57 protein-coding genes and 1 pseudogene (1 of these 58 cut by a window edge) are annotated in these 55,198 nt (G+C 66.5%); 26 read left to right on the top strand and 32 right to left on the bottom strand.

All coding sequences use genetic code 11. From position 1 onward, the window contains the following. Positions 1–241, top strand: the final stretch of a protein-coding gene (gene ahpF, locus RM463_RS11990; RefSeq protein ID WP_195688617.1) for an alkyl hydroperoxide reductase subunit F. 1,313 nt of this gene lie to the left of the window's left edge; only the last 241 of its 1,554 coding nucleotides appear in the window; its start codon lies off the left edge, out of view; it ends in the stop codon at positions 239–241. 77 nt (positions 242–318) lie between these two features. On the opposite strand, the gene RM463_RS11985 is transcribed toward ahpF, so the two are convergent. From RM463_RS11985 to RM463_RS11960, 6 genes are all read right to left on the bottom strand, one after another. After that, complete coding sequence (locus RM463_RS11985) at positions 319–684, bottom strand: DUF6164 family protein (protein ID WP_195688616.1); 366 nt, start codon at positions 682–684, stop codon at positions 319–321. Positions 685–706: 22 nt separating this feature from the next. Beyond that, on the bottom strand, positions 707–1,282 hold the full coding sequence (locus tag RM463_RS11980; protein WP_195688615.1) for a peptidylprolyl isomerase: 576 nt from the start codon (positions 1,280–1,282) through the stop codon (positions 707–709). A gap of 91 nt (positions 1,283–1,373) precedes the next feature. Further along, positions 1,374–1,925: a hypothetical protein gene (locus tag RM463_RS11975; RefSeq protein WP_229333011.1), complete on the bottom strand. Its 552-nt coding sequence runs from the start codon at positions 1,923–1,925 to the stop codon at positions 1,374–1,376. A 219-nt stretch (positions 1,926–2,144) separates the two neighbouring features. Then, complete coding sequence (locus tag RM463_RS11970; protein WP_195688614.1) at positions 2,145–2,459, bottom strand: cytochrome c; 315 nt, start codon at positions 2,457–2,459, stop codon at positions 2,145–2,147. A gap of 215 nt (positions 2,460–2,674) precedes the next feature. Next, positions 2,675–3,124: an Rrf2 family transcriptional regulator gene (locus RM463_RS11965; protein WP_195688613.1), complete on the bottom strand. Its 450-nt coding sequence runs from the start codon at positions 3,122–3,124 to the stop codon at positions 2,675–2,677. A gap of 32 nt (positions 3,125–3,156) precedes the next feature. Beyond that, the gene (locus RM463_RS11960; protein ID WP_195688612.1) at positions 3,157–3,567 is read right to left on the bottom strand and encodes a YbaN family protein; all 411 of its coding nucleotides are present in this window, start codon (positions 3,565–3,567) and stop codon (positions 3,157–3,159) included. 294 nt (positions 3,568–3,861) lie between these two features. Between RM463_RS11960 and hemN the strand changes: the two genes are divergently transcribed. Further along, positions 3,862–5,247 carry an oxygen-independent coproporphyrinogen III oxidase gene (gene hemN / locus RM463_RS11955; protein WP_195688611.1) on the top strand — a complete coding sequence of 462 codons (1,386 nt, stop codon included), beginning with the start codon at positions 3,862–3,864 and terminating at the stop codon, positions 5,245–5,247. A 186-nt stretch (positions 5,248–5,433) separates the two neighbouring features. On the opposite strand, the gene RM463_RS11950 is transcribed toward hemN, so the two are convergent. Further along, positions 5,434–6,351, bottom strand: coding sequence for an AEC family transporter (locus tag RM463_RS11950; protein WP_195688610.1), 918 nt, complete (start codon positions 6,349–6,351; stop codon positions 5,434–5,436). Positions 6,352–6,458: 107 nt separating this feature from the next. On the opposite strand from RM463_RS11950, the gene RM463_RS11945 reads away from it, so the two are divergent. After that, entirely contained in the window at positions 6,459–6,962 is a 504-nt protein-coding gene (locus RM463_RS11945; protein WP_195688609.1) for a hypothetical protein, read from the top strand. Further along, entirely contained in the window at positions 6,959–7,546 is a 588-nt protein-coding gene (locus tag RM463_RS11940) for an SCO family protein (protein WP_195688608.1), read from the top strand. Before RM463_RS11945 ends, RM463_RS11940 begins: the two co-directional genes overlap by 4 nt. A gap of 91 nt (positions 7,547–7,637) precedes the next feature. Here RM463_RS11940 and RM463_RS11935 read toward each other — a convergent pair whose 3' ends face one another. The 7 genes from RM463_RS11935 to RM463_RS11905 all read right to left on the bottom strand — a co-directional run bounded on the left by RM463_RS11935 (position 7,638) and on the right by RM463_RS11905 (position 13,801). After that, positions 7,638–8,702, bottom strand: a complete 1,065-nt coding sequence (locus RM463_RS11935; protein WP_311430162.1) for a PHB depolymerase family esterase — start codon at positions 8,700–8,702, stop codon at positions 7,638–7,640. Continuing rightward, positions 8,695–9,477: an FKBP-type peptidyl-prolyl cis-trans isomerase gene (locus tag RM463_RS11930; protein ID WP_195688606.1), complete on the bottom strand. Its 783-nt coding sequence runs from the start codon at positions 9,475–9,477 to the stop codon at positions 8,695–8,697. The genes RM463_RS11935 and RM463_RS11930 overlap by 8 nt, the downstream gene beginning before the upstream one ends. Positions 9,478–9,606: 129 nt before the next feature. Next, a complete protein-coding gene (locus RM463_RS11925) occupies positions 9,607–10,047 on the bottom strand; it encodes a universal stress protein (protein ID WP_195688605.1) in 441 nt (146 codons plus the stop codon). Positions 10,048–10,064: 17 nt separating this feature from the next. Further along, on the bottom strand, positions 10,065–11,348 hold the full coding sequence (locus RM463_RS11920) for a TRAP transporter large permease (protein WP_195688604.1): 1,284 nt from the start codon (positions 11,346–11,348) through the stop codon (positions 10,065–10,067). Between the two features lie 30 nt (positions 11,349–11,378). Next, on the bottom strand, positions 11,379–11,957 hold the full coding sequence (locus tag RM463_RS11915; RefSeq protein WP_195688603.1) for a TRAP transporter small permease: 579 nt from the start codon (positions 11,955–11,957) through the stop codon (positions 11,379–11,381). Positions 11,958–12,150: 193 nt separating this feature from the next. Further along, positions 12,151–13,173, bottom strand: coding sequence for a TRAP transporter substrate-binding protein DctP (gene dctP, locus RM463_RS11910; RefSeq protein ID WP_311430161.1), 1,023 nt, complete (start codon positions 13,171–13,173; stop codon positions 12,151–12,153). 91 nt (positions 13,174–13,264) lie between these two features. Further along, the gene (locus RM463_RS11905; RefSeq protein WP_195688601.1) at positions 13,265–13,801 is read right to left on the bottom strand and encodes a TIGR02444 family protein; all 537 of its coding nucleotides are present in this window, start codon (positions 13,799–13,801) and stop codon (positions 13,265–13,267) included. 50 nt (positions 13,802–13,851) lie between these two features. Here RM463_RS11905 and RM463_RS11900 point away from each other — a divergent pair, with 50 nt between their 5' ends. Next, a complete protein-coding gene (locus RM463_RS11900; protein WP_195688600.1) occupies positions 13,852–15,804 on the top strand; it encodes an ATP-binding cassette domain-containing protein in 1,953 nt (650 codons plus the stop codon). Between the two features lie 223 nt (positions 15,805–16,027). Here the strand turns inward: RM463_RS11900 and dtd are convergent, their stop codons facing one another. The 3 genes from dtd to thiD all read right to left on the bottom strand — a co-directional run bounded on the left by dtd (position 16,028) and on the right by thiD (position 18,285). Then, positions 16,028–16,465: a D-aminoacyl-tRNA deacylase gene (gene dtd, locus RM463_RS11895; RefSeq protein WP_195688599.1), complete on the bottom strand. Its 438-nt coding sequence runs from the start codon at positions 16,463–16,465 to the stop codon at positions 16,028–16,030. A 60-nt stretch (positions 16,466–16,525) separates the two neighbouring features. Then, complete coding sequence (locus RM463_RS11890) at positions 16,526–17,371, bottom strand: universal stress protein (RefSeq protein WP_195688598.1); 846 nt, start codon at positions 17,369–17,371, stop codon at positions 16,526–16,528. Between the two features lie 101 nt (positions 17,372–17,472). Next, positions 17,473–18,285 (bottom strand): bifunctional hydroxymethylpyrimidine kinase/phosphomethylpyrimidine kinase, encoded by an 813-nt coding sequence (gene thiD / locus RM463_RS11885; RefSeq protein WP_195688597.1) that lies wholly within the window; start codon positions 18,283–18,285, stop codon positions 17,473–17,475. Positions 18,286–18,351: 66 nt separating this feature from the next. On the opposite strand from thiD, the gene RM463_RS11880 reads away from it, so the two are divergent. The 14 genes from RM463_RS11880 (at position 18,352) to nuoN (ending at position 33,989) form a co-directional block, all read left to right on the top strand. Then, a complete protein-coding gene (locus RM463_RS11880) occupies positions 18,352–18,783 on the top strand; it encodes a YqaA family protein (RefSeq protein WP_311430160.1) in 432 nt (143 codons plus the stop codon). 172 nt (positions 18,784–18,955) lie between these two features. After that, entirely contained in the window at positions 18,956–19,408 is a 453-nt protein-coding gene (ndhC, locus tag RM463_RS11875; RefSeq protein WP_195688595.1) for an NADH-quinone oxidoreductase subunit A, read from the top strand. Positions 19,409–19,444: 36 nt separating this feature from the next. Next, complete coding sequence (locus RM463_RS11870; RefSeq protein WP_195688594.1) at positions 19,445–20,122, top strand: NADH-quinone oxidoreductase subunit B family protein; 678 nt, start codon at positions 19,445–19,447, stop codon at positions 20,120–20,122. A gap of 94 nt (positions 20,123–20,216) precedes the next feature. Continuing rightward, entirely contained in the window at positions 20,217–22,004 is a 1,788-nt protein-coding gene (nuoC, locus tag RM463_RS11865; protein ID WP_195688593.1) for an NADH-quinone oxidoreductase subunit C/D, read from the top strand. A gap of 5 nt (positions 22,005–22,009) precedes the next feature. Beyond that, positions 22,010–22,546: an NADH-quinone oxidoreductase subunit NuoE gene (nuoE, locus tag RM463_RS11860; protein WP_195688870.1), complete on the top strand. Its 537-nt coding sequence runs from the start codon at positions 22,010–22,012 to the stop codon at positions 22,544–22,546. Continuing rightward, entirely contained in the window at positions 22,543–23,895 is a 1,353-nt protein-coding gene (locus RM463_RS11855; RefSeq protein WP_195688592.1) for an NADH-ubiquinone oxidoreductase-F iron-sulfur binding region domain-containing protein, read from the top strand. Before nuoE ends, RM463_RS11855 begins: the two co-directional genes overlap by 4 nt. Continuing rightward, positions 23,895–26,639 (top strand): NADH-quinone oxidoreductase subunit NuoG, encoded by a 2,745-nt coding sequence (gene nuoG, locus RM463_RS11850; RefSeq protein ID WP_195688591.1) that lies wholly within the window; start codon positions 23,895–23,897, stop codon positions 26,637–26,639. The genes RM463_RS11855 and nuoG overlap by 1 nt, the downstream gene beginning before the upstream one ends. Then, complete coding sequence (gene nuoH, locus RM463_RS11845) at positions 26,639–27,619, top strand: NADH-quinone oxidoreductase subunit NuoH (RefSeq protein ID WP_195688590.1); 981 nt, start codon at positions 26,639–26,641, stop codon at positions 27,617–27,619. Before nuoG ends, nuoH begins: the two co-directional genes overlap by 1 nt. Before the next feature lie 17 nt (positions 27,620–27,636). Next, positions 27,637–28,176 (top strand): NADH-quinone oxidoreductase subunit NuoI, encoded by a 540-nt coding sequence (gene nuoI / locus RM463_RS11840; protein ID WP_311430159.1) that lies wholly within the window; start codon positions 27,637–27,639, stop codon positions 28,174–28,176. A 49-nt stretch (positions 28,177–28,225) separates the two neighbouring features. Next, on the top strand, positions 28,226–28,765 hold the full coding sequence (gene nuoJ / locus RM463_RS11835; RefSeq protein ID WP_195688588.1) for an NADH-quinone oxidoreductase subunit J: 540 nt from the start codon (positions 28,226–28,228) through the stop codon (positions 28,763–28,765). Next, positions 28,762–29,070, top strand: a complete 309-nt coding sequence (gene nuoK, locus RM463_RS11830; RefSeq protein ID WP_195688587.1) for an NADH-quinone oxidoreductase subunit NuoK — start codon at positions 28,762–28,764, stop codon at positions 29,068–29,070. Before nuoJ ends, nuoK begins: the two co-directional genes overlap by 4 nt. Further along, complete coding sequence (gene nuoL / locus RM463_RS11825; protein WP_229333010.1) at positions 29,067–30,953, top strand: NADH-quinone oxidoreductase subunit L; 1,887 nt, start codon at positions 29,067–29,069, stop codon at positions 30,951–30,953. Before nuoK ends, nuoL begins: the two co-directional genes overlap by 4 nt. A 49-nt stretch (positions 30,954–31,002) precedes the next feature. Beyond that, positions 31,003–32,550, top strand: coding sequence for an NADH-quinone oxidoreductase subunit M (gene nuoM, locus RM463_RS11820; protein ID WP_311430158.1), 1,548 nt, complete (start codon positions 31,003–31,005; stop codon positions 32,548–32,550). Further along, entirely contained in the window at positions 32,550–33,989 is a 1,440-nt protein-coding gene (gene nuoN, locus RM463_RS11815; RefSeq protein WP_195688585.1) for an NADH-quinone oxidoreductase subunit NuoN, read from the top strand. Before nuoM ends, nuoN begins: the two co-directional genes overlap by 1 nt. A 6-nt stretch (positions 33,990–33,995) precedes the next feature. Here the strand turns inward: nuoN and RM463_RS11810 are convergent, their stop codons facing one another. The 5 genes from RM463_RS11810 to RM463_RS11790 all read right to left on the bottom strand — a co-directional run bounded on the left by RM463_RS11810 (position 33,996) and on the right by RM463_RS11790 (position 38,275). Further along, entirely contained in the window at positions 33,996–35,411 is a 1,416-nt protein-coding gene (locus RM463_RS11810) for a TRAP transporter large permease subunit (protein ID WP_195688584.1), read from the bottom strand. Then, complete coding sequence (locus tag RM463_RS11805) at positions 35,411–35,956, bottom strand: TRAP transporter small permease subunit (RefSeq protein ID WP_195688583.1); 546 nt, start codon at positions 35,954–35,956, stop codon at positions 35,411–35,413. Before RM463_RS11805 ends, RM463_RS11810 begins: the two co-directional genes overlap by 1 nt. 78 nt (positions 35,957–36,034) lie before the next feature. Further along, positions 36,035–36,859, bottom strand: a complete 825-nt coding sequence (locus tag RM463_RS11800; protein WP_195688582.1) for an endonuclease/exonuclease/phosphatase family protein — start codon at positions 36,857–36,859, stop codon at positions 36,035–36,037. Then, positions 36,860–37,492, bottom strand: a complete 633-nt coding sequence (locus tag RM463_RS11795; RefSeq protein ID WP_195688581.1) for a thiol:disulfide interchange protein DsbA/DsbL — start codon at positions 37,490–37,492, stop codon at positions 36,860–36,862. It abuts the gene before it with no gap. Positions 37,493–37,654: 162 nt separating this feature from the next. Then, entirely contained in the window at positions 37,655–38,275 is a 621-nt protein-coding gene (locus RM463_RS11790; RefSeq protein ID WP_195688580.1) for a c-type cytochrome, read from the bottom strand. 233 nt (positions 38,276–38,508) lie between these two features. On the opposite strand from RM463_RS11790, the gene yihA reads away from it, so the two are divergent. After that, positions 38,509–39,138, top strand: coding sequence for a ribosome biogenesis GTP-binding protein YihA/YsxC (gene yihA, locus RM463_RS11785; protein WP_195688579.1), 630 nt, complete (start codon positions 38,509–38,511; stop codon positions 39,136–39,138). A gap of 27 nt (positions 39,139–39,165) precedes the next feature. Here the strand turns inward: yihA and RM463_RS11780 are convergent, their stop codons facing one another. From RM463_RS11780 to argH, 7 genes and pseudogenes are all read right to left on the bottom strand, one after another. Further along, complete coding sequence (locus RM463_RS11780; protein WP_311430157.1) at positions 39,166–39,903, bottom strand: HAD-IA family hydrolase; 738 nt, start codon at positions 39,901–39,903, stop codon at positions 39,166–39,168. Further along, complete coding sequence (locus RM463_RS11775) at positions 39,900–40,817, bottom strand: tyrosine recombinase XerC (RefSeq protein ID WP_311430156.1); 918 nt, start codon at positions 40,815–40,817, stop codon at positions 39,900–39,902. The genes RM463_RS11780 and RM463_RS11775 overlap by 4 nt, the downstream gene beginning before the upstream one ends. Further along, a complete protein-coding gene (locus tag RM463_RS11770; protein WP_311430155.1) occupies positions 40,810–41,526 on the bottom strand; it encodes a DUF484 family protein in 717 nt (238 codons plus the stop codon). Before RM463_RS11770 ends, RM463_RS11775 begins: the two co-directional genes overlap by 8 nt. A 41-nt stretch (positions 41,527–41,567) precedes the next feature. Beyond that, positions 41,568–42,416, bottom strand: coding sequence for a diaminopimelate epimerase (gene dapF / locus RM463_RS11765; protein ID WP_311430154.1), 849 nt, complete (start codon positions 42,414–42,416; stop codon positions 41,568–41,570). Further along, positions 42,416–43,702, bottom strand: coding sequence for a diaminopimelate decarboxylase (gene lysA, locus RM463_RS11760; protein ID WP_311430153.1), 1,287 nt, complete (start codon positions 43,700–43,702; stop codon positions 42,416–42,418). Before lysA ends, dapF begins: the two co-directional genes overlap by 1 nt. Before the next feature lie 86 nt (positions 43,703–43,788). Continuing rightward, positions 43,789–43,905: pseudogene (lptM, locus tag RM463_RS11755) on the bottom strand (LPS translocon maturation chaperone LptM); the annotation flags it as partial. Then, on the bottom strand, positions 43,905–45,323 hold the full coding sequence (gene argH / locus RM463_RS11750) for an argininosuccinate lyase (protein WP_311430152.1): 1,419 nt from the start codon (positions 45,321–45,323) through the stop codon (positions 43,905–43,907). The gene argH and the pseudogene lptM, both read right to left, overlap by 1 nt. A 287-nt stretch (positions 45,324–45,610) precedes the next feature. Between argH and hemC the strand changes: the two genes are divergently transcribed. From hemC to RM463_RS11730, 4 genes are read left to right on the top strand one after another with little or no spacing between them, the layout of a single operon-like run. Continuing rightward, entirely contained in the window at positions 45,611–46,552 is a 942-nt protein-coding gene (gene hemC, locus RM463_RS11745; protein WP_311430151.1) for a hydroxymethylbilane synthase, read from the top strand. Beyond that, positions 46,552–47,349 (top strand): uroporphyrinogen-III synthase, encoded by a 798-nt coding sequence (locus RM463_RS11740; RefSeq protein ID WP_311430150.1) that lies wholly within the window; start codon positions 46,552–46,554, stop codon positions 47,347–47,349. Before hemC ends, RM463_RS11740 begins: the two co-directional genes overlap by 1 nt. Positions 47,350–47,356: 7 nt before the next feature. After that, positions 47,357–48,754: a uroporphyrinogen-III C-methyltransferase gene (locus tag RM463_RS11735; protein WP_311430149.1), complete on the top strand. Its 1,398-nt coding sequence runs from the start codon at positions 47,357–47,359 to the stop codon at positions 48,752–48,754. Beyond that, the gene (locus tag RM463_RS11730) at positions 48,751–50,007 is read left to right on the top strand and encodes a heme biosynthesis HemY N-terminal domain-containing protein (RefSeq protein WP_195688569.1); all 1,257 of its coding nucleotides are present in this window, start codon (positions 48,751–48,753) and stop codon (positions 50,005–50,007) included. The genes RM463_RS11735 and RM463_RS11730 overlap by 4 nt, the downstream gene beginning before the upstream one ends. A gap of 409 nt (positions 50,008–50,416) precedes the next feature. On the opposite strand, the gene RM463_RS11725 is transcribed toward RM463_RS11730, so the two are convergent. Further along, positions 50,417–52,792, bottom strand: a complete 2,376-nt coding sequence (locus tag RM463_RS11725) for a mechanosensitive ion channel domain-containing protein (protein WP_195688568.1) — start codon at positions 52,790–52,792, stop codon at positions 50,417–50,419. A gap of 240 nt (positions 52,793–53,032) precedes the next feature. On the opposite strand from RM463_RS11725, the gene RM463_RS11720 reads away from it, so the two are divergent. Then, complete coding sequence (locus tag RM463_RS11720; protein WP_311430148.1) at positions 53,033–53,413, top strand: CrcB family protein; 381 nt, start codon at positions 53,033–53,035, stop codon at positions 53,411–53,413. Then, positions 53,410–53,802: a CrcB family protein gene (locus tag RM463_RS11715; RefSeq protein WP_311430147.1), complete on the top strand. Its 393-nt coding sequence runs from the start codon at positions 53,410–53,412 to the stop codon at positions 53,800–53,802. Before RM463_RS11720 ends, RM463_RS11715 begins: the two co-directional genes overlap by 4 nt. A 31-nt stretch (positions 53,803–53,833) precedes the next feature. On the opposite strand, the gene RM463_RS11710 is transcribed toward RM463_RS11715, so the two are convergent. Together RM463_RS11710 and RM463_RS11705 are read right to left on the bottom strand one after the other, a co-directional pair. After that, complete coding sequence (locus RM463_RS11710) at positions 53,834–54,325, bottom strand: methylglyoxal synthase (protein ID WP_311430146.1); 492 nt, start codon at positions 54,323–54,325, stop codon at positions 53,834–53,836. A 4-nt stretch (positions 54,326–54,329) separates the two neighbouring features. Continuing rightward, the coding region (locus RM463_RS11705; protein WP_311430145.1) for a pyruvate kinase at positions 54,330–55,198 on the bottom strand (869 nt) is incomplete at its 5' end.

The raw sequence follows: 55,198 nt of genomic DNA, 5'->3' as shown, positions 1-55,198 counted from the left end.
CGAGCTGGAGGGCGTGTTCGTGCAGATCGGCCTGGTGCCCAATACCGAGTGGCTCAAGGATTCACCCATCGAGCTCTCCGAGCGTGGCGAGATCGTCGTCGACGAGCGCGGCATGACCTCTGTGCCCGGGATCTTCGCCGCCGGCGACGTGACCACCGTGCCCTACAAGCAGATCGTCATCGCCATGGGCGAGGGCTCCAAGGCCGCGCTGAGCGCCTTCGATCACCTGATCCGCAGCTGATCCAGGAAGTCCTCGGCTTCCACACCATGCAACGCCCCCGTCGGTTCAACCGGCGGGGGCGTTGGCGTATCCAGGCATCAGCCGATCAGGCCCAGGAAGGGCAGCAGAGTAAGGGTCAACACCCCGGCCAGTGCCAGCACAACCAGCAGCATGCGCACGGGGTGTTGGCGCAGGCGGCGCCACAGGGTGGGGGCTTCACCGCGCTCGGCCAGCGCATCGCGCTCCTCGCGAACCCGTGCGGCGAGCCCCTGCTGATAGCTATCCAGCGCCTCTCTGGCGGCCTCGTAATCGCCCTTGTCGCGCAGCCAGATGGCCGCCACGCCAAGCCCCCAGAAGCCGGCGCGGCTCTCGAAGGTGTCGAAGCCGTGCTGTTCGAGGAGGCGGCGTACCTCGTCGGCCTCCTCCTCGGGCACGTTGTCGAGCCGAAACAGCAGTGTCGCCACTCTGGTTACTCTCCTCTATCGATCAATCGCCGAGTACCTCGGCGCGTTCGATGATCACCGGCGTTTTCGGCACGTTCTGAAGGCGGCCGCGATTGCCGGTGGGCACGCGCTTGATGGTGTCCACCACCTCCATGCCGTCGACGACCCGACCGAACACCGCATAGCCCCAGGTCTGGCCCGACTGGGTGCTGACATGGTCGAGGAAGCCGTTGTCGGCGACGTTGATAAAGAACTGGGCGGTGGCCGAGTGGGGCGCCCCGGTGCGCGCCATGGCCAGGGTGCCGCGGCGGTTCTTGAGGCCGTTGTCGGCCTCGTTCTCGATCGGCTCGCGGGTCGCCTTCTGGGTGAAGTCGGTGTCGAAGCCGCCGCCCTGGATCATGAAGTCGTCGATCACCCGGTGGAAGAGGGTGCCGTCGTAGTGGCCCGACTCGGCGTAGGCGAGGAAGTTCTCGACGCTCTGCGGGGCCTGCTCCTCGTAAAGCTCGATGCCGATGGCACCCTCGCTGGTATGCAGCACCACGTCGGGGGCGGCGTCGGTCTGGGCAAGCGCCAGGGCAGGCAGGGTCGCCGTCAGTAGGGCGAGGGCTAGGCGTCGCATGGGGCACTCCTTGGGGGGTGTCGGTTGATATCGGTACCCAGCATACGGCGCCGGGGCACCGCTGTCAGCGGGGCTCACTCATTGCCTGAGCTCAGGGGCGACAGGCCTGCGCCATGCGGTCCATTGCCTCGCCGGCACCATCGAGGGCGAAGACCATGAACCAGGGGTCGTCGGGGCCGCGCATCATTCGCAGGCGCAGGATCTCGCCCCGGCGCATCTCATCGAACAGCAGTGGCTGCGCGGGAAGATCGAACCGTACATAGAAGCCGCTGTCGCCGCGCTCGGTGCGAAACTCGGCCTGTCCCGAGTGGATGGTCTGCTCATCGACCCTGAGGTCGGCGGGTACCAGGTTGACCACCTGGCTTTCAGGCTGGTGCTCGCCGAGGTCCACGCGCAGCTCCAGCCAGGGTGCCTCGCAGGCGCCGGGGCTGACATTGACGCTGAAGTGGGCGTCGGCGTAGTTATCACCCTCCAGGGCGCGGTAGAGACGCTCCTCGCCGAGGCTAAGAGTCATCGATTGCCAGGCGCCATGGCGCTCGACCTCGGCGACGTTGAACTGCACGGCGTGTACGGTCGTGATCAGAGAGATCAGGCCGGTCAGTGTGGCAATAATACGAAAGATAGGCGTGAAAATAAGGGGCATCCTGGCCTCTTCGCGTGTCGATACGGCGCCTTTGTGGGCAAGAGGCTTCATATCATGCCTGGTAACGGGCCAAGCGCAATGCCGTTATTGCGAGGAGTACGCTTGACGGTCATCGACAGGCCGCATCGGCCAGGAGGGAAACGACACGTAAAATGTGATCAGGATGCGTGGGAAGGGCCGGTATGGTGACCGACCCTCGGCAGAACTTGAGGCTGGCGATCACTCCAGACTGGAGTAATAGGCGGCGATATCGGCGATGTCTTCATCGGAGAGACTCTGGGCCATCGGGGTCATCATGGCGGACATGCCGCCGCCACGCTCGCCGGCACGGTAGGCCTTGAGGCTGCTTTCGAGGTAAGTGGCAGACTGGCCGGCGAGGTTAGGGTAGATGGGGGCGACGGCCATGCCATCGGCACCATGGCAGGCAACGCAGGTGCCGATCTTGCCTTCGCCGGCGGCAGCGTCACCCGCGGCCTGGGTGTTCATGGCCAGGAGGGCACTACCCAGCAGGGTAGCGGCGAGAACCAGTTTCATAGGACATCTCCGGAATGCAACTTCATGCCTGAAAAAGCCCGGTTGTATCGATCAGCCCACCGGGCAGCTGCTGACATCATGCCAGTCGGCATGATGTCAGCGCTTGACGTGCGTCATACTCAGGCTAGACCCCCGAGGAGAAAAAGAAAAATCTAATGGATGTGAGGCTAAAAACGATACTGAGAGCCAAGGGCCGTTCGCCGCGAGATAGGGGCTCACGGGGACGGCGGTTCGTCCAGCTGCAGCAGCTGGATCAGCGGCTGGCGGCGAGGACCCAGCAGGTCCTCCAGGGTGTAGCCATCGAGCACCGCCATGAAGGCGTCCAGGGCCTCGGCAAGGATCTGCTTGAGTCGGCAGGCGGGGGTGATCAGGCACTCGTTGTCGTCGCCGAAACACTCCACCAGGGTCAGGTCGCGCTCGGTGCGACGTATCAGCTCGCCGAGCACGATGCTGTCCGGCTCGCGTCTGAGCAGCAGGCCGCCATGCTTGCCACGAATCGAAGTGATATAGCCGTGGTGGCTGAGGTCCTGGACCACCTTCATCAGGTGGTTGCGTGAAATCTCGAAGCGCTCGGCGATCTCGGTGATGGTGGAGCGCTCTTCACCTTTGACCGCCAGATAGAGCAGCACGCGCAGGGAGTAGTCGGTGAAGCGGGTCAGGTGCATGGCAGAAAGCGTCGCCTCGTATCATGTTCGAATCAGCGTTGGGCCCGGAGGTGGGGCTCGGCGGACGGCGGCGCCGCGTCAGCGGGTCGGCTCAGCACGAAGCCGGCGACCGTAACAAACAGCAACCCCGATGCCACCAGTCCCGGGAGCGGCGCGCCGCCGGCCCACAGCATCGTCCAGCTGACGGTCAGCAGCAGCACCGCTAGAGCCTTGGCGCGTCGTGGTATGGCGCGCCGCTCGCGCCAGGCCAGCAGGGTAGGGCCAAACCGCGGGTGAGAATGCAGCCAGCGCGCCAGGCGCGGCGATCCCTTGGGCGCCGACCAGGCGGCCAGCAGCAGGAAGGGGGTGGTCGGCAGCAGCGGCAGTACCATCCCGGCGGTACCCAGACCGATGCAGCCGTAGGTAAGGCCGCACCAGGCAAGACGCGAAGCGGATCCCGACATGTCATGACCCTCCCTCAACAAAGGAAGCAAGCAGTTAAGCGATAATTCACATGCATTTTAACATCAAAGGCAATGCGAGGGCTGTGCCATGTCAGTGAAAGCTCGCTTCGCGTAGTTAAAATGCCCCATCTGGCGATTGTTCGTTAACGTGCGACGTATTTCAGCTCGCCAAAGAAATTGATCAGGGTCAACTGGCCCTGCATGGGATCCAACGTTTCATCCTCATGCTGGCATACTGCGCACCATCGGGCATTGCCGCGGCGGTGCCAAGGCATTCAACGAGGCCGTTTGACCATGCAAGACCATCAGCTCTTCAATCGTCCCCTGGTCGAGAAATACGATCGTCCCGGCCCGCGCTATACCTCCTATCCCACGGCGCCGCAGTTTCACGCGGCCTTCGCCGAGGATGACTATCGTGCCGCCGCCGAGCGCAGCAATGGTGCCACCGTGCCCAAGCCGCTGTCGGTCTATGTGCATATTCCGTTCTGCAAGAGCCTCTGCTACTACTGCGCCTGCAACAAGATCATCACCCATAACACCGAGCGTGCGGCGGAATATCTGGCCTGGCTGCAGCAGGAGATCCGGGTGCAGGGGGCGCTGTTCGACGAGACCCGACGCATGACCCAGCTGCATCTGGGGGGCGGTACGCCGACCTACCTGAGCAATGACCAGCTCGGCGAGCTGATGGCGAGCCTGGATGCCGCCTTCCACTTCGCGCCGCCCGAGGAGCGCGAGTTCTCGCTGGAGGTGGATCCACGCACGGTGACCCCCGAGCAGATTCACGAGCTCCATGCGCTGGGTTTCAATCGCCTGAGCTTCGGGGTACAGGACTTCGATCCCGACGTGCAGAAGGCGGTCAATCGGGTGCAGAGCGAGGAGGATGTCGTCTCCCTGGTGCATGCCGCTCGCCAGGCAGGCTTCCAGTCGATCAGCGTTGATCTGATCTATGGCCTGCCGCTGCAGACGGTAGCCAGTTTCGATACCACCCTGGACAAGATCATCGCGCTGCGCCCGGACCGGATCGCCACCTACAGCTACGCGCATCTGCCGGAGCTGTTCAAGGCGCAGCGGCTGATACGCCCCGAGGACATGCCGCCTCCGGAGCGCAAGCTGGAACTGCTGGAGCTGACCATTCGACGGCTTACCGAGGCCGGCTACGTCTATATCGGCATGGATCACTTCGCCCTGCCCGATGACGAGCTGACCCTGGCCCGGGAGAACGGCACCCTGCAGCGCAACTTCCAGGGCTACTCCACCCATGCCGACTGCGACATGATCGGCCTGGGCATCACCTCCATCGGCAAGGTAGGCGATACCTACAGCCAGAACGTCAAGGAGACCGCCCAGTATCAGCACCGCCTGCAGGAGGGGCGTCTCGCGGTGTTCCGGGGCTATCGGCTCAGCGACGATGATCGCCTGCGTCGCGACGTGATCAATGCCCTGATGTGCCATAACCGCATCGACTTCGCCGCCATCGAGGCCAAGCACGGCATCGTCTTCCGTGACTATTTCGCCGACGCCCTGGAGGAGCTTCGGGAGATGGCCGATGATGGTCTGCTGGCGATCCGCGATAACGAGATCGAGCTGCTCCCTGCCGGGCGGCTGATGATGCGCAATGCCGCCATGGCCTTCGATGCCTACCTGGCTCATAGCACGGGACGCTACTCGCGCACGGTGTGAACAAAAAAAACCACCCTCGAGGAGGGTGGCGCAAGACCGTGTCTAGCAATGAGAGGGAGAAACCAGGCCAGGAGACTGGCGGGCCCTGCCTGGTGGCGACGCCTCATCAACGCCGCCAATCAAAGAGTAATCGTTCGCGTTTGTGTCGTCAACACAAATGCGAACGCTTTTTATTAATGGCTCATTTCAGGTTCCCGCCATACGCAGCCACAGTGGCAGGGTCGCCATGGCCAGCAGCGTCTGGCCGGTGATCACGGCGGCCATCATCTCGGCATCCCCGCCCAGCTGGCGGGCCAGGATATAGGCCGAGGTGGCGGTGGGTAGCGCGGCGAACAGCAGCACCACATCGCGACTCACCGGGTCGAGCCCCAGCAGCAGTGCCAGTGCCAGTGCCAGTGCCGGCATCAGCGCCAGCTTCACCAGGTGACTTGCCCAGATTCCACGATCGAGGCGTACCAGGGCGGCGGGACGCAGGGCCACGCCCACCGCCACCAGTCCCAAAGGCAGGGCGGCACGCCCCAGCAGTTCCACCGTGGCTTCGCTCCACCCCGGCAGGCCGATGCCGCCGATATTGAGCCCGATGCCGACCAGGCAGGCCAGGATAAGAGGGTTGCGGCCCAGGGCCGCCAGGCTCTTGGCGAGGCTGCCGCGCCCCAGGGTACCGGCGGCGATAAAGCTGGAGACACAGAGGACATTGACCACCGGGACCATCAGCGCCACGGCCACCGCGGCTACCGTGGCTCCCGGGAGACCGTGCAGTGCCGCGGCGCCGGCCACCCCTACATAGGTGTTGAAGCGCAGCGCCCCCTGGAAGGCCGAGGTGAAGGCCGCGGCCTGCATGCCCAGCCAGCCACGCAGCCGCCATAGCACGATGGCGAAGGCGCCCATGGGGCCCAGCAGGGCGATCGCCACACGGGTCACCGGCACCTGGCTGACATCCGCGGTGGCCAGGGTCGCCACCAGCATGGCGGGGAACAGCAGGAAGTAGATCAGTCGCTCCAGCTGTGGCCAGAAGTCGGCACCCGGCTGGCGCAGCCAGCCCAGCACGCTGCCCAGCAGGATTAGCAGGAACAGGGGCCCCAGGGCACCCGCTATGTCCGCCATGTCGGTCTCCTTGGTCTCGTTACCTGCGACATCGTTCCGCAGTCTGCCACAAACGAATGCTGATAAGCTTGCCACTACCGGTTCTCTGTGCGATGACCCCGACCCCTATGCCTGACTCTCCCACGACTGCTTCACGCCCGCCGCTGCTGCGCCTGCTGGTGCTGTTGACCCTGGGCACGGTGGCCATCGCCCTGTGGTTCCTGGTCAGCCACCTGCTGCGTGACATCGGACAGGTGCGCTGGTATCCCGAGTCGCCGGAATGTCAGCTGAGTAGCGGGCCCTGTCTGGCCAGGTTGGGCGAAGAGCGCCAGCTGACACTCGACCTCGGCGTGCGTGGCGAGATACGCGCGCTGCAGCGCTTGCCGCTGGAGGTGTCCCTGCAGGGGGTGAAGGCCGAGCGCGTGATGGTGGACTTCGTCGGACGCGACATGGACATGGGACTGCACCGCTACCCCCTGAGCCTCGGGGCGGATGGCCACTATCGGGGCGAGGGACAGATACCCATCTGTACCGAGGCGGTGATGCCCTGGCGGGCACGGGTGGTTATCGAGACGGCCGATGGTAAGCTCGGGAGCGGGTTTGATTTCGAGGTCAGGGGAGACGCACCATGAAACGCAAGGGAGTCTGGGCCGGGGTGGCATTGATCGTGCTGATGGCGGTGGGCGGTGTCGGCTGGTATCAGCAGCAGCTGACGGCGGGAGTCGACGGCGGCCCCGTCGGCGGGCCGGTAGAGCTGCCCTCGACCCGGGGGGAGTTCAGCCTCGAACACCTGGGCGATGACCAGCTGGCGGTCCTGTTCTTCGGCTATACCCACTGCCCCGATGTCTGCCCCATGAGCCTGGCGGTGGTGCGTCAGGCGCTGGCCGAGCTCGAACCCGCCCAGCGTGAGCGGCTCGTGCCGTTGATGGTCTCGCTGGATCCCGAGCGCGACAGCCTCGCGCGGCTGGAGGAGTATCTGGCGTTCTTCGGCGAGCGCTTTATCGGTGCCACCGGCCGCACGGCCCAGCTCGAGGAGCTGGCCGGGCGCTACGGGGTGGTATGGCGCAAGGTCGATGCGCCGGACTCCGCCATGAATTACACCATCGACCACAGTTCGTCGCTCTATCTGGTCGACCGTGAGGGGGAGATCCAGCGCCGGGTGCTCTATTCCCCCTCCCATCGCGGGCTGCTCGCCGCGCTGCACGACACTCTCTAGTCCTGACCCGTTAGTCCAGCTCTGCTGGCCCGGTTCCGCTAGTCCAGCTCCTCTACCCGGCCTGACCCAGCCTGTGCACCCGCCACCAAGCCTAGCGCGACGGCAGCGCTTCCTGAAGCCGCTCCAGCATGGCCATCAGCGCGCGGGTCTGGGTGCCCTGGCGGCTGTCATGCATGGGGTCGAGCTGCCAGGTGCTCTCCGCATAGCCCCACCAGTCCCAGCATGCCTGCGGGTTGCCCAGGCGCGTCTCGGTCTGTGGGTAGATCACGATACGCCGGTTCTCGGCCGCCCAGGCGTTGAGCCCGGTATGGCTAACGAAGGTGTCGCCGATCTGTTCGGCGGCCATGCCGCAGCCGTGCAGGGCCATGCTGACCTCACAGCCCCCCTCCTCGCAGCCTTCCGGCACGAACAGGTAGCCGGTATCGGCCAGCCCCCTGGCGTCGTAGTCGCCCTGGTCGAAGCGCCACAGCTCGCCGGCGGCCTCGCCATCGGCGGGCGGCGTCAGGTCACCGTGCAGCCAGTTCAGGGCGTCGCCGGCGATATCGCTGTCACAGGCCAGCAGGTGGGGAGGGCCCGCGTCACGACAGTCGGCCAGCGCGCCGTCATCGGCCTGGCCGAGCGTGGCGTCGACGGGCCAGCCGTGGCCCACATCGGCGTCCTGGCGCCACTGCAGCTGCGAGGGATCGCTTAGCCAGCCCCGAAACTGCTCGACCAGCGCCCCTCCCAGCCGTGGCTCGACCACCTCGTCGGCGCCGCCGTGCCAGACATAGACCCTGAGTGACTCAAGCGCCTCGGCCTCACCGACCAGGTCGCGTTCACGGTAGCCGACAAGGCGTTGCTCCAGGGCCTGCATATCGGGCATGCCGCGTCGGGTGGTCATGCACTGACCCAAGGCCAGACCCAGCGAGCCCTGGGCGCAGGACCAGGGACCCGCGGCGAGCACGCCGAGACCGGCGAAGCGCTCCGGCCAGGCCACGGCCAGCTGGGTCGCCATGTAGCCACCCGAGGAGACGCCGATGACGCTGGCATTCTCGGCGCTGGCGGCCAGGGCCGGGAGCTGCCGGGGAGAAGGGGGCGTATCGGCGAGCAGCGCAGTCGTGGGCAGCGTGGCAAGGATCGCACCGGCCGCCCAGGTGGCCGAGCGAGACTTACTCACTGGCCTGGCTATCGTCGACGGCATCCTCGGCGCCGTCGTCAACGCTCTCTTCTGCCGAGGCTTCGTCGGCGCTGTCGCCGGATGATGCCTGCGCGTCGTTGATGCCGAGCAGCTCGACCTTGAAGGTCAGGGTCTCGTAGGGGCCGATGGGGCCCTGGCCCTGGGCGCCGTAGGCGAGCTCGTGGGGAATGACGATCTCCCAGGTATCGCCCACGCTCATCAGCTGCAGGGCTTCCTGCCAGCCCTCGATCACCTGGTCGACGCGAAAGCTGACCGGGTTGCCGCGCGCATAGGAGCTGTCGAAGACCGTGCCGTCGATCAGGGTGCCCTCGTAATGCACCTCGACGCTGTCCTGGGCGCCGGGGGTGGCGCCGTCACCGGAGGCCAGCTCACGATACTGCAGGCCGGAGTCGGTGGTCTCGACACCTTCGCGCTCGGCATTCTCGGCCAGGTAGGCCTCGCCCTCGGCGCGGTTGGCCTCGGCGGCGGCTTCGGCCTCCGCCTGGCGGGCCGCGGCGGCCTGCTGCTGGAAGGTCATCAGCGCCTCGGCCATCTCCTCGTCGCTCATCTCGAGATCGTCGCCGGCGAAGACGTCCTGGATGGCCTGGGTGAAGGCGTCGACATCGAGGTTCTCGACATCCTGCTGGATGCTCTGGCCCAGGGTCACGCCCAGGCTGTAGCCCAGCTTCTCTTCATCGCTTTCCGGGGCCCCCATTGCCAGGGGCGCGGCACCCAGCAGGGCGGCGAGTGAGGCGGTGGTCAGCAGTCGTTTCATGTGGCTCTCTTGTGATTCCGGCTTGTGGTTCCGGCGCCGGTGGCGCCTGGGATGAATGCGAATCATGGGACTCTAACAGGGCCGTCCCGGTTCCGCATCCGAGCGAAACCGGGACGAAGAGGGGAAGGCTCAGACCACCAGGGTGGGGCAGTGGGCGGAGCCCGCCACGCGCTGGGAGACACTCCCCAGCAGCAGGCTCTTGTCACCGCCGGTGCCCTGGGCACCGATCACGATCAGGTCGCACTCGCGCTTGCGGGCGAAACGCACGATGGTGCGCGAGGGGCGGCCGGCCTTGACGAAGGCGCGCAGCCTGTCGGCGGGCACCCCCATCTCGATGGCCTGATTCTTGGCGTGCACGGCGATCTCGGTGGCGTACTCCTTGAGGACGTCGTGGGGGATCTCCAGCTTGTCGGGCACCATGGAGAGCGATGCCTCGAGCAGGCTATGGTGCTTGAAGACACACAGCAGGTAGAGCTCCGCGCCGGTGAGCAGCTGTAGCCCCACGCCCTTCTCGAGGGCCTTGATTGCACCCTTGGAGCCATCCACCGGGACCAGGATCCGATTGAACATGGTTCTCTCTCCTTGGCTCAGTTGAAGGCCACGTCGCGCAGGAACAGGGCGATCTGCGGGAACATGATCAGCAGTGCCGCGGCCAGTATCAGCATGAAGATAAAGGGCGGTGTCCCCTTGATCACATCCAGGTAGGGGCGCTTGAAGATCGCGATGGCGGTGAAGATGTCACAGCCGAAGGGTGGCGTGGCCGAGCCAATGGCTACCTGCAGGGTGATCAGGATACCCACCAGGACCGGATCGAGGCCGGTGGCGGCGATCGCCGGGGCGAAGATCGGGGTCAGTACCAGGATGACCACGATGGGGTCGACGAACATGCAGGCCACGAAGAAGGAGATGCAGATCGCGATCAGCACGCCGGTGGGGCCTGCCTCGTTGATGCCCACGGCCTCCAGGATCGACTGGGGAATCTGCGCGAAGGAGATGATCCAGGAGAAGCCGTTGCCCGCGGCCACCAGCACGAACACCACCGCGGTGATCAGGCCGGTGGACTTGGCGATCGCATAGATGTGCTGCATCTTCAGCGAGCGGAAGACGACGAACTCCAGGAATACCGCGTAGAGCACACAGGCGGCGGCGGCCTCGGTGGGACTGAAGATGCCCCCATAGATACCGCCGACGATGATTACCGGGAACCCCAGGGGCCACAGTGCCTGACGAACGGCGGTGAATCGCTCGCCCCAGGTCGCTCTGGGCTCGGTAGGGACACCGCGGATCATCGCATAGGCGACGCAGTAGGCCGAGAACATCGCCAGGATCATCAGCCCGGGCCCGATACCGGCGATAAACAGCTCGGCGATGGAGGTCTCGGAGATGACTCCGTAGATGATCATGCCGATGCTCGGCGGAATCAGGAAGGCGATATCACTGGCATTGATGATCAGTGCCAGGGTAAAGGCGTCGGAGTAGCCGGCCTTGAGCATCTTGGGGCGCAGCGGTGAACCCACCGCCACCACGGTGGCCTGGGTGGAGCCCGAGACGGCGCCGAACAGGGTGCAGGAGGTGGCGGTCGAGACCGCCAGGCCGCCCTTTATATGGCCGATGAAGGACATCACCATGGCGATCAGGCGGTCTGCCGACTGGCCGCGGGTCATGATGTCGGCGGCGAGGATGAACATCGGTACCGCGATCAGCGAGGCGGGGCGGATACCGGCCATCATCTGCTGGATCAGGGTATCCATCTGGCCCAGGCCATTGAACATCATGAAGAAGCCGATCACCGCGGCGGTGATCAGCGGGATCATCATCGGAAAGCCCAGCAGCAGCAGGGCGATCATGGTGCAAACCATTATGGTGGTCATTGTGCGTTCCCCTCGGGCCTTAGCCCTGCGTCAGACTTCCGTTTCCGTATCCTTGTAGCCATCCAGCACACTGGTCGACAGGTAGACGTCCCTGGAGGTCATGTTCTTGATGGCAGTCAGCAGGTACTGGATCCCGGTGATCAGAAATCCCAGCGGCGCCCAGACGTAGATCAGCCAGATCGGAAAGCCCAGAGCCGGCAGCACCCTGCCCTTGGACTGCAGGTCGAGGATGTAGACGAGCGAGTAGTAGAGCAGGAAGAACATCACCAGCGCGGTGAACAGGGAGATGATGATCATCAGGGCGCGGCGCCCGCCTACCGGCAGGGCATCGTAGATGGCCGACATGCGGATATGCCGGCCATGGCGTGCCGCATAGCCGATACCGGCGAAGGTGATCATGATGATCAGGATGCGGTTGATCTCGCCGGTAAAGAAGATGCTGTCACCGATCACGAAGCGAGCGATCACGTTGGCGATGGTATTGACGGCCATCAGCAGCACGCCCATGGCCAGCAGCACCGCCTCCAGCTTGCTTATCAGGGTATCGACCGCCCCCAGCGGCCCGGGGAGGCCGGAGCGATAGGCCTTTTCGGCTTCTTCATCTGTCATGGCTGCACTCCCTTCAGCATGCAGTGTGGTAAGACGCGTCTCGACAGTCAGCATACGCCCTGCAGAGCCGCGGCGTGGCTTGAGGGTCAACGCTGGGTGCACGCAGCGCGTCCCCTCAGGCTGTCGTCGTCGTTATAACGAACAGGGGGTGGCCCGAGATGGGCCACCCCCTGAGCATGGCGGTGGGAGGCAGTTACTCCTCGTCGGAGGTCACGGCCTCGAGGTCGGCCTTGAACTGCTCGAGCAGCTCGGCACCGTCTTCGCCGGCCATCTCGACGTAGGCCTCCTCGACCTGCGGCACGCGCTCGCGCAGCGACTGCATCTGCTCCTCATCCAGGCGAGTGTAGGTGCAGTTGTCGCAGTCCTCCTTGATCTTGTTCAGGGCTTCCTCGGACAGGCCCTGGATGTGTTCGATGGTGTGGTCATAGGCCGCTTCCGAGGCGTCACGTACCAGCTGCTGATCCTCCTCTGAGAGGCCATCGAAGAAGTCCTGGTTGGCCATCATGGCGGTGGTGAACCAGCCGTGGCCGGTGAACACCAGGTTCGGGGATACCTCGTAGAGACCGCCGGACTGAATCCAGAAGATCGGGTTCTCCTGGCCGTCGAGGATACCGGTCTGCAGGGCGCCGTAGACCTCGCCCCAGGGCAGCGGCGTGGGGGTCGCGCCGAAGGCGTTGTAGGTCTCGGAGAGCAGCGGGTTGGTCATCACGCGGATCTTCTTGTTCTCGAAGTCGTCCACGGATTCGATGGGTTCGTCGGTGGTGACTACCATCTCGCCTTCGGGGTACATCTGGAGCAGTTCCAGCCCCTGCTCGGCGTAGAGCTCGGGGAACATCTCGTTGATGGCCTTGCTCTTGTCGAAGAACTCGATGACGGTCTCTTCGTCGGTGGGCAGCAGATAGGGGACGAAGAAGATCTGAGCCTCGGGAATCAGCGAGCCGGTAAAGCCGGGCGACTGATTGACGAACTGCAGGATGCCGTTCTGGGTCTGCTCCATGATGTCATCGGACTCACCGAGCTCGCCGAAGCGGTAGATCTGCACGCTGTGGTCGGAGTTTTCCTCGATATACTCCTTGAAGGCCACGGCGAAGACGTCCTGAACGTCGCCCTCGTACTCCTCGTGGGCATAGCGCCAGTTGTCTGCCATGGCGGCGGAGGTCATGCCGAACATCAGTGCGCCGATACCGGCGGTGGTCAACAGCTTGTGTGACTTCATTCTTGTAGCCCCTTCTGCAGGTTTTGCCCGGGCTCGCAGGAGCTTGCCACAAGGCATCGAGGGAATATTAGATTCACGCGGCTTTTTCAGGCTAGCGTGGGCTCCGGGGAGGGTCAAGGCGCGTCACCAGGCGATTTAGCGTTGAAAGGTGGGCTTTTTTCTGTAGTTGCAGGGCGTCTTGCAGGGTTTTTTCCGCCGGCTGATCGGCGGGGGAAAGCGTCCCCAGTGGGTGGGTCATGGCCAGTGCTTCCAGCCGCGCGAGCGTCTCTCGTTCGGCCTGAAGTTCCGCCTGCTTGAGGGTATCACGTAGCCTGGCCACGCCCTCGAGTGATCCGGCGGCGACCTTGAGCTCGCGGCGCAGGCGCCGCAGCGGCAGGGTGACATCGCGTTGCCAGCGGTGTATCTCGACAAGCGCCGATTCGCAGTCTGGCTGCGGCACGGCGCCATGCCGCAGCAGCCAGCAGCGCCACAGCAGTTCACAGACATCGACCCCGGCGTCGTCCTGCAGCTGCAGGCAGGCAGCCTCGACCCCTTCCCGGGCGTAAAGCGTCAGGGCAAAGGGCCACAGCGGCTCTTCGGCGAGTCGAGCCCGCAGGATGGTCAGCATTTCGGTAGAATCGTCGATCATTGTCCTTTCGCCGCCGCCTCGAGCGGCGGCCACACTCTTGTGGAGCCCGCATGATCGCACTGCGCCAAGTTTCCCTGCAACGCGGCACCCAGGCCCTGCTCGAGGGCGCCGACCTGACCCTGCATGCCGGTCACAAGGCGGGCATCGTCGGCGCCAACGGGGCCGGCAAGTCGAGCCTGTTCAAGCTGCTGCTCGGTGAACTGACGCCGGACCGCGGTGAGATCGAGATGAGCGGCGGGCAGCGCATCGCGCATATGGCCCAGGAGGTGGAGGCGCTGTCGCGCTCGCTGCTCGATCATGTTCTCGATGGTCATACCGAGCTGCGTCGGGCCGAGGCGGCCCTGGCAGAGGCCAGGGAGGCCGGCGACGTCCATCGTGAGGCGGAGCTGCACGGCGTCATCGAGGCGCTGGACGGCTACAGCGCCCCGGCCAGGGCCGCCCAGCTGCTGGTAGGCCTCGGCTTCGCCCAGCAGGATCTGGAGCGCCCTCTATCATCCTTCTCGGGGGGCTGGCGGATGCGCGTCAACCTGGCGCGCACCCTGTTCATGCCCTCCGATCTGCTGCTGCTCGACGAGCCCACCAACCATCTCGACCTGGATGCCCTGCTGTGGCTCGAGCAGTGGCTGACACGCTATCCCGGCACCCTGCTGCTGATCTCTCACGACCGCGATTTCCTGGATGCGGTGTGCGACAGCATCGTGCACTTCGATCGCCGTTCCCTGGTGCTCTACCGCGGCAACTACACCACCTTCGAGCGCACCCGGGCCGAGAAGCTGGCGCTGCAGCAGGCCGAGGCCGCCAAGCAGCAGGCGCGCCGCGAGGAGATCGAGCGCTTCGTGGCTCGTTTCCGCGCCAAGGCCACCAAGGCCCGCGCGGCCCAGAGCCGTCTGAAGATGCTCGAGCGCATGGGCGACATCGCCGTGGCGCATGCCGACTCTCCCTTCCATTTCAGCCTGCCCGCCGCGGACAAGACCTCCCACCCACTGCTGGTGCTGGACGAGGCACGACTGGGCTATCGCCCCAAGGGCGAGGCGCCGGGCACGGAAAAGGTCCAGCTCGACAACGTCAGGCTGACGCTGCTGCCCGGACAGCGCATCGGCCTGCTGGGCCCCAATGGCGCCGGCAAGTCGACCCTGATCAAGACGCTTACCGGTGAGCTTGCGCTGCTCGCCGGCAAGCGCATCGCCGGGGAGCATCTCAAGGTCGGCTATTTCGCCCAGCATCAGCTGGAGGGGCTGGATCTCGCCTCCACCCCCTTCATGCATGTGCAGCGCCTCTCACCTACCGCCAGCGATCAGGAGATCCGCAACTTTCTGGGTGGCTTCGGCTTCCCGGGTGACGATGTCTTCGGTGAGGTGGGGCGCTTCTCGGGGGGTGAGAAGGCGCGCCTGGCGCTGGCCCTGGTGGCCTGGCAGAAACCCAATCTGCTGCTGCTCGATGAGCCCACCAACCACCTGGACCTCGAGATGCGCGAGGCGTTGACCGAGGCGCTGGCGGGTTTCGAGGGCACGGTGATCATCGTCTCTCACGACCGGCACCTGTTGCGTGCCAGCGTGGATGAGTTCTGGCGGGTGGCCGATCACCGGGTGGAGCCCTTCGACGGTGATCTGGAGGACTATCGGCTATGGCTCAAGGCCCGCCTGGAGGGCGAGCGCCGCGAGGCCCGCGGAGAGAGGGAGGAGCGCCAGCTCGACGGGGGCGCGTCGAAGGAGGATCGCAAGGCGTCGCGTCGCGCCGCCGCCGAGCTGCGCGAGAAGCTGCGCCCGCTGAAGAAACAGCGTGATCGCGCCGAGCAGGCCATGGAGAAGGTCCAGGCGGAGCTTGCCGGGGTGGAGGAGGGGCTCGGGGATGCCGAGCTCTATACCGACCCCGCCCGCAAGGAGGAGCTTACCGCGACCCTGGCCCGCCAGGGTGAGCTCAAGTCCCGCCTCGAGGATCTGGAGGCGGAGTGGCTCGCCGCCGAGGAGGCACTGGAAACCATGGAGGCTGAACTCGGTGGCTGAGGTGTCTGTGTCTGGGAGAGCCGGGCAAGCACGAAAAGCGACATATACCCCGGGTTGCTGGCGCAAGCGAAGCGACGTCCGGCGATCGCCAGGGATGGAGAGCGAGGGTCACCCGTGAGGGGTTATGTTGTGACCCGACGGACAGGTCGCGAGCGCAGCGGCAGGGTTTCAAACCGGGGGGCGCGACTCGTGCTTGCACGGTGTGAACAGGCTTGCAGCAGGCTCAGCTTTCGAGCAGAAAGGTCACCGGGCCGTCATTGACCAGCGCGACCTGCATATTGGCGGCGAACTCGCCGCTGGCGACCTTCGGCCAGGCGGCTTCGGCGCGTTCCAGCAGTCGATGGAAGAGGCGGTCGCCATCGGCGGGCGGGGCCGCGCTGGAGAAGCTGGGACGCAGCCCCTTGCGGGTGTCGGCGGCCAGGGTGAACTGGGAAACCAGCAGCAGGCCGCCGTCCACCTGCTGCAGATTGAGATTCATCTTGCCCTCGGCATCGCTGAAAACCCGATAGTGCAGCAGCTTGTGCAGCAGCCGCTCCACGGCGGCCTCGTCGTCTCCCTTCTCCACGCCGACCAGGGCCAGCAGGCCGTGGTCGATGGCCCCGACCACGCTTCCCTCCACCTCGACACTGGCGCGGGTCACGCGCTGAATCAACGCCTTCATCCCTGTCTCCCTGCAATCACGAACGCCGCGCAGGGTATCACATGCCGGTCGAGCCCTCCGCTACCAGGCACGACACAGCATGATGTCGCAGTGGGGCTCGGCCAGCAGCGACTCGGTGATCAGGCTCTGGCGGCCGAGCTGGCCCCGGCTACCCAGCGCCAGCAGATCCGGCGGCTGGTGACGCAGCCGGTTCATCAGCACCTCCAGAGGGGCCCCCTGCTCCAGCACCAGCGCCACCTCGGGCACGTCGTCGAGCTCGGCCATTAGGCGCTCGACCTCGGACTCCAGCTGGGCCTTCAGGCGTGCCACCTCGCGGTCGCGCCAGCGGGCGAAGTCGCTGCGCGAACCCAGCTCACGCTCGCCGGGAATGTCCCAGGCGTGGAGCAGGGTCAGGCGCGATTCGGGGAAGCGCCGCAGGGTCTCGCGCAGGGTGTGCCGGGAGGTGAGCGAGAAGTCCATGGGCAGCAGGACCTCTTGCCAGTCCTGGTTGGCGGTGTGGCTCACCGAGAGCACCGGGCAGGGGGCGCTGCGCAGCACCCGGGCCAGGGTGGTTCCGGCAACAAGGTCGGGCTGGCCGCGCTTGCGGTGGGCACCCAGCACGATCATGTCCACCTCGCGCTCGTGGGCTTCGCGGATGATCTCGGCGAAGGGGGTGCCGGTGACCGTCTGCAGCAGCACCCGCGGCTCCGGAAGGGCATACTCCTCGCGGATATCGGTGAGGGTGGCCTGCATGTCGGCTACCACGGCCTCCTCCAGGTCGTGAAGCACGCGGCGAGGCAGGTAGGGGTCGAGCACGTGGAGGACATCGAGGCGTGAACCCTGCTCGGTGGCCAGGCGAATGGCCCTGGCGAAGGCGGCACGGTTCTCGGCCGAGAGGTCGCAGGCGAACAGCAGGGTCGAGTTCATGACGGCTCCTGGGCGTGGCGCCACGGCGGTGTAGATCTTTAGCATGGGAGGCCTCGGCCATTGCTGCAAGGCGTGCGGCAAGGCCGAGGCACCGAAGGGGGTTACCACCAGGCGTGGAAGTGGTGCACCGGTCCATGGCCGTGGCCCACCCCCAGGCGTCGACTGGCGGCCAGCGCCTCGCCCAGCCAGCGCTTGGCCGATGCCACCGCTTCCTGGAGGGTGTCGCCCCGCGCCAGATGCGCGGTGATCGCCGAGGAGAGCGTGCAGCCGGTGCCGTGGAGGTTGGTGGTATCGACCCGGGCCCCCTCGATCCAGGTGGCCGCCTCGTCGGTGACCAGCAGGTCGGGGCACTCCTCGCCGCGCAGGTGCCCCCCCTTGAGCAGGGTGGCGCCGGCCCCCAGCTCGCGCAGGGCGGGGGCCATGGCCAGCATGCCGGTGCGGTCGATCGGAGCGGGGAGGCCCAGCAGCACCGCGGCCTCGGGCAGGTTGGGAGTGATCAGGTCGGCCTGGGGTACCAGGACCTCGCGCACCGCGCGGATGCCGGCGTCGTCCACCAGGATATCGCCGCTCTTGGCCACCATCACCGGGTCGAGTACCACCCAGCGAGGCCGGCGTTGCGCCAGGCTGTCGCGGATCACCTCGGCGACCTCGAGGCTGGCCACCATGCCGATCTTCGCCGCATCGATGCGCACGTCGTCGAGCAGGGTCGCGAGCTGAGCGGCGATAAAGTCGGCGGGCACCGGGTGAACCCCGCTGACGCCACGCGTGTTCTGGGCGGTCAGGGCGGTAATGACGCTGGTAGCATAGGCGCCCAGCGCCGAGAAGGTCTTGAGGTCGGCCTGGATGCCGGCGCCGCCACTGGGGTCGGCGCCGGCGATGGTCAGGGCATTGGGAATCCGGTCTGAGAGGGTCATCGTCGTTATGTCATCACAGGGTCATTGGAGACTTGCCAGCCTACTGCAAGGGCAGTGGGGTAGGCCATGCTGAGCCTCTTTCTGGTGGCCCTGGCCAGTGCCACCCTGCTGCCCGGTGGCTCCGAGGTATGGCTGGCCCGTCTGTGGTGTCTGGAACAGCCGGCCCTGGCGCTATGGGCGGTGGCCACCGCCGGCAATACCCTGGGCAGCCTGGTCAATGTGGCCCTGGGCCGCTACGCGCGCCACTTCCAGGGACGTCGCTGGTTTCCCGCCTCGCCGGCGAGCCTGGCGCGGGCGGAGCGCTGGTACCAGCGCTTCGGCGAATGGAGCCTGCTGGCCTCCTGGGCGCCGGTGATAGGTGATCCGCTCACCGTGCTGGCGGGCCTGTTCAGACTATCCTGGTGGCGGGCCATCCTGCTGATCGGGCTGGCCAAGGCGGGGCGCTATGCGCTGGTACTGTGGCTCGCCGAGGCCTGGCTGGCCCCGCTGTGCAGATAGGGGAGGGCACGGTCGCTGGAAAATCTCCCATCTTCTCCTAAGCTGATGGCGAGAATACGTAAGGCTGCTACTTATGCTGCCAGGCAACATGGTGGATGTGCCGGATCGTTCAGACGACATGGCATGAAGGTGGCATAGGCAGGGAAGCAGCGGATTTAGCGAGGAAGCGTGCATGGATCAGGAGACAGCGTTGATGGCCGAATACTGGGGCATTGGGTTCTTCATCCTGGCGGTCTTCGTTCTGTGCGCCTTCATGATCGGTATGTCCGCCATGCTGGGGGGGCGTAGCCGGGGTCGCAGCAAGGCACTACCCTTCGAGAGTGGCATCGTCGGCGCCGGCAGCGCCCGGCAGCGCTTTTCCATCCAGTTCTATCTGGTTGCCATGCTGTTCGTGATCTTTGACATCGAGGCGGTCTTCCTGTTCGCCTGGGCGGTATCCGTGCGCGAGGTCGGCTGGGCCGGGTTCTGGGGGGCGGCACTCTTCATTCTTATCCTGCTGGCGGGGCTGGTCTATGACAGCCGTGTCGGCGCGCTCAGCTGGGCCCCCAGGGGCAGCGATGGCATGCACCGTAGCGATCCGGCTCGGGTGCGACACTCGCCCGACGCCACACGCGAATCCGCCTAGCGGGACTCCACTCTTTGGATTTCAGGGGAGACATCGATGACGTACACCCTGACTCGGGCCGACGACGCCGTCGCCGAGGAGGCGCGCTACCCCTTGGAGAAGCGCCAGCACGTCGCGGACCCGATGCGTGAGCAGGTCCATCGCAGCGTCTTCACCGGCAAGCTCGAGGAGGTGCTGAACTCGACGGTCAACTGGGGACGCAAGCACTCGCTGTGGCCCTACAACTTCGGTCTCTCCTGCTGCTATGTCGAGATGACCAGCGCCTTCACGGCACCCCACGATATCGCCCGCTTCGGCGCCGAGGTGATCCGCGCCTCGCCGCGCCAGGCGGACTTCATGGTCATCGCCGGCACCTGCTTCGTGAAGATGGCACCGGTCATCCAGCAGCTCTACGACCAGATGCTCGAGCCCAAGTGGGTGATCTCCATGGGCTCCTGCGCCAACTCCGGCGGCATGTACGACATCTACTCGGTGGTGCAGGGAGTCGACAAGTTCCTGCCGGTGGACGTCTACGTGCCGGGCTGCCCGCCGCGCCCCGAAGTCTTTCTGCAGGGGCTGCAGCTGCTTCAGGACTCGATACAGGAGGAGCGTCGGCCGCTCTCCTGGGTGGTCGGCGATCAGGGCGTATATCGTGCCGAGATGCCGTCCCAGCGTGAGAGGAACCGCGAGCGACGCATCCAGGCGACGCAGCTGCGCACGCCGGACAGCGTCTAGGGGGCACCTGCAACCTGCTTCACGACAGCCTGGGCAGGCTATGGATCGGCATGCCTTACCGTCATGACTTCAGGACGAGGGGATCTCTACCAGGATGAACGTCGACCACACCGACACCCGTGCAACATCCGCTCTCGATGGCCGAGCCGGCTCGCTGGTCGAGAGGCTGAGCGAGCGCTTCGGCGCGCAGCTGCTCCACGAGCAGGCCACCCTGACCGGCATGCCGGTGCTCTGGGTGGCACGGGAGGCGCTGCTCGAGGTGTTGGAGACGCTGCGCGCTGCACCGGAGTCTTTCGAGATGCTCTTCGATCTCTCTGCCACCGACGAGCGCCTGCGAGAGCATCGGGCGGCACCGCCGGCGGCGGACTTCACCGTCTTCTACCAGCTGCTGTCGGTTTCGGGGAATCGCGACATCATGCTCAAGGTCGCCCTGGACATGGACGACCTGCGTCTGCCCAGCGCGGCGGGCCTCTACCGCAACGCCAACTGGTATGAGCGGGAAGTCTGGGACATGTTCGGCATCCGCTTCGAGGGCCATCCCAACCTTTACCGCATCCTGATGCCGCCGACCTGGAACGGCCACCCGCTGCGCAAGGATCATCACGCCCGGGCCACCGAGTTCGACCCCTACACCCTGACCGTGGAGGGGCAGGACCAGGAGCAGCAGGCGCTCAAGTTCGATCCCGAGGCCTGGGGGATGCGGCGCCAAAACGAGAACACGGAGTTCATGTTCCTCAACCTGGGGCCCAATCACCCCTCCGCTCACGGCGCCTTTCGCATCGTGCTGCAGCTCGACGGCGAGGAGATCATCGACTGCGTGCCGGATATCGGCTATCACCATCGCGGCGCGGAGAAGATGGGGGAACGCCAGTCCTGGCACAGCTTCATCCCTTATACCGACCGTATCGACTACGTGGGCGGGGTGATGAACAACCTGCCCTACGTGCTGGCGGTGGAGAGGCTCGCGGGGATCGAGGTGACCGAGCGCGCCCGGACCGTGCGGGTGATGATGGCGGAGCTGTTTCGCATCACCAGCCATCTGCTGTTCCTGGGTACCTATCTTCAGGACCTCGGCGCCATGTCGCCGGTCTTCTATACCTTCACGGATCGCCAGAAGGGCTACGAGGTGATCGAGGCGATCACCGGCTTTCGCATGCATCCGGCGTGGTTTCGTATCGGCGGCCTGATGCAGGACCTGCCCAAGGGCTGGGACCGGCTGATGCAGGAGTTCGTCGACTGGATGCCCGCCCGTCTCAGGGAGTACGAGCGGGTGATGATGGAAAACTCCCTGGTGCGCGATCGCACCAAGCATGTTGCCGCCTTCGATACCGCCAATGCCCTGGCCTGGGGCGTCACCGGCCCCAATCTGCGTGCCACCGGCTGCGACTTCGATCTGCGCAAGAAGCGCCCCTACTCGGGCTACGAGAACTTCGACTTCGAGGTGCCCCTGGGCCACAACGGCGACGCCTTCGATCGTGGCCAGCTGCGCATCGAGGAGATGCGCCAGAGCGTGCGGATCATCCAGCAGTGCATCGACCATATGCCGGCGGGAGACTACAAGGCGGATCATCCCCTGACCACGCCGCCGCCACGCGAACGCATGCTGCAGCATATCGAGACGCTGATCACCCACTTCCTGCAGGTCTCCTGGGGGCCGGTGCTGCCGGCCAACGAGTCGCTCTCGATGGTCGAGGCGACCAAGGGTATCAACGGCTACTATCTGACCAGTGACGGCGGCACCATGAGCTACCGCACGCGTATCCGCACGCCGAGTTTCCCGCACCTGCAGCAGATGCCCGAGCTGATGCGTGGCGGCTTCGTGCCGGACCTGATCGCGCATCTGGGCAGTATCGATTTCGTCATGGCCGACGTGGACCGCTGATCATGATGTCGCAGATACCTTCTTCCTCCGCCGCCGACACCGTCGACACCGTCGATACCATCGCTACCGATGGCTTCCAGCTCCATGAGGAGGATCGGCGCGCCATCCTCGAGGAGCGCGGGCGCTACGAGCAGCCCCGGGCGGCCTGCATCGAGGCGCTGAAGATCGTGCAGCGCCGCCATGGCTGGGTGCCGGACGGCGCCATCGTTGCCATCGCTGAGACGCTGGGGGTCGGTGCGGGAGAGGTCGAAGGCGTGGCGACCTTCTACAGCCTGATCTTTCGTCAGCCGGTGGGACGCCATGTGATCCTGGTCTGCGACAGCAGCGCCTGCTTTTTGACCGGCTTCGAGGCGCTCAGCGCCGCCCTGAGCCGGCGTCTCGGTATCCACTTCGGTCAGACCACCGCGGACGGGCGCTTCACCCTGCTGCCGGTATGCTGCCTGGGCGCCTGCGACCGCGGGCCGGCGATGGTGATCGACGAGGACACCTTCGGTCCCATCGCGGCGGACGTTCTGGAGGAACTCCTGGAGGCCTATCCATGAACGCGATACCCAGGGATTCCCGGCTGCGCTATCGCTGCCAGCTGCGCCAGGGTGCCGAGGAGCGCCGCGCCGATACCCATCCGCTGACCTGGCGGCTGCGCGAGGATGGTGCGCGGGTCGGTTTCGAGGAGTACCGCGAGAAGGAGGGCTATCGGGGCGCGGCATACACCCTCGAGCGCTGCACGCCCGACGAGGTGATCGATACCATGAAGCGGGCCAACGTGCGCGGTCGCGGAGGCGGCGGCTTCTCCGCCGGCGTCAAGTGGAGCCTGACCCTGGTGGGCGATCAGCTGCCTCGCGGCTATCTGCTCTGCAACGCCGATGAGATGGAGCCGGGCACCTTCAAGGATCGCCTGCTGTTGGAGCAGCAGCCGCATCTGCTGATCGAGGGCATGATCATCGCCGGCTACGCCAATCGTTCCCGGTACGGCTACATTTTCCTGCGCGGCGAGTACGTCGAGGCGGCGCGCTCTCTGGCCCTGGCCCTGGAGGAGGCGCGGGAGGCCGGCTGGCTGGGTGAAAGCGTCAACGGCAGTGGCTTCGACTTCGATATCGCCCTGCATACCGGTGCCGGACGCTACATCTGCGGCGAGGAAACCGCCCTGATCAACTCCCTGGAGGGCAAGCGCGCCAATCCCCGGACCAAGCCGCCGTTTCCCGGCCAGTCCGGCGCCTGGGGCAAGCCCACGGTGGTCAACAACGTCGAGACCCTGTGCAACGCCCCGGGTGTCATGCAGCACGGCGCGGAGTGGTACCAGGGCTTGTCCGACGGCCTGAGCGAGGATGGCGGCACCAAGCTTTACGGTGTCTCCGGTCTGGTCGAGCGCCCCGGGCTCTGGGAGTTGCCCATCGGCACCCGCGGCCGGGAGATCCTCGAGCGCGCCGGGGGCATGCGTGAGGGCCATACCCTAAAGACCTGGCTACCCGGCGGCGGCAGCACCGGCTTCCTGCTCCCGGAACACCTCGAGCTGCCCCTGGACTTCGATACCGTCGGCGACCACGGCAGCCGTCTGGGCACCGGCCTGCTGACGGTGGTCAGCGAGCGTCAGAGCATCGTGGCGCTGCTGCGCAATCTCGAACAGTTCTTCGCCCGGGAGTCCTGCGGCTGGTGCACCCCCTGCCGCGACGGCCTGTCCTGGGTCGTCAAGCTGCTTCAGGCCCTTGAGCGCGGCGAGGGCGAGCCGGGGGACATCGAGCTCCTCGAGCAGCACGCCACGGATCTGGGGCCGGGGCAAACCTTCTGTGCCCACGCCCCGGGGGCGGCGATGCCGCTGGAGTCGGCGATCCGCCACTTCCGGGCGGACTTCGAGGCCGGCATTGTCCATTCGGTGCTTGAGGGGGGGAGCTGATGGCGACGATTCATGTGGGTGGCAAGGCCTACGAGGTGGACGGGTCGGACAATCTGCTGCACGCCTGCCTCTCCCTGGGGTTCGACATTCCCTACTTCTGCTGGCATCCGGCGATGGGCAGCATCGGCGCCTGCCGCCAGTGCGCGGTCAAGCAGTACAAGGATGCCGACGACACCCAGGGCAAGATCGTGATGTCCTGCATGACCCCGGCCGCGGACGACAGCTGGATCTCCATCGATGACGCGGAGGCCAGGGCGTTTCGTGCCCAGGTGGTGGAGTGGCTGATGACCTACCATCCCCACGACTGTCCCGTCTGCGAGGAGGGTGGCCACTGTCATCTGCAGGACATGACGGTGATGACCGGCCACAATCGGCGCCGCTATCGTTTCCGCAAGCGCACCCACCGCAACCAGTATCTGGGCCCCTTCATCGCCCACGAGATGAATCGCTGCATCAACTGCTACCGCTGCGTACGCTTCTACAATGACTATGCCGGTGGCACCGATCTGGGTGTCTTCGGCACGAGCAACAACCTCTATTTCGGGCGCCATCGGGAAGGCATCCTGGAGAGCCCCTTCTCCGGCAACCTGGCCGAGGTCTGTCCCACCGGGGTCTTCACCGACCGGACGCACTCGAACCGCTACGTCCGCAAGTGGGACATGCAGTTCGCGCCCAGCATCTGCCACCAGTGCGCCCTGGGCTGCAATATCAGCCCGGGGGAGCGCTACGGCGAGATTCGCCGTATCGTCAACCGCTACCATGGCGATCTCAACCGCTACTTCCTCTGCGATCGAGGGCGCTTCGGTTACGGCTACGTCAATCGCGCCGATCGGCCTCGCCGGCCTGAATGGCGCAGCGGGCATACCGCCGATATGGTCACCCTGGAAGTGGACCCATCCCTGGACCGCGGCGCGGACCTGCTGCGCAGCGCCGAGCGGGTAATCGGCATCGGCTCGCCGCGGGCCAGCCTGGAGAGCAACCATCAGCTGATCGAGCTGGTCGGCGAGGAGAACTTCTCCAGCGGTATCGCCGCCCGGGAGCAGGCATGCCTCACGCGCATGGCGGAGCTGGAAGTCTCCTGCGGCCTGCCGGTTCCCACCCTGCGCCAGGTGGAGGAGCACGATGCGGTGCTGGTGCTGGGAGAGGACCTGCTGCACAGTGCCGCGCGTCTGGCGCTGGGGGTGCGTCAGGCGGTGCTGGGGATTCGTGATGAGCTGGCCGAGGAGCGCGGCATTTCGGCCTGGAACATCGAGGCCGTCAAGACCCTGGCTCAGGACAGCCGCCATCCACTGTTCATCGCCTATCCCGCCGCCACCGAGCTGGACGCCATCGCCGCGGACCGCTGGCAACTGACGCCTCAGGACATCGCGCGACTGGGTTTCGCCATCGCTCATGCCATCGATGCCAGCGCGCCTCGTGTGGAAGGGCTCGATGCTGCCCTGGAGGCATCGGCCCGGGCGGTGGCCGACCAGCTGCTGAAAGCGACGAAGCCACTGGTGATTAGCGGCGGCTCTCTGGAGTCCACGCGGGTGCTGGATGCCGCCGGCAGCATCGCCCGGGCGCTCTCGCGACGCGCCAGGAGCGCCGGCCTGATGCTGGTGCGCCGCGAGGCCAACAGCACCGGTGCCGCCCTGCTCGGCGGCCGGCCCCTGGAGTGGGCCCTGGACGAGGTCGTGACGGGCCGCGCCGACGCCCTGGTGGTACTCGAAAACGACCTCTACGCGCGCCTGCCCCAGGCCCGGGTGGAGGCCGCCCTGGATGCCGTGGAGGAGCTGGTGGTGCTGGACCATCAGCGCACTCCCACCTGGCAGCGGGCCAGGCTCGGGTTGCCCGCGACGAGCTTTGCCGAGGGCAGCGGCACCCTGGTCAACCTGGAGGGGCGTGCGCAGCGCTTCTTCCAGGTCTTCGATCCGCGTCATCTGCGTCCGGAAAGCCGCCTGCACGATGGCTGGCACTGGCTGCACGCCCTGCGCACCAGCCTGTATCGGGAAGTCGCCAGCGCTATTACCCTGGATGAGGTCACCGCGGCCTGCGCCCGTCGCCACCCCGCCCTGAAAGGCATCCTCGACGCGGCCCCGGGGGGCGATTATCGCGTGGCGGGCAGCCGCCTGGCCCGGGCGCCGCACCGCTACAGCGGTCGTACCTCCATGCGCGCCGACATCGAGGTGAGCGAACCGCGCGTCCCTCAGGACAAGGATTCGCCCTTCGCCTTTTCCATGGAGGGCTACAGCGGCGTGGCGCATCCGCGCCGGGAGATCCCCTTCGCCTGGGCACCGGGCTGGAACTCGCCCCAGGCCTGGAACAAGTTTACCGATCAGGTGGGCGGGCATCTGCGCGGTGGAAATCCGGGCGTGCGTCTGGCCGTGCCGCGTCTCGGCGCCCATGACGACGATCCCGATATTCCCGAGGCGTTCGTCGCCACGCCGGGGGAGTGGCGGGTGCTGGTGCTGCCGCGGCTGTTCGGCGGCGAGGAGACCTCGGCCCTGGCCGCGCCCATTCGCGAGCGCGCCGGCCCTCCTAAGCTGGGCCTGAGCGAGCGGGACGCGCAGCGGCTGGGGCTCACCGAGGGTAGCCCGGTCACGCTGGCGAACGCCAGCGCCCGGCTGACGCTGCCGCTGTGCTGCAATCAGCAGCTGCCCGATGGCGTGGTGAGCCTGCCGGCGGGCGTGACCCAGGAGTTCGCCAGCGGCGACAAGGCGCGAATCGAGGCGCCCGACACGGTGACCGCCGAGGAGAAGCGCTGATGGAGTGGCTGACCCCACAAGTCGTCGCCATCGTCCTGGCCATGCTGCAGGCGCTGGTGATCCTGCTCGCCGCGGTGCTGGCCGGGGCGGTGCTCACCGTGGTGGAGCGGCGCCTGCTGGGTCTGTGGCAGGACCGCTATGGCCCCAATCGCGTCGGACCCTTCGGCTCGCTGCAGCTGATCGCCGACATGATCAAGATCTTCTTCAAGGAGGACTGGATTCCGCCCTTCGCGGATCGGCCGATCTTCGTGCTGGCGCCGGCCATCGCCATGGCCTCGCTGCTGCTCTCCTTCATCATCATCCCTATCACCCCCGGCTGGGGCGTGGCGGACTGGAACATCGGCCTGCTGTTCTTCCTGGCCATGGGCGGCATCAATGTCTATTCGGTGTTGCTGGGCGGTTGGGCCAGTGGCAACAAGTATGCGCTGATCGGCGCCATGCGCTCCTCGGCCCAGACGATCTCCTACGAGATCTTCATGGGGCTGTCGCTGATGGGGGTCGTCGCCATGGCCGGCTCCTTCAACCTGCGCGAGATCGTCAACGCCCAGCAGGGGCTGTGGTATGTCATTCCGCAGTTTCTGGGGTTCTGCAACTTCCTTGTCGCCGGCTTCGCGGTGGTGCACCGCCATCCCTTCGACCAGCCGGAGGCGGAGCAGGAGCTGGCGGACGGCTACCATATCGAATACTCCTCCATGAAGTTCGGCATGTTCTTCATCGGCGAGTATGTCGGCATGCTGCTGATCTCGGCGCTGGTCGTCACCCTGTTCTTCGGCGGCTGGCACGGCCCGCTGCTGCCGCCCATCGTCTGGTTCGTGATCAAGACCGGCGTCTTCCTGGTGCTGTTCATCCTGGTGCGGGCCGCGCTGCCCCGGCCGCGTTACGACCGGGTGATGACCTTCGGCTGGATCGTCTGCCTGCCGCTGACGCTGATCAACCTGCTGGTGACCGGCGCGGTCATCCTGCTCGTCGCGCCGGCCTGATAGGAGGAGGAGTTGCCATGTACAAGGGGCTTTTGAAAGGCATTGGCTCTCAGCTGCGTACCCTGAGCACGATCTTCATGCACGGCTTTCGCAAGCGCGAGACCCTCAGCTATCCGGAAGAAGAGGTCTATCTGTCGCCGCGCTATCGCGGGCGCATCGTGCTGACCCGAGACCCGGACGGCGAGGAGCGCTGCGTGGCCTGCAACCTGTGCGCCGTGGCCTGTCCGGTGGACTGCATCGCGCTGCAGAAGGGCGAGCAGGAGGACAGCCGCTGGTATCCGGAGTTCTTCCGCATCAACTTCTCGCGCTGCATCTTCTGCGGGATGTGCGAGGAGGCCTGCCCGACCTCGGCGATCCAGCTTACCCCCGACTTCGAGATGGGCGAGTACCGTCGCCAGGAGCTGGTCTACGAGAAGGAGGACCTGCTGATCAACGGCCCGGGCAAGGATCATGACTACCACTTCTACAAGGTGGCGGGCCTGGCCATCGCCGGCAAGCAGAAGGGCCAGGCGCAGGATGAGGAGGAGCCGGTCGACGTCACCAGCCTGCTGCCATGAGGGGCGAATCCGACAACCGTCGCTGGGCCGCTATGGCCAAGGAGAGACCATGGAGTTTGCGTTTTACCTGAGCGGACTGGTCGCGGTGCTGGCCACCCTCGGCGTGATCACCAACCCCAATCCGGTGCACGGGGTGCTGTACCTGGTGGTGTCGCTGCTGGCGGTGGCCATGGTGTTCTTCTCCCTGGGCGCGCCCTTCGCCGGCGTCCTGGAGATCATCGTCTATGCCGGGGCGATCATGGTGCTCTTCGTCTTCGTGGTGATGATGCTCAATCTGGGAGAGGCGGGGGTCGCCCAGGAGCGCGCCTGGCTGCGGCCGCGCACCTGGCTGGGCCCCTCGCTGCTCGCCGCCTTCCTGCTGCTGACCCTGAGCGTCCTGCTGTGGCGGGGCGACGCCGGCATGCTGATGCAGCGCGGCGATGCGCTGACCGCCAAGGCGGTGGGCACCCGGCTGTTCGGACCCTGGCTGCTGGTAGTCGAGCTGAGTGCCCTGCTGCTGCTGGCGGCGCTGGTGACCGCCTCCCATGTGGGCCGTCTACCGACGACGCCAAAACCGTCCTCATCCGATCGCCGTCAGGAGGCGCCATGAGCAGCGTGCCCGTGGAACACGGCCTGGTGCTGGCCGCCATCCTCTTCACCCTGGGGCTGGCGGGACTGCTGTTTCGTCGCAATATGATCTTTATCCTGATGAGCCTCGAGATCATGCTGAATGCCGCGGGACTGGCGTTCATCGTCGCCGGCACCGCCTGGCAGCAGCCCGAGGGGCAGGCGATGTTCCTGCTGGTGATCACCCTGGCGGCGGCGGAGGCGAGCGTGGGGCTGGCGCTGCTGATTCAGCTGCAGCATCGCTTCAAGACCCTGGATATCGACGTGGTCAGCAGGATGCGCGGATGATGGAACCAGTGACTTCACTGCCCTCGATGGGGGCACTGCTTGCCCTGACCTTCCTGCTGCCCCTGGCGGGCATGCTGATCCTGAGCCTGTCCCGGGGCACCCTCGGGGAGCGATCCAGCGCGACCGTCGGCGTCACCAGCCTGGGGCTGGCCGCCCTGGTCACCCTGCTGATCGCCCTGCGCTACCTTGCCGAACCGGGCGCCTATCGGGTCACCCTCTGGCACTGGATCGCCGTGGGCGATTTCCAGCCGACCATCGGCCTGACCCTGGATGGCCTCTCCCTGACCATGCTGGGAATCATCACCGGCGTGGGCTTCCTGATTCACCTCTTCGCCGCCTGGTACATGCGCGGCGAAGAGGGCATCACCCGCTTCTATGCCTACATGAACCTCTTCGTGTTCAGCATGGTGCTGCTGGTGCTGGGCGACAACCTGCTGCTGCTGTTCCTGGGCTGGGAAGGGGTCGGCCTGTGCAGCTATCTGCTGATCGGCTACTACTACCGCGACAGCGCCAACGGCTGGGCCGGCTTCAAGGCCTTTATCGTCACCCGCATCGGCGATGTCTTCCTGGCCATCGGCATGTTCCTGATCTTCGCCCGGATGGGCACCCTGGACATCGCCGAGGTCCTCGCCGTTGCGCCCCTGCTGTGGGGCTCCGGCGATCTCGTGGTGGAGGTCGCGGCCTTCCTGCTGCTGGGCGGGGCGCTGGGCAAGTCGGCGCAGCTGCCGCTGCATACCTGGCTGGCGGACGCCATGGCCGGCCCCACCCCGGTATCGGCGCTGATCCATGCCGCCACCATGGTCACCGCCGGGGTCTACCTGATCGCTCGCATGCACGGACTCTTCGAGCTTGCGCCCCTGGCCCTTCATGCCACCGGCGTCATCGGCGCCCTGACCCTGCTGCTGGCGGGCTTCGCTGCCCTGGCCCAGACCGACATCAAGCGCGTGCTGGCCTACTCCACCATGAGCCAGATCGGCTACATGTTCCTGGCCCTGGGCGTCGGCGCCTATGACGCGGCGCTCTTCCATCTGATGACCCACGCCTTCTTCAAGGCGCTGCTGTTCCTCGCCGCCGGCGCGGTCATCGTCAGCTGCCATCACGAGCAGGACATGCGTCGTCTGGGCGGGCTGTGGCGCAGGTTGCCCCTGGCCTACGTGGGCTTTCTCGTCGGCGGCGCGGCCCTGGCGGCGCTGCCGCTGGTCACCGCCGGCTTCTACAGCAAGGACGAGATCCTGTGGCAGGCACTGGCATCCGGGCACGCCGGCCTGCTGCTGGCCGGCCTGATCGGTGCCTTGCTGACATCGGTTTACACCCTGCGCCTGATCATCGGCATCTTCCACGGCGAGGCGAAGAGCGACGGCGCCCGGCATGCCGAAGCGGGGCGGGGCCTGGCCCATGGGGTGCCGCTGGTGGTGCTGGTGGTGCTCTCGACCTTCCTGGGGGGCTGGATCACGCCGCCGGTGGACGATGTGCTGGTCGCGAGTCCCGGGACGGGTGTGGAGGCCGGGCATACTGCGCTCGTGTGGGTCGCCTCCGCCACGGCGCTGATCGGCATCGTCCTGGGCGGCTGGCTGTTCCTGACCAAGTGCGACTGGCTGTCTCGCGTTACCCGCGAGGGGCCGGGAGCCGGGCTCTGGCGCCTCTGGAACCGCGCCTGGGGCTTCGACACGCTTTTCGACTGGACGCTGGTGCGGCCCTATAGAGGCCTGGTCTGGCTGCTGAAAGGCGACCTGTTCGACGGCGTCTTTCGCCTGGTGGCTAGGGCGCTGCGCCTCGTGCATTTCGGGCTTTCTCGAGCCCAGACCGGCAGGCTGCGCGGCTATGCCACCACCATGACGGTAGGGGCGGCGCTGATCCTGCTGAGTCTGGCCCTGTTCATGTAGCGCTGGTGGGCGCTAGTGCCCAGTGTTCTCCTGACGGGATGCGATATCTATGATTCTCGTGTGGCTGATTGTGATTCCCTTCGTCGGCGGGATCTTGTGCTGGCAGGCGGAGCGCCTGGGCGACAGGCCGACCCGCTGGATCGCGCTTATCACCATGCTGATCGAGCTGGCGATTCCGCTGTGGCTATGGGGCCAGCTCGACTTTGGCCTGCCGGCGCTGGATGGCGAGGATCCGCGATGGGCCCTGGAGTTCCGGGCACCCTGGATTCCGCGCTTCGGTATCGACATTCACCTGGCCCTGGACGGGCTCTCCCTGGCCCTGATTGCCCTGACCGGCTTTCTCGGCGTGCTGGCGGTGGTCTGCTCCTGGAAGGAGATCGTCGGGCGCATCGGCTTCTTTCACCTCAACCTGCTGTGGATTCTCGGCGGGGTGATCGGCGTCTTCCTGGTCATGGATCTCTTCCTGTTCTTCTTCTTCTGGGAAATGATGCTGGTGCCGATGTACTTCCTGATCGCGCTATGGGGGCATAGCGGCTCCCGGGGGCGAACTCGCATCGGGGCCGCCACCAAGTTCTTCATCTATACCCAGGCCAGCGGGCTGCTGATGCTGGCGGCGATACTGGGGCTGGTGTTCGCTCACCATGCCAATACCGGCGACTACTCCTTCAGCTACGAGGTGTTGCTGGGCACGTCCTTGTCCCCGACCTTGGCCTTCTGGCTGATGCTGGGCTTCTTCATCGCCTTCGCGGTCAAGCTGCCGGTGGTGCCCTTCCACGGCTGGTTGCCCAACGCCCATGCCCAGGCCCCCACCGCGGGTAGCGTGGATCTGGCGGGCATCCTGCTCAAGACCGGCGCCTACGGCATGCTGCGCTTCGCGCTGCCACTGTTTCCAGAGGCCTCCCAGGCCTTTGCGCCGGTGGCGATGGGGCTGGGGCTGCTGGGGATCTTTTACGGCGCGATACTCGCCTGCGGCCAGCAGGACATCAAGCGCTTCATCGCCTATACCAGCATCGCTCACATGGGCTTCGTGCTGATCGGCATCTACTCCGGCTCGTCGCTGGCCCTGCAGGGCGTGGTGGTGCTGATGCTGGCTCACGCCTTCTCCGCGGCGGGGCTGTTCATCCTCAGCGGGCAGCTCTATGAGCGCCTGCATACCCGCGACATGACCCTGATGGGGGGGCTCTGGGGGCGGCTGGGCAGCCTGCCGGGGTTCTGGCTGTTCTTCGTCGCGGCGTCGCTGGGCATGCCGACCACCGCCAACTTCGTCGGAGAGTTCATGGTGCTGTTCGGCACCTTCTCCACGGCTCCCTGGGTCGTGGTCGCCGCCAGCGTGGGCCTGGTGCTGGCGGCCGTCTACTCGCTGATATTGATGCAGCGGGTGCACTATGGCCCGCCCCGCAGCGATGAGCCCCTGGCGGGGCTCGATACCCGGGAATTCCTCATGATGCTGACGATCCTGGCCCTGGTGCTGTGGCTCGGGCTCTATCCTCAGCCGCTGCTGGATACCACCGGCGCCGCCATGGATGGGGTGCAGCAGCTGTCCGAGATCTTCGACCGCGTTCCCGCCGGAGCGGACGCCCTGACGGAGGTTCGCTGATGTTGACGAGTGCTCGCTTCGTCGCCCTGCTGCCGCTGATGCTGGTGGCGGCCTCGGCCGTCACGGTGATGCTGGGCATCGCCTGGCGCCGGCAACATGCGGCCACGGTGGCCGTCACCGCGCTGGGGCTTTCGCTTGCGCTCGTCGCTCAGGTGATCGCCTGGCAGGCGGGGCCGGTGCAAACGCCGCTGCTGGCCTTCGATGGCCTGGCGATGCTGGGCGGCGTGCTGATCCTGGGGTCGACCCTGATCTGCGCCATCCTGTCGCACGCCTATCTCGAGCAGTATCGGGGCGCCCGGGAGGAGTTCTACCTGCTGCTGCTGTGTGCCGCGGCGGGTGGCCTGACGCTGGCGGCGAGCCGTCATCTTGCCAGCCTGTTCGTCGGCCTGGAACTGCTCTCCATGCCGCTCTACGGCATGCTGGCCTACGCCTATCGAGAGCGCCGCTCCCTGGAAGCCGGCGTCAAGTACCTGATTCTCTCCGCCGCGGCGAGCGCCTTCCTGCTGTTCGGCATGGCGCTGCTCTACGCCCAGACCGGCGAGCTGCGGTTCGATGTTCTGCTGGTCGAGCTGAGCGGGGAAACCGGCCTCTGGGGACTGGCCGGTGTCGGCATGATGGTGGTCGGCCTGGGCTTCAAGCTCTCCGTGGTCCCCTTTCATCTCTGGACCCCGGATGTCTACGAGGGCGGGCCAGCGCCGGCGGCCACCTTCCTGGCCACCGCCAGCAAGGTGGCGGTGTTCTTCCTGCTGCTGCGCCTGGTGCTTGACGTGCCCGGCCTTCAGGGGCGGTGGCTGCAGACCCTGCTGGCGATACTGGCGCTGGCCAGCATGCTGGTGGGCAACCTGCTGGCGCTGACCCAGTCCAATCTCAAGCGCCTCCTCGGCTACTCTTCCATCGCCCATTTCGGCTACCTGCTGGTGACACTGGTCGTGGGGGACGGACTGGCGGCGGAGACCGGCGGCGTCTATCTGATTACCTACGTACTGACCACCCTGGCCGCCTTCGGAGTGGTCACCCTGATCTCCGGTGCCGCCGGTGGCGAGGATGTGGCGGCGCTGCACTACTACCGTGGCCTCTTCTGGCGCCGTCCCTACCTCACGGCGGTGCTGACCATCGCCATGCTCTCCCTGGCGGGCATTCCCGCCACGGTAGGCTTTATCGGCAAGTTCTATATCATCGCCCTGGGCGTCGAGGCAAGCCGCTGGTGGCTGGTGGGCGGCATCATCCTGGGCAGCGCCATCGGCCTCTACTACTACCTGCGGGTCATGGTGACACTCTACCTGCTGGCGCCGGGCATGCAGCGACGCGATGCGCCCCACGACTGGGGCGCACGTGCCGGGGGGCTGGTGGTACTGGGCGTGGCGCTCGCCGTCATCGTGCTGGGGCTCTATCCGGCGCCGATGATCGATATGGCAGCTCAGCTGGGCGGGGTGCCGTAGAACGGGTCATATCCGGCTCGGTAGCCAGGTAGCCAGGCTCGGGAAGAGCGCCAGCGCCACCAGCATGCCGAGCTGGATCAGGATAAAGGGGATCACGCCACGATAGATCGCCGAGGTGGGCACCGACTCGGGGGTGACGCCGCGCAGGTAGAAGAGCGCGAAGCCGAAGGGTGGCGTCAGGAATGAGGTCTGCAGGTTGATGGCGATCATGATGCCCAGCCAGATGGGGTCGAGCCCCATGGCCAGCAGCACCGGCCCGACGATGGGCACCACCACGAAGGTGATCTCGATGAAGTCGAGGATGAAGCCGAGCAGGAAGATCACCAGCATGACCACCAGGGTGGCTCCCACCACGCCGCCGGGCAGCGATTCGAACAGCTCGACGACCAGCTCCTCGCCGCCGAAGGCGCGGAAGACCAGCGAGAACAGTGCGGCACCGATCAGGATCAGGAACACCATGCTGGTGACCTGAGCGGTGGAGTGGACCACATCGCGCAGCATGGTGAGGTTCAGGCGGCGATTGGTCAGCGCCAGCAGGAAGGCGCCGAAGGCGCCCACCGCCGAGGCCTCGGTGGGGGTGGCGAAGCCGCCGAGGATCGAGCCCAGGACCGCCACGATCAGCAGCACCGGTGGCAGCAGCCCCTTGAGCAGCAGTGGCCAGAGGCTGCCGTTGTGATCGAGCTCCTCCATCAGTGCCTGGCGGTCCACCGGGGGGGCGAGGCTGGGCCTCAGCCAGGCGGTCAGGGTCACGTAGAGGATATAGACCACGACCAGCAGCAGCCCCGGGATGAGGGCGCCGATAAAGAGATCGCCCACCGAGAGGGTCTTGGGGCTCCAGACGCCCATCGCCAGCTGGGCCTGCTGGTAGGCGTTGGAGAGCACGTCGCCGAGCAGTACCAGGGCGATGGAGGGGGGGATGATCTGGCCCAGGGTGCCGGTGGCGCAGATGGTGCCGGTGGCGAGCGAGGGCGAATAGCCGCGCTTGAGCATGGTGGGCAGCGACAGCAGGCCCATGGTCACCACGGTGGCGCCGACGATGCCGGTGGAGGCGGCCAGCAGCATGCCGACCAGCACCACGGCGATGCCCAGCCCGCCGCGCAGGGCGCCGAAGGCCAGGGCCATGGCGTCGAGCAGCGTCTCGGCGACCCGTGACTTCTCCAGCAGCACTCCCATCAGCACGAACAGGGGCACCGCCAGCAGTGTCTGGTTGGTCATGATGCCGAAGAGGCGGTTGGGCATGGCGCTGAGGTAGCCCGGCTCGAAGGGGACGGGGACTCCCAGGTGGGTCAGCGCGAAGCCGAGCCCGGCGAAGAACAGGGCGGTGCCCGCCAGCGACAGGGCGACCGGATAGCCGAGCATCAGCACGCCGCAGATGGTGACAAACAGCAGCAGGGGAATCAGTTCAAGCAGCGTCGTCAGCATTACGGCTGTTCCTCGTGGCGCGGGGTGTCGGAAGAGAGTCGGCCGCTACGGATCAGCGTCTGACGAATCAGCTGGGCGATACCCTGGACCAGCAGCAGTGCCGCCATTGCCAGGATCAGGCTCTTGAGCAGGAAGACGCCGGGTATGCCCCCGTCGGGGGAGCGCTCGAGGATCGCCCAGCTGCTGCTCACATAGCCCAGGCTGCCGAGCAGGATATAGAGCGTCACCGGCAACAGCAGGAAGAGGGTACCGAACAGGTCGACGCTCGCCCGGCTGCGTGGCGAGCGCTTGCGATAGAAGATATCGACACGCACATGGCCGTCATGCTGCAGGGTCCAGGCGGCCCCGAGCATGAATACCATGGCGTGCATATACATCACCGACTCCTGCAGGGCGATGCTGTGGATGCCGAAGACGTAGCGCATCACCACGATGGCGAACTGTACCGCCATCATCACCAGCACCAGCCAGGCGGTGGTACGGCCGACCAGGTCGGTCACGGCGTCAAGCCCCCTGAGCAGGGCCGGTGGGCGAGTGTCAGGCATGTCTCCTCCTGCAGGTTGGTCAGGAGGCGCATCTTCGCCGATTCGCCGTCAAACGTCACCCGTTGCCGACCCCGTGGCCTAGTTGGCGTCGCCCTGTGGGTGGGTGACAAGCGCCTGGAGACAGGCCGGCGGCAGACGAACGTCCACCGCGATCGGCAGGTGGTCCGAAAACAGATGGTCGAGCACGCGGACCTCGTCGGCCTCCAGGGAGTTGGAGAGCAGGATGTGGTCCAGGGCGCGACGCGGCTGCCACGAGGGGTAGCTCAAGGGAGGGCGTACCGGGTGAAGCGGCAACGAGGCGGAGAAGCGCTGGTGGCCATGGAGCTGCTCGGGGGTACAGTTGAGATCGCCCATCACCACCACATGGCGCAGCGGCTGGATGATCTCGGAGAGATAGTCGAGCTGGCGGACACGGCCGCGGTGGCTGAGGGCCAGGTGAGCGACAAACAGGTGCAGGGCGTCGGGGCCATCCCCGAAGCGGGCATGAATGGCACCTCGCCCGGGCAGCGTGCCGGGGAGCTGGTGCTCCTCGATATGGGCCGGGGCAAGTCGCGACAGCAGGCCGTTGCTGTGCTGGGCGATACGGCCCAGGTTGCGGTTGAGCTGCTGATAGTGGTGAGGAAAGCCGCCACGGGTGGCCAGGTACTCCACCTGGTTGACCTGGCTGGAACGGAAGCTGCCACCGTCGGCTTCCTGAAGGCCGACGATATCGAAGCGGCCCAGCACCTCGCTGACCATGGCCAGTCGGCGTAGCCGCCGGGGATGAGGCAGCAGGTGCTGCCAGCTGCGGGTCAGGTAGTGGTGGTAGGCCGAGGTCTGGATGCCGACCTGCAGGTTGAAGGTCAGCAGCTTGAGGTGGCCGCCCTTCAGGGGCGGCACTCTTGCCTCCGCGAGGTGAGACATCTACTCCTCACGCTCCTCGCGAACCTTGTCGACCAGAGCCTCGGCGATCTGCGGCATGTTGGCCAGGCTGCCGGCGCTGCTCGGCGTCACCAGGTAGCGGCCGTCGACCATCAGGGCGGGTACTCCCATCAGGCGCATGGTGCGCATGCGGGTGTTGGCCTGGTTGACCCGGCTCTTTACCGCGAAGGAGTCGAGGGCCTGCAGCGCCTCTTCCTCGCTGACACCGTAGTCGCTGAAGAAGTCGGCGATGTCGCCGCTGTCGGTCAGTCTCTGCCCCTCTTCATGAATGGCATGGAAGAAGTCGTCATGGATGGCGTCGAGAATGCCCAGCGCCTCGGCAGCGTAGAAGGCCCGGGCGTGCTTGTTCCAGTCACCGCCCATGGTGGCCGGCATGCGCTGGAAACTGATGTCATCGGGAGTCTCCGCCAGCCAGGCGTTGAGTGGCTCCTCGAGGTTGTAGCAGTGGGGGCAGCCGTACCAGAAGGCCTCGGTGACCTCGATCTGCCCCTCATCCACGTGGGTCTCAACAGCCTCGGGCAGCACCTCGTAGTGTTCACCCTCCACCAGGTTTTGGGCATTGGCGAGGCCGGGCAGGGCGAGACTGGCGAGTACCAGCATCAGGGGTTTCAACATGGGCATCTCTCTCCTTGGTGAGGAATCGCGTCCGGGCGTGTCCGGATGTTGCTGCCTTTGAGCGCATCCTCGGGCCTGGGTTCCCGGGATGCCAAGGCGGATATGACAGGGGCGGCCCGAAGGCCGCCCCGATCGTGTACAGAGTCGCCGAGCGAGGCGGGCTCAGTGCAGGCCCAGCACATAATTGGCCACGGCCTCCATGTCGCGGTCGCTCATCTTGGAAGCGATATCGCGCATGATATTGGCCGGGTCATTGGCGCGGTTGCCGGCGGCGAAGTCCTGCAGGGTAGACACGGTGTAATCGGCATGCTGGCCGGAGAGTGCCGGATAAACGGCGGTGCCGATGCCCTGGCCGGTCGGGGTGTGGCAGGCGGCACAGGCCGGGATGCCCTTGGCCATGTCGCCGGCGCGATAGAGCTCGCGGCCGCGCTCTACCAGCAGCTCGTCGGCATCGGCCTGGCCCAGAGCGGGGCTCTTGTCGGAGAAGAACTTGGCCACGTCCCAGGCATCCTGGTCGGAGAAGTTGTCGACCTGGCCGGCCATCTGCGGCACCACGCGGTTGCCGTCGCGGATATCCATGATCTGCTTGGCCAGGTAGGACGTCTGCTGACCCGCCAGGTTGGGGAAGGCGCCCGAGGGGCTGATGCCCTCCTGACCATGACAGGCGGCGCAGGCCACTGCCTTCTCCTTGCCCGCTGCCGCATCGGCATCGGCCTCGAGGTCCGCGTGGGCGGCGCCGACGGCGCCTATGGTGATTGCCAGGCTTGCCAGTAACTTTCTCATCGCTAATCCACTATGCCGTTACGTTGTTGACCGGTACGTACCCTGGGTCTCGCCCGGATCGCGACGTCGGCCAGCCTCTGTGGGCTCGAGCGGGCCAATCGCGGACGTCGTGGGCGCGGTGGTACACTAGCGTGCCCCGGGTCGCAGACAAAAGACACTGTATTATACCGAATCACCCCGTCGGCGGGAATGCAAGCCGACGGGCCCTTGATCAATGTCAGGAATTCTTGCCCATGGCGCGACTCAACCCTTGTCTCAACTACCAGACCGCCCGCTTTCTCATCAGCGCCCCCACCCTGGCCCACTGCCCCGATGGCGGTGGCGCCGAGGTGGCATTCGCGGGCCGTTCGAATGCGGGAAAATCCAGCGCAATCAATACGCTGACGCGGCAGAGCGGGCTGGCCCGCATCTCCAAGACGCCCGGACGTACCCAGCTGATCAACTTCTTCTCGCTGGGGGACGACAGTGACCGGCGCCTGGTGGACCTGCCCGGCTACGGTTATGCCAAGGTGCCGGAGGCGGTCAAGCTGGAGTGGCAGCGTCATCTTTCCGAGTATCTGCGGCACCGCGACGCCCTGCGCGGGCTGGTGCTGGTGATGGATGTGCGTCACCCGCTCTCCGAGTTCGACCAGACCATGCTGGGCTGGGCCGATGAGCAGGAGATGCCGGTGCATATCCTGCTGACCAAGGCCGACAAGCTCAAGCGTGGTGCGGCGGCAAATGCCCTGCAGCAGGTGCGCTCACGGCTGCGCGAGTGGGAGGACCTGGTGACCATCCAGCTGTTCTCGTCGCTCAAGCTTCAGGGCATCGAGGAGCTCGAGGCGCGCCTCGATGGCTGGCTGCTGGGCGCCGTGGAAGAGTAACCACAAGGACGGAGCCTCCCCGCCAGCTTATCCTGTGTGCTTACGGGTCTTTTCCATCCACTGGATCAGCGCCGGCAGCTCGCGAACATGATCCAGGCGGTGGATGCCGTGGGGCATCGGGCGATCGTCGGGGCCGATCCAGGCCGCCTGCATGCCCAGGCGGCGGGCGGGCAGGGCATCCTCCTCCCAGGAGTCCCCCACATGAAGCGCTCGCTCGGGATGCGTGCCGAGGTGTGACAGGGCCAGCAGGAAGGGGCGCGGGTCGGGCTTGGGGGCGAGCAGCTCGCCGGCGGCCACGGCCACCGGGAAGTGGCGCCCCAGCGCCAGGCGAGTCACCTCGACATTGCCGTTGGTGATGCTGGCCAGGCGGTAGTGCCTGGCCAGGCGCTCGAGCAGATGCTCCACTTCCGGGTGCGGTTCCACCTCATGGCGAAGCTCCATGAAACGCTCCATGGCACTTCGGGCCCAATGCTCGGCGTGTTCCTGCGCCAGACCGTACTCCCCGAGCAGCTCGCTCAGTGCTCGCTGGCGAAGCCAGGTGAAGTCGCCGCGTCGTGGCGGGTGAGCGGTCGCCAGGGACTGGCGCCGTGCCACGAAGGTCTCCAGCGGGAAGCGGGTGGCGAAGCGGCCGGCGGGCTCAACGGCTTGCCACTCGGCGAGTGCCGCATCGAGCCAGCCGTAATGGCCCTGCTCGGTTCGGCGCATCACGCCGCCGTTGTCCCACAGGGTGTCATCCAGATCGAAGGTGATCGCCTCGAGGTTCATGTCGGAGTCTCGTCGCTGGGTCGGCGCCGTGCCCGCGGGTGAGCGGCGTCGTAGCTGGCCGCCAGATGCTGCCAGTCGAGATGGGTGTAGACCTGGGTGGTGGAGAGGTTGGCGTGGCCGAGCAGCTCCTGAACGGCCCGCAGGTCCTGGCTCGACTCCAGCAGGTGACTGGCGAAGGAGTGGCGCAGGCGATGGGGATGCAGATGTTCGTCGAGCCCGCGGCGCCGGGCCACCAGCGCCAGGCGCTGCTGGATGGCGCGGTGGCCCAGCCGCCCGCCACGCTGGCTGACGAACAGCGCGCTCTCGCCAGGCGCCGCCATCTTCATGCGTATCTTCAGCCACGCTTCCAGGGCCTGGCGGGCGCGCGACCCCACCGGGGCCTGGCGTGGCTTGCTGCCCTTGCCCAGCACCCGCACACGCTCGCCGTGCAGGTCGTCCAGATCCAGCCCGGCCAGCTCGGCCAGGCGCAGGCCGCTGGAGTAGAAGAGCTCGAGCATCGCCTGATCGCGTATCGCCAGGGGCGAGCCGTCGTGGGGAGTGTCCAGAAAGCTCGTCAGGCGGTCCACATCGACCGGGCGTGGCAGGTGTCGCGGCTGACGCGGACTGCGCACCAGCGCCACCGGGTTGTGGTCGAGGTGTCCCGCCGCAAGCAGATGCTCCGCGAGCTTCGAGCAGGCCGAACGGCGACGAGCCAGGCTGCGTGGCCCCAGGCCACGAGCGCGCTCACCGCCCAGGAAGCGGCGCAGCAGTCCGGCGTCCAGCTGCTGCCATGCCGTGATCGCCTGCTCGTCCATAAAGGCGAGCAGGCTGGCCAGGTCGCGCCGATAGGCGTCCAGGGTCGCGGGACTGGCGGTGCGCGACAGCCCCTCGAGAAAGACCTCGACCTCGTCGGCAAGCGGCCCGTGCTCAGGCATGGTCGGGGCCTAGGCGTATCAGCAGTCGTGCCACCACATCACCCACATACTCGGTGAACAGGGTATCCATGCTGGCGCGGAAGTGGTCCGGATCACGGTTGGCCAGTATCAGGTAGCCGAGGGGCTCACCCAGGCTCAGCCGAGTGATGGCACAGGAGCCCGAGCGGCGCGGCGCGCTGGTGTGGGGCAGCAGGCGTTTCCAGTCGGTGGGTGTCAGGCGAACGCAGCGGCTGGTACGGCCATCGAGGAGACCCGCCAGGCGTGAACCGGCATGCTCGTCGATCACCTGGCGTGGCGCCTGGGGGGGGCGTGGCTCGGCATCGGAGAGGCTGGCCGGGCACCACAGCGCCACCGCGGGGGTGGCGAAGTGCTCGCTGAACTGGGTGGAGAGCGCCTGCCCCAGGGCGTCACGATCCTGGGCGGCCACCAGCGCCAGGACCAGCTCCCGGGTGCGCCGATACTGGGCCTCGTTGTGGCGCGCCGACTCCAGCAGCTGTTCCAGGCGCTCTTCGGCCTTCTCGGCGCGGGCCCGCAGGTCGTGAACCAGACGCTCCAGCAGCGAGGTGGCGCCAACCGCTTCGGGATGGGGAACCTTGAGCTGCTGGAGCAGGCCCTCACGCCCGACGAAGAAGTCGGGATGGGTGGCCAACCATTCGGCGACCCGATCCGGGTCGAGCGTCTTGCGCGGTTCTGGTGCGGCTTGTGACATGCCATCTCCTTCGGTTGGCGCGGGATCGGGATGGTCCGCGGTCAATACAGCAGCAGGCGGCCATCGAAGACGCGCTCGGCGGGACCGGTCATCGCTAGCGGCGTGCCGGGGCCCTGCCACTCGATGGTCAGCTCGCCCCCCGGCAGGTGCACGCTCACCGGGCTCTCCAGCAGGCCCTGGCGGATGCCGCTGGCCACCGCGGCGCAGGCACCGGTGCCGCAGGCCAGTGTCTCGCCGCTACCCCGCTCGTAGACCCGCAGGCGGATCTCGTGGGGGGACACCACCTGCATGAAGCCGACATTGACTCGCCTGGGAAAGCGCGGATGGGCCTCGATGGCTGGGCCGAGGCGCTCGACGGGCGCCTCGTCGACAGCATCGACTCGCATGACCGCATGGGGATTGCCCATGGAGACCACCCCCAGCTCGACGGACTCACCGTTCACCTCGAGGCGGTGCAGCACCCGGTCCGTGTCGCCCTCGAAGGGCTCAGGCGTAAAGGGCAGCGATGCCGGGGCGAAGCGGGGCTCCCCCATGTCGACGCGAATGCGGCCATCCTCCTCCACCTTCAGCACCAGGGGGCCGCCGGCGGTCTCCACATGGATCTCGCGCTTGTGGGTGAGGCGCTGGTCGCGCACGAAGCGGGCGAAGCAGCGCGCTCCGTTGCCACAGTTCTCCACCTCGCTGCCGTCGGCGTTGTAGATGCGGTAGCGGAAATCCATGTCGGGATCCCGGGGTGGCTCGACCACCAGCAGCTGGTCGAAGCCGACACCGAAGCGGCGGTCGGCCAGGCGGCGGACCTGGTCGTCGGTGAAGCGGGCACGCTGGGTCACCAGGTCGACCATCATGAAGTCGTTGCCGAGGCCATGCATCTTGGTGAAGTGCAGCAGCATTAGCGCCCACCCTCCGACCCGGCGTCGTCCGGTAACAGGGCCTCGCCCGTCCACAGCTCATCGAGTCGCTCGCGGCGGCGCACCAGGTGGCTCCGGTCGCCGTCCACCATCACCTCGGCGGGTCGCGGGCGGCTGTTGTAGTTCGAGGCCATCACGAAGCCGTAGGCGCCGGCCGAGCGTACCGCCAGCAGGTCGTCGGCGGCGATGGCAAGCGTGCGGTCCTTGCCCAGGAAGTCGCCGGTCTCGCACACCGGGCCGACCACATCGTAGGTGTCGCTGGGCCGCGGATGGCGCGTGTCCACCGGCAGAATGGCCTGCCACGCCTGATAGAGCGCGGGGCGGATCAGGTCGTTCATGGCGGCGTCGACGATGGCGAAGTTCTTGGTCTCGCCGGGCTTGAGAAACTCCACCCGGGTCAGCAGCACTCCGGCATTGGCCGCGATGGAGCGTCCCGGCTCGAACAGCAGGGTCAGCCCCTCGCTGCCCTCCCAGCCGGAAAGGCGCTCGAGCAGGGCCGTGGCGTAGTCGAAGGGCGCCGGCGGCTGTTCGTCGCGGTAGGGCACGCCGAGGCCGCCGCCCAGGTCCAGGTGCTCCACCTCGATGCCGCGGTGGCGCAGGGTCTCGAGCAGCAGCAGCAGGCGGTCCAGGGCATCGAGGAAGGGGGCGAGCTCGGTGAGCTGGGAGCCGATATGGCAGTCCAGGCCGGTGACGCGCACGTTGGGGAGCCTGGCGGCCAGCTCGTAGACCGCCAGCGCCTCGTCGACCGGGATGCCGAACTTGTTGTCCTTGAGCCCAGTGGAGATATAGGGGTGGGTGCCGGCATCCACGTCCGGATTGACGCGCAGCGATACCGGGGCCACCTTGCCGAGCCGGCCGGCGACGGCGTCGAGGCGCTCGAGCTCGGGGCGTGACTCGACGTTGAAGCACTTGATGCCGACCTCCAGCGCTCGGGCCATCTCGCCCTCCTGCTTGGCCACGCCGGAGAAGACCACCTTGGCCGGATCGCCGCCCGCGGCCAGCACCCGCTCGAGTTCGCCCACCGAGACGATATCGAAGCCGGCGCCCAGGCGGGCGAGCAGCCCCAGTACCGCCAGGTTGGAGTTGGCCTTGACCGCATAGCAGATCAGGTGAGGATGGCTGCCCAGCGCCTCGGTATAGGCGCGAAAGTGGCGGGTCAGGGTGGCCCTGGAGTAGACATAGCAGGGCGTGCCGAATGTCTCGGCGATGGTGCTCAGCGGCACCTCCTCGCCGTAGAGCACACCGTCGCGATAGTTGAAGTGGTCCATGGCTATTCCTCCGTGTCCTGGGGCGCGTCCTGATCGCGCTCGGTGCTCTCTTGCTGGGCATCGCTGGCCTGCTGGGTCTCGCGGGGGCCGTACTGCTCGGCGGCCTGCTCGTCACCGGGCAGGTAGAGCGGCCCCTTCTGGCCACAGCCGGCCAGACCCAGGGCCAGGAACAAGACCAGGGCAGAGAAAGCCAGGCGGCCCATCAGGCGCCTCCTGCAAGGGCCGAGAGTGCATCACGGGCCCGCTGGGCGGCGGCACGCACCTGATCGGGGGCCGTCCCGCCGATATGGTTGCGAGCCGCCACCGAGCCCTCCAGGGTCAACACCTCGAAGACATCCCGCTCGATGGTGTCGGAGAACTGCCTGAGTTCGTCGAGGGTCATCTCCGAGAGATCCTTGCCCTCGGCCAGGCCGTAGGCCACCGACTGGCCGACGATCTCATGGGCGTCGCGGAAGGCGACCCCCTTGCGTACCAGGTAGTCGGCCAGGTCGGTGGCGGTGGAGAAGCCGCGCCGGGCCGCCTCGGCCATGCTGGCCTTCTTCGGCTCGATGGCGGGCACCATGTCGGCGAATGCCTTGAGGCAGTCCTTGACGGTGTCCACGGCGTCGAACAGCGGCTCCTTGTCCTCCTGGTTGTCCTTGTTGTAGGCCAGGGGCTGGGACTTCATCAGGGTCAGCAGGCCCATCAGATGGCCGTAGACGCGGCCGGTCTTGCCGCGCACCAGCTCAGGGACGTCGGGGTTCTTCTTCTGGGGCATGATCGAGGAGCCGGTGCAGAAGCGGTCGGGCAGGTCGATAAAGTCGAACTGGGCGCTGGTCCACAGCACCAGCTCCTCGCTCATGCGCGACAGGTGCATCAGCAGCAGGCTGGCGAAGCCGGTGAACTCGATGGCGAAGTCGCGATCGCTGACCGCATCGAGGCTGTTCTCGGCGGGGCGCTCGAAACCCAGCAGCTCGGCGCTGACATGGCGGTCGATGGGATAGGTGGTGCCGGCCAGCGCCGCGGCACCCAGGGGGAGCACGTTGACCCGCTTGCGGCAGTCGAGCAGCCGCTCATGGTCGCGGGCCAGCATCTCCTGCCAGGCCAGCAGATGGTGGCCGAAGGTCACCGGCTGGGCGGTCTGCAGATGGGTAAACCCGGGCATGATGGTATCGGCCTCGCGGTCGGCCAGCTCGATCAGCCCCGTCCGCAGGCGGGCAAGCTCCATGGCGATCTGATCGATCTCGTCACGCAGGAAGAGGCGAATATCGGTGGCGACCTGATCGTTGCGCGAGCGGCCGGTATGCAGCTTCTTGCCGGTGATGCCGATCTTCGCGGTCAGCCGCGCCTCGATGTTCATGTGCACATCTTCCAGCTCGACGGACCACGGGAACTCGCCGCGCTCGATCTCACCGCGCACCTCGTCCAGGCCGCTGATGATGGCATCGCGCTCGTCTTCGCTGAGTACGCCGACCCGGGCCAGCATGGTGGCGTGGGCGATGGAACCCTGGATGTCGTGGAAGGCCAGGCGGCGGTCGAACGCCTCCGAGGCGGTGAAGCGGGCGACGAAGGCGTCGGTGGGCTCGCTGAAGCGGCCTCCCCAGGACTGGTTGGTGCCGGAGTTGGAAGAGCTCGAGGTCATCGGTTCGGGATCCTGCATGACGGGTTGCGGTTGGCTGGGGGCTGGGCCCCCCGCGGCCGCCGGTCTCGCGGCGGCAGGCGCGACATGGCAAGGAGTGTACCAGAGTCGCCGAGGCAGGCGAGGGGCGTCCTCCGCCGACAGGGCAGCGGAGCCGCACGGGCCGTGGATTTTTCCTCTCGGGCTGGGGGCTTGTTATGATGAGGGTTATCGTGCGTCATGCATGTCAACTTCGCCGGAAACCTGCGCTGGCTCGCTGCCAGCCGGGACGCCGGCACAGGGAGAACTTCGTGCAATCCATCACCAAGCTGCGCATCGCCACGCGCAAGAGTCAACTGGCCATGTGGCAGGCCGAATATGTCCGCGATCGGCTAGTGGCCCTTCATCCCGGTCTCGAGGTGGAGCTGGTCGCCATGTCCACTCGCGGCGACAAGATCCTCGACACCCCGCTGGCCAAGGTGGGGGGCAAGGGGCTCTTCGTGAAGGAGCTCGAGGAGGCGATGCTCGACGGACGTGCCGATATCGCGGTGCACTCCATGAAGGATGTGCCCATGAGCTTCCCCGAGGGGCTGGGCCTTTCGGTGATCCTGGCCGGTGCGGAGGCGACCGACGCCTTCGTCTCCAACCACTACGCCAGCTTCGACGAGTTGCCGGAAGGCGCGTGCGTGGGCACCTCCAGCCTGCGCCGCGGCCTGCAGGTCAGGGAGGCGCGTCCCGACCTCGAGATCCTCAGCCTGCGGGGCAACGTCCAGACTCGCCTGGGCAAGCTCGATGCCGGGGATTTCGATGCCATCATCCTGGCCACCTCCGGGCTGCGTCGCCTGAATCTGGGCGAGCGAATCGCACAGGAGCTGCCCCCCGAGGTCTGCCTGCCGGCCTGTGGCCAGGGCGCGCTGGGCATCGAGTGTCGCCTTCACGATCCCGAGCTGATCAGCCTGCTGGCGCCGCTGGATGATCCCGATACCGCCACTCGCGTACGCGCCGAGCGGGCCATGAACACTCGCCTCGAAGGAGGGTGTCAGGTGCCGATCGGTGGTCATGCGGTGTTCGAGAACGATGGCCAGACCCTGTGGTTACGCGCCCTGGTCGGCACCCCCGATGGGGCGCGCGTGCTGCGTACCGAGGGGCGTGGCTCGATTCACGAGCCCGAGGCGCTGGGCATCCGGGTCGCCGAGGAGCTGCTGGAGATGGGCGCCGGAGAGATCCTCGCCGAGGTCTACGGCGCCGGTTGATGGAGACTCAGCCGCGGGTGGTGATCACGCGTCCCGGAGAGCGCGGTGCCGTGTTGGCCGCCGCGATTGCCGACTATGGCCTGCCGGTCGCGCGTTTCGAGGCGATGAGCGTCGAGGCGTTGCCCGAGACCCCCGAGCAGCGTGCGGCCTGGCTCGATTTCGATCAGTTTCGGCGCGTGATGGTGGTCAGCCCCTTCGCCGCCGAGTGCCTCGCCGAGGCGCTGGACCGCTTCTGGCCCCAGCTGCCGGTGGGCATCGACTACTATGCCGTGGGGGCGGCGACCGCCGCCGTGCTGCATGAGCGACTCGGCGTGCGGGTCCATGTGCCCCCGGCGATCGCCGGCGAGGATACCAGCGAGGCGCTGCTCACCCTGGATTCCCTGCGTGCGCTCGATCACGAGAAGGTGCTGCTGGTGGCCGGGGAAGGCGGGCGCACCCTGTTTGCAGAAACGCTCGCCGCACGCGGGGCCCGGGTAACGCGTCTGGCCGTCTATCGGCGCACCCTCCAGCCCCCCGAGCCGGCCATGGCAGAGTGTCTTGCCAGGGGCCACTTCCGCGCACTGGTGGTCAGCAGCGGAGAAATCCTCGATTATCTGGCAAGATGGTGTGCAGGCGCCGCCTTGAACCAACCGCTAATCGTTTCCAGCGCCCGGTTGGCTACACTGGCTGGCAAGCTGGGGTTTCGTGACCCCGTCGTGGCGCGTGGCGCCACCCCGACGGCACTGGCGGCGGCCGTGTCCAACGCCTGTGACTCGCAGGAAGCCGATGTCGATCAAGACGATCTCGAAAAGGGCTAGCGACAAGATGAGCAAGCAACCACACGAGCAGGAAGAACAGAAGGCGTCTGACGGCGCACAGTCGGCGACCTCGGGTGACGAGGCCAGCAGGGGCAATGGCTCCGGCAAGCGCCGCTCCCGCCGGCATGACAAGTCGAACCAGGCTGGCGGTACCAGGAGCGAGGCCGCCAAGCCGGCCGCGAGCCAGGCGCCTGCCGAGCAGCCTGCCTCGAGTAAGACAGCGGGAAGCAAGCCTGAGGCCGGCAAGCCAGCCGACAAGAAGCCTGCCGCCGGCAAGAACGAGACAGCCTCCACCAGGACCGGCAAGCCTGAGTCCGGCGGAGGCGGCGCCAAGACCGGTACGCCCACCGCGACTGGCAGTGGTGGCGGCAAGGGTGGCAAGGCCGGCGTGGTAGCGATCGTGCTGGTCCTCCTGCTGGCCATCGCCGCTGCCCTGTTTGGCTGGCAGGCCTGGCAGAAGCTGGATGCCCAGCAGGCGCGCCTCGCCGAGCTGGAGTCCCGGACCAGCCAGGCCGCTACCACCGGCGACCTGAACCAGCTGCAGTCGCGCTTCGAAGAGGCCGAGAGCGAGCGCCAGGCCAGCCTCGAGGAGGCCGTCTCGTCGCTCGAGGGCAAGTTCTCCGACTACCGCGGCGAGGTCAACGAGACCCTCGATCGCGTGCTGGCCGAGCTCTCCAGCGAGCAGCAGACCGACGAGCGGGACTGGCTGCATGCCGAGGCGGCCTATCTGCTGCGCCTGGCCAATCAGCGCCTGCAGCTGGAGCGCGATGTTCAGGGTGCCGCCGCGCTGCTGCGCACCGCCGACGCGCGCCTCAAGGAGGCCGACAACCCGGCGCTGGTGCCGGTGCGCCGCGAGATCGCCAATGAGCTCTCCGGCCTGGAGGCGGTGCCCCAGGTGGACCGCACCGGACTGTGGCTGACCCTCAATGCCCAGCAGGAGCAGATCGCCGGGCGTCCGCTCTCCCAGGACATCGACGAGATCACCGCCAGCTCCGGCATGGAGGAGGCGCCGACGGGCTCCTGGCAGCAGCAGCTGTCGAGCTTCGGTCAGGAGCTTAAGAGCCTGGTCACCGTGCGCAAGCATGATGAGGCCCTGGAGGCGCTGATCTCGCCGGAGCAGGAGACCTACCTGCGTCAGAGCGTACGCCTGGTAATCGAGCAGGCCCAGCTGGCCCTGCTCAAGGAGGACGAGACGCTTTTCGAGGCCAGCCTGGACAAGGCCATCACCCTGATCGAAGGCTACTACGATACCGACGACAGCGGTGTGCAGTCGGTGCTCGCGCGTCTGCGTGAGCTGAAGGGCAAGGCGGTTCGTCCCGAGCTGCCCGATATCAGCGGTTCCCAGCAGGCCCTGGCCACCTTCATCGAGCGCCGCTTCGAGTCGCGCCAGGGAGATGAGGCATGAGAAAGCTGATACTGATCATCGTCATAGGCCTGGCCATTGGTGCACTGTTCGGACAGCTGATGATGTCGGTGCCCGGCTACTGGCTGGTCCGGGTGGGGGATACCTCCTTCCAGACCTCCTTCTGGTTCGGGCTGGTGCTCCTGCTGGCCGCTTTCCTGGTGCTGCACTTCGCGCTGCGCCTGCTGATGCGCCTCACCCGTCCGGTCTCCCGCTTCAAGGTCTGGAACAGCCGTTCCCGCCATCGTTCCGCCATGAAGCGCACCGTGCGCGGCCTGGTGGCGCTGGCCGAGGGCCGCTGGAAGAAGGCCGAGAAGTCGCTGGTCAAGTCAGCGGACGACTCCAGCACGCCGCTGGTCAACTATCTCTCCGCGGCGCTGGCGGCCCACTATCAGGGTCGCTTCGAGCAGGCCGATACCCTGCTCAAGCGCGCTCATCTCAGCACCGAGGGTGCCGACTCCGCCGTGGGGCTGGTGCAGGCCCAGCTGCTGCTCGATCGTCAGCAGTATGAGGAGGCGCTGGCCATCCTTACCCGGCTCGATCGTCAGCTGCCCAACCACCCTCAGGTGCTCAAGCAGCTCAAGCAGGCCTATCTCAGCGTCAGCGACTGGGATGGACTGCGTCGCCTGATGCCGCGCCTGGGCGCCCAGCAGCTGATCTCTCCCGAGGAGCGCGCCCAGCTCGAGCGGCGTGCCTATCGCGAGCTGATCGTGCGTGAGGCTCGCGAGGGTAGCGACATCGAGACGGTGCGCAGCCTGTGGGCCGATATGCCCGACCATCTGCGTGGTGACGTCGAGCTGATCGTGCTCTATACCGAGGCGCTGGTGCACGGGGGCCAGGAGCCCATCGCCGAGCGGTTGTTGCGTCACTCCCTCAAGGAGAACTGGGACAGTCGCCTGGTGCTGCGCTATGGCCTGCTCGATGTGGATGCGTCCCGTCAGCTGGTCACCGCCGAGCAGTGGTTGAAGGAGCGACCCAACGACCCCGACCTGCTGCTGACCCTGGGGCGTCTGGCGCTGCGCAACGCCTACTGGGGCAAGGCCCAGGAGTATTTCGAGGCGAGCCAACGCCAGCGGCCGAGCGGCGTGGTGTGTGCCGAACTGGCAAGGCTCTTCGCCAACCTGGGCGAGCACCAGAAGAGCCAGCTCTACTATCGCCAGAGCGTCGAGCTGCTCGACAAGTCGCTTCCCTCGCTGCCCCAGCCCAGCGAGGACAGGGATGTGCTCGACGAGAAGCGGGCGAAGAAGGCCTCCTGACGGCTGGTCTTCTCCATGACGGAAGGGGGCGCTTCGGCGCCCCCTTCGTGTATCTGGTGATGGGTGCCGGCCTCCCGCCGTGATGTGGAGCCGATGCATCGGACCGCCTCTCCTTCTCCTATCCTACCGCTTCGCCCCGGCTCGGGAGCCACCCAGAAATATCGGGGTCTTCCCAGGTTGGCGTGATGATCGGCCGCATGGCACTAATGAGCCATCCAAATTCATAGGCTCGGTAAGTGCCAGCGCAGCGGGCATAGAGCGGGCGCCAGCGTCATGCCCGATGCGTCTCTGGCTTATCGGATCTACGCGAGGCACCCACCAACTTCAGGCCAAATGGCGATGAAACAAATAGCGGGGCCGCCCTAAGGCGGCCCCGCTGCCGTGCTACACGTGGACTATCGCGCCGAGATCAGGGCTCGTCGACATCGCTGCCGCTGGGCTTCTTGTTCTCGGGGTCCACCTGCTCATGACGTGGATTGATGCGCTCGCTCGCCGAGGTGGTAGCGCCTTTCCGGACAGGGATGAAGCGGTCGTCGGTGGCCGTGTCATCGCCTCTGGGCTGCCCGGCCGGGCTGCCGTCGATGGTGAAGTCCTGCTGCATGACGCGCAGGTTGGCGGGCGGTGCGGTACCGGACTTGTCCTGTCCGAAGTAGAGCGTGGTGTGCGGGAAGGGAATCTCGATACCGGCCTCGTCGAAGCGCAGCTTGACCAGGCGGTTGTAGGCGCGCCCCACGGCCCATTGATCTCCGGGGGTGGTCTTGATGATCACCCGGATATTCACCGAGCTGTCGGCCAGGGCGGTGACGCCTGCGACATCGAGGGGAGCCAGCAGCTTGTGGCCGTGCTCGTCGCTGGCCTTGAGGTCCTGGTAGGCGAGCTGCAGCTGTTCGATGGCGGTGTCGATATTCTCACGATAGGCGATGCCGTATTCGCCGACATGGTTGCCGAAGCCGCGCATATAGTTGGAGACGGTATCCACGCTCGAGAAGGGCACCAGGTGGTAGGTGCCCGAGAGGTCGCGAATGCCCACCGAGCGGATATTGAGCTTCTCGGCGGTGCCGGTGATGCCGCCCACCGTGACCACGTCGCCGGTGTTCATGGCGTTTTCCACCTGGATGAAGATGCCGGTGATGATGTCCTGCACCAGCTTCTGGGCGCCGAAGCCGATGGCCAGGCCCAGAACCCCGGCACCGGCGATCAGCGGGCCGATATTGATGCCGATCTCGGCCAGCACGATCATCGCCGTCATGGTCACCAGGGCGATGGCCAGGGCGTTGCGGAACAGCGAAAGCAGCGTCTGGGCACGCGCCGAGGGCATGCCGCCACCGGTGTCGGGGTTGAGCTTGTGTTCGATCAGGCTCGCCAGGGCCAGCCATACCATGAGTGCGATGGCCAGGATCGTCGCCACACTGACCAGCTTGCCGACCAGATTGCGACCCACTTCCGAGGCATACCAGGCGGCAAGGTCGAAGGCGCCCCAGGCGTTGAGCACCACCATGATGATCAGCACCACGATGAGGGTGCGGATCACCCGCAGGGCATTGGGTACATAGCTGTTGAGGCGTGGCTCGAGCAGCGGCAGCTTGCGGCGCAGGTCATCGGAGAGGCGGATGCGGCGACCGATGGTCTGGGTCAGGAAACTGGAGAGTAGCAGGCCCACCACCACGGCGCCGATGCTCTTCAGGGTGGCGAAGAGCACAAAGGGCAGGGCATCTTCGGGGCGTGCTAGAGTCAGTACCAGCACCATGGTGAAGTAGGCCAGGGCGAAGAGGTGCCAGGTGCGTGCAAACAGCTGCAGCGAGACGCGACTGGCGGCCATGGTGGTCTGGTGGGCCTTGGCATCGAAAGCGTCACGCAGACGCTTGCGATTCTTGAGCACCACCACCACGGCATACAGAAAGGCAGCGACCATGATCAGGGTGCCCAGGCCCTTGCCTACCGCCGGTGACAGATAGACGGTGACCAGCGGCACCACGACCATCAGGCCGTAGCCGACCAGGCCGATCAGCCGGGCGATCCAGCGATTCCAGTAGGAGGCCTCTTCCGAGGAGATGGGCAGCAGCCGCAGGCCGTCGTAGCGTGAGGCAAACAGCATGCGCACCCCGGCCTTGAGCAGCTCGATCACCAGGAAGGCGTTGAGGAACAGCGAGGCCTGGGTGGAGAGCTCGCCGGTCTGGCCGATGGCGAAGGTGGCGATCAGATTACCGCCCAGGTAGGCGAGAGACACGATCAGCACATCGACCACGGCGGCCAGTGCCACGCAGATGATCAGGCGCAGGATCGGGGTCAGGCCGCGGCCGTTCAGCGACCACTGACTGATGCTGGTGAATAGCGGCCTGGCCAGGCGTCTAACGGCGATAAACAGCAAAAAGGTCGCCAGGATCACCAGACCCAGGTTGATGGCGGCGCTGGTGAAGGCCCCCATGTCGAAGGTGCTCTCCAGATCGCTCGCGAACATGCCGCCAATGGCCGAGGCGATGGCCTCGAGCTGGCTGCCGATATCGCTGGCGACACGGCTGGTCAGCTCTGCCAGCTGGCGTGGCAGCGAGGGGGCGGCGCTGGCGGCTTCGCCGGGGGTCGATTCGGCCACGTCGCCGGCCATGCCGCGCAACTGGTCGATCAGCTCCTGTCGGGTCTCCTGGTTCTCGAGCAGGTCGGCCAGGGTCGAGTAGGCGGGTGGCTCACTGCTACCGCTCGCCTGCTGTGCCTGGGCAGGAGCTGCCAGCATCAGCAGTGCCAGTAACAGCCAGCCGAGCATCAGGGGTAGGGCTCGCTTGGGGTTCACGCTGTGACCTCCATCTCTTGGCGTGTGGGCGGTAAATTGTCTCGGGATAGCCATGATACGGACTTTCGCGCAGGGTCACGAGTCCGGCGCCGTGCACGGTTTTCATGTACAGCAATTGTACGTGTGAGCCGGGGTGTGTCACATTTGTCGAGACGGCGGAACTGCTGTCGGTACGGCAAGCATGCGATACTCGTTCGCCACCTTCGGGTGGCATTTTTCGTTCACGGGAGATAGCCAGGCATGCTGGAAGCGCTGTCGGTGCTGGTCGGTGGGGCCCTGGGCGGCATGCTGCGGCTCGCCATCGGCGATGCCGCGGGGAGATGGCTGGGCCTGGGCTTTCCCTGGGGTACCCTGGTGGTGAATGTCAGCGGTGCCCTGGCCATGGGGCTGCTGGCCGGCTGGCTGGGCTTCCCTGCCGAGGGGTCGCCCTCCGGGGCATGGCTCCTGCTGGGTACGGGGCTGCTGGGCGGCTATACCACGGTGTCATCCCTCAGCCTGCAGACGCTGTCGTTATGGCAGCAGGAGCGCGGCCCCGCGGCCATCGGCTACATGGCGGCGACCCTGGCCGCGGGGCTTGCCGCCCTGGCGCTGGGTGCCTGGCTCGCGGGAGCTCTGGCATGAGCGCCTGGCGTGCCTATGCGGCCGTCGGCCTGGGCAGTGGGCTGGGTAGCCTGGCGCGCTTTCAGTTCGGTGTATGGCTGGCAGCCCCCGGCTTTCCCTGGGCGACACTGCTCGTGAACCTGGTGGGCTCCGGGCTGATCGCCCTGCTTGCCGCCTACGCCGCGGCTCGCCCTCATGGAGGTGTGGCACGCCGGCAGCCCTTCCTGGTCGCCGGCGTCTGCGGTGGCTTTACCACCTTCTCGCTGTTCGGCCTGGAGACCCTGACCATGTTGAGCCAGGGCCATCTGATGATGGCTCTGACTTATATAGTGCTGAGTCTCGTGGGGTGGCTGGGGGCTGCCTGGATCGGCCATCTTGGTGGAGGCCGGCTGGCCACGCTGCTGGAGTAGCGGGGCTCGACAGCCCTTCAGTGTGGCGGCTTCACTGGTCGTCCTGCGGGGATATCCGGCCCGAGACCCAGGCGCCGGCGTCGGGAATGTTCATCGTGTAGTCCCGATCGAGCCATGGCGAGCTGACCATAAAGTCGGCGCTGGCGGCGTTGCAGGCCACCGGGACGTTCCACAGCGCCGCCAGGCGCAGCAGTGCCTTGACGTCGGGGTCGTGGGGCTGGGGCGAGAAGGGGTCCCAGAAGAAGACCAGCAGGTCGAGCTTCTGCTCGGTGATCAGTGCGCCGATCTGCTGGTCACCGCCGAGCGGGCCACTCATCAGCCCCCGAACCGGTAGCTCGAGCGCCTTCGATACCCGGCTGGCCGTGGTGCCGGTACCGATCAGTTCATGATCAGCCAGTGTCTCGCGCCAGCGCTCGGCCCACTCCAGCAGCTCGGCCTTCTTGCCGTCGTGGGCGATCAGGGCGATGCGCTTGCGTGCCGGCAGGGTGCGCGTGACGTTGCGATTGGGGCGCGGATGGTTCATTGGCCTATACCCCCAGAATCTTCAGCGTATTGGTGCCGCCATGGGCGTTCATCTCGTCGCCCCGCGTGAGCATCACATGATCCCCCGGCTCGGCGATGCCCTTCTCCACCAGCAGCGCCAGGGCGCGGTCGTTGAGCTCCTCGGCCGTCATCTCGCTGGTGTCGAAGGGCAGCGAGACCACGCCGCGATAGAGCGCCATGCGTCGCTGGGCGATGGCGCTGTGGGCCAGGCCGATGATCGGCAGCCCGGAACGGATGCGCGAGGCGATCAGCGGCGTATAGCCGGTCGAGGTCATGCAGGCGATGGCGGCCACCCCGGAGAGGTGATTGGCGGCGTACATGGCGGAGAGGGCGATGGTCTCGTCGACCCGGGAGAAGCCCTCGTGGATGCGGTGGCCCGACTCCTGGGCGATCCGCTCGCGTTCGGCGCCCAGGCAGACCCGGTCCATGGCCTCGATGGTCTCCACCGGGAAGTCGCCGGCGGCGGTCTCGGCGGAGAGCATCACCGCATCGGTGCCATCGAGCACGGCGTTGGCGACGTCGAACACCTCGGCGCGAGTGGGCAGGGGCGACTCGATCATCGACTCCATCATCTGGGTGGCGGTGATCACCGCCCGGTTCAGGCTGCGGGCTCGCTTGATGATGCGCTTCTGGGTACCGATCAGCTTCTCGTCGCCGATCTCCACGCCGAGATCGCCACGCGCCACCATCACCGCCTCGCAGGCCTGGATGATGCCGTCCAGCGTTGCCTCGTCGGTCACCGCCTCGGCGCGCTCGAGCTTGGCCACCAGGCCGATCTCCTCGCCGGCCTCGCCCAGCAGGTCGCGGGCCTCGGCCATGTCGGCGGCATGCCGCGGAAACGAGACCGCCAGAT

Origin of the sequence: Halomonas sp. LES1 (assembly GCF_031846005.1) — a bacterium.
Taxonomy (GTDB): domain Bacteria; phylum Pseudomonadota; class Gammaproteobacteria; order Pseudomonadales; family Halomonadaceae; genus Halomonas.
Note: the sequence above shows the minus strand (reverse complement) of the source record. Positions and strands in the feature narration are given on the sequence as shown.

Coding starts and splice junctions, on each gene's coding strand:
- RM463_RS11980 (WP_195688615.1), bottom strand. CDS start 1,282: ATGCGACGCCTAGCCCTCGCCCTACTGACGGCGACCCTGCCTGCCCTG.
- RM463_RS11975 (WP_229333011.1), bottom strand. CDS start 1,925: ATGCCCCTTATTTTCACGCCTATCTTTCGTATTATTGCCACACTGACC.
- RM463_RS11970 (WP_195688614.1), bottom strand. CDS start 2,459: ATGAAACTGGTTCTCGCCGCTACCCTGCTGGGTAGTGCCCTCCTGGCC.
- RM463_RS11965 (WP_195688613.1), bottom strand. CDS start 3,124: ATGCACCTGACCCGCTTCACCGACTACTCCCTGCGCGTGCTGCTCTAT.
- RM463_RS11960 (WP_195688612.1), bottom strand. CDS start 3,567: ATGTCGGGATCCGCTTCGCGTCTTGCCTGGTGCGGCCTTACCTACGGC.
- hemN (WP_195688611.1), top strand. CDS start 3,862: ATGCAAGACCATCAGCTCTTCAATCGTCCCCTGGTCGAGAAATACGAT.
- RM463_RS11950 (WP_195688610.1), bottom strand. CDS start 6,351: ATGGCGGACATAGCGGGTGCCCTGGGGCCCCTGTTCCTGCTAATCCTG.
- RM463_RS11945 (WP_195688609.1), top strand. CDS start 6,459: ATGCCTGACTCTCCCACGACTGCTTCACGCCCGCCGCTGCTGCGCCTG.
- RM463_RS11940 (WP_195688608.1), top strand. CDS start 6,959: ATGAAACGCAAGGGAGTCTGGGCCGGGGTGGCATTGATCGTGCTGATG.
- RM463_RS11930 (WP_195688606.1), bottom strand. CDS start 9,477: ATGAAACGACTGCTGACCACCGCCTCACTCGCCGCCCTGCTGGGTGCC.
- RM463_RS11925 (WP_195688605.1), bottom strand. CDS start 10,047: ATGTTCAATCGGATCCTGGTCCCGGTGGATGGCTCCAAGGGTGCAATC.
- RM463_RS11920 (WP_195688604.1), bottom strand. CDS start 11,348: ATGACCACCATAATGGTTTGCACCATGATCGCCCTGCTGCTGCTGGGC.
- RM463_RS11915 (WP_195688603.1), bottom strand. CDS start 11,957: ATGACAGATGAAGAAGCCGAAAAGGCCTATCGCTCCGGCCTCCCCGGG.
- dctP (WP_311430161.1), bottom strand. CDS start 13,173: ATGAAGTCACACAAGCTGTTGACCACCGCCGGTATCGGCGCACTGATG.
- RM463_RS11905 (WP_195688601.1), bottom strand. CDS start 13,801: ATGATCGACGATTCTACCGAAATGCTGACCATCCTGCGGGCTCGACTC.
- RM463_RS11900 (WP_195688600.1), top strand. CDS start 13,852: ATGATCGCACTGCGCCAAGTTTCCCTGCAACGCGGCACCCAGGCCCTG.
- dtd (WP_195688599.1), bottom strand. CDS start 16,465: ATGAAGGCGTTGATTCAGCGCGTGACCCGCGCCAGTGTCGAGGTGGAG.
- RM463_RS11890 (WP_195688598.1), bottom strand. CDS start 17,371: ATGAACTCGACCCTGCTGTTCGCCTGCGACCTCTCGGCCGAGAACCGT.
- thiD (WP_195688597.1), bottom strand. CDS start 18,285: ATGACCCTCTCAGACCGGATTCCCAATGCCCTGACCATCGCCGGCGCC.
- RM463_RS11880 (WP_311430160.1), top strand. CDS start 18,352: ATGCTGAGCCTCTTTCTGGTGGCCCTGGCCAGTGCCACCCTGCTGCCC.
- ndhC (WP_195688595.1), top strand. CDS start 18,956: ATGGATCAGGAGACAGCGTTGATGGCCGAATACTGGGGCATTGGGTTC.
- RM463_RS11870 (WP_195688594.1), top strand. CDS start 19,445: ATGACGTACACCCTGACTCGGGCCGACGACGCCGTCGCCGAGGAGGCG.
- nuoC (WP_195688593.1), top strand. CDS start 20,217: ATGAACGTCGACCACACCGACACCCGTGCAACATCCGCTCTCGATGGC.
- nuoE (WP_195688870.1), top strand. CDS start 22,010: ATGTCGCAGATACCTTCTTCCTCCGCCGCCGACACCGTCGACACCGTC.
- RM463_RS11855 (WP_195688592.1), top strand. CDS start 22,543: ATGAACGCGATACCCAGGGATTCCCGGCTGCGCTATCGCTGCCAGCTG.
- nuoG (WP_195688591.1), top strand. CDS start 23,895: ATGGCGACGATTCATGTGGGTGGCAAGGCCTACGAGGTGGACGGGTCG.
- nuoH (WP_195688590.1), top strand. CDS start 26,639: ATGGAGTGGCTGACCCCACAAGTCGTCGCCATCGTCCTGGCCATGCTG.
- nuoI (WP_311430159.1), top strand. CDS start 27,637: ATGTACAAGGGGCTTTTGAAAGGCATTGGCTCTCAGCTGCGTACCCTG.
- nuoJ (WP_195688588.1), top strand. CDS start 28,226: ATGGAGTTTGCGTTTTACCTGAGCGGACTGGTCGCGGTGCTGGCCACC.
- nuoK (WP_195688587.1), top strand. CDS start 28,762: ATGAGCAGCGTGCCCGTGGAACACGGCCTGGTGCTGGCCGCCATCCTC.
- nuoL (WP_229333010.1), top strand. CDS start 29,067: ATGATGGAACCAGTGACTTCACTGCCCTCGATGGGGGCACTGCTTGCC.
- nuoM (WP_311430158.1), top strand. CDS start 31,003: ATGATTCTCGTGTGGCTGATTGTGATTCCCTTCGTCGGCGGGATCTTG.
- nuoN (WP_195688585.1), top strand. CDS start 32,550: ATGTTGACGAGTGCTCGCTTCGTCGCCCTGCTGCCGCTGATGCTGGTG.
- RM463_RS11810 (WP_195688584.1), bottom strand. CDS start 35,411: ATGCTGACGACGCTGCTTGAACTGATTCCCCTGCTGCTGTTTGTCACC.
- RM463_RS11805 (WP_195688583.1), bottom strand. CDS start 35,956: ATGCCTGACACTCGCCCACCGGCCCTGCTCAGGGGGCTTGACGCCGTG.
- RM463_RS11800 (WP_195688582.1), bottom strand. CDS start 36,859: ATGTCTCACCTCGCGGAGGCAAGAGTGCCGCCCCTGAAGGGCGGCCAC.
- RM463_RS11795 (WP_195688581.1), bottom strand. CDS start 37,492: ATGTTGAAACCCCTGATGCTGGTACTCGCCAGTCTCGCCCTGCCCGGC.
- RM463_RS11790 (WP_195688580.1), bottom strand. CDS start 38,275: ATGAGAAAGTTACTGGCAAGCCTGGCAATCACCATAGGCGCCGTCGGC.
- yihA (WP_195688579.1), top strand. CDS start 38,509: ATGGCGCGACTCAACCCTTGTCTCAACTACCAGACCGCCCGCTTTCTC.
- RM463_RS11780 (WP_311430157.1), bottom strand. CDS start 39,903: ATGAACCTCGAGGCGATCACCTTCGATCTGGATGACACCCTGTGGGAC.
- RM463_RS11775 (WP_311430156.1), bottom strand. CDS start 40,817: ATGCCTGAGCACGGGCCGCTTGCCGACGAGGTCGAGGTCTTTCTCGAG.
- RM463_RS11770 (WP_311430155.1), bottom strand. CDS start 41,526: ATGTCACAAGCCGCACCAGAACCGCGCAAGACGCTCGACCCGGATCGG.
- dapF (WP_311430154.1), bottom strand. CDS start 42,416: ATGCTGCTGCACTTCACCAAGATGCATGGCCTCGGCAACGACTTCATG.
- lysA (WP_311430153.1), bottom strand. CDS start 43,702: ATGGACCACTTCAACTATCGCGACGGTGTGCTCTACGGCGAGGAGGTG.
- argH (WP_311430152.1), bottom strand. CDS start 45,323: ATGACCTCGAGCTCTTCCAACTCCGGCACCAACCAGTCCTGGGGAGGC.
- RM463_RS11740 (WP_311430150.1), top strand. CDS start 46,552: ATGGAGACTCAGCCGCGGGTGGTGATCACGCGTCCCGGAGAGCGCGGT.
- RM463_RS11735 (WP_311430149.1), top strand. CDS start 47,357: ATGAGCAAGCAACCACACGAGCAGGAAGAACAGAAGGCGTCTGACGGC.
- RM463_RS11730 (WP_195688569.1), top strand. CDS start 48,751: ATGAGAAAGCTGATACTGATCATCGTCATAGGCCTGGCCATTGGTGCA.
- RM463_RS11720 (WP_311430148.1), top strand. CDS start 53,033: ATGCTGGAAGCGCTGTCGGTGCTGGTCGGTGGGGCCCTGGGCGGCATG.
- RM463_RS11715 (WP_311430147.1), top strand. CDS start 53,410: ATGAGCGCCTGGCGTGCCTATGCGGCCGTCGGCCTGGGCAGTGGGCTG.
- RM463_RS11710 (WP_311430146.1), bottom strand. CDS start 54,325: ATGAACCATCCGCGCCCCAATCGCAACGTCACGCGCACCCTGCCGGCA.